This is a genomic window from Acinetobacter sp. CAU_H_60 (assembly GCF_058599385.1).
Genome location: NZ_CM178653.1, coordinates 1 through 57,671 on the forward strand (window position 1 = coordinate 1; position 57,671 = coordinate 57,671).

At 44.1% G+C, this 57,671-nt stretch carries 49 protein-coding genes, 2 tRNA genes, 3 rRNA genes and 1 pseudogene (1 of these 55 running past the window's edge); 25 read left to right on the forward strand and 30 right to left on the reverse strand.

Annotation, left to right across the window (positions count from 1 at the left end; translation table 11 throughout):
* The 5 genes from dnaA (at position 1) to AC4MBN_RS00025 (ending at position 6,809) form a co-directional block, all read left to right on the forward strand.
* A complete protein-coding gene (gene dnaA, locus AC4MBN_RS00005) occupies positions 1 to 1,383 on the forward strand; it encodes a chromosomal replication initiator protein DnaA (RefSeq protein WP_004780349.1) in 1,383 nt (460 codons plus the stop codon).
* A gap of 109 nt (positions 1,384 to 1,492) precedes the next feature.
* Positions 1,493 to 2,641, forward strand: coding sequence for a DNA polymerase III subunit beta (gene dnaN, locus AC4MBN_RS00010; protein ID WP_416657096.1), 1,149 nt, complete (start codon positions 1,493 to 1,495; stop codon positions 2,639 to 2,641).
* 25 nt (positions 2,642 to 2,666) lie between these two features.
* Positions 2,667 to 3,749, forward strand: coding sequence for a DNA replication/repair protein RecF (gene recF / locus AC4MBN_RS00015; protein WP_491880452.1), 1,083 nt, complete (start codon positions 2,667 to 2,669; stop codon positions 3,747 to 3,749).
* A 54-nt stretch (positions 3,750 to 3,803) separates the two neighbouring features.
* Positions 3,804 to 6,269, forward strand: a complete 2,466-nt coding sequence (gyrB, locus tag AC4MBN_RS00020; protein WP_419365830.1) for a DNA topoisomerase (ATP-hydrolyzing) subunit B — start codon at positions 3,804 to 3,806, stop codon at positions 6,267 to 6,269.
* Positions 6,270 to 6,461: 192 nt separating this feature from the next.
* The gene (locus tag AC4MBN_RS00025) at positions 6,462 to 6,809 is read left to right on the forward strand and encodes a hypothetical protein (RefSeq protein ID WP_180014798.1); all 348 of its coding nucleotides are present in this window, start codon (positions 6,462 to 6,464) and stop codon (positions 6,807 to 6,809) included.
* Between the two features lie 695 nt (positions 6,810 to 7,504).
* Here the strand turns inward: AC4MBN_RS00025 and AC4MBN_RS00030 are convergent.
* Positions 7,505 to 8,668 carry a zinc-dependent alcohol dehydrogenase gene (locus AC4MBN_RS00030; RefSeq protein ID WP_159124281.1) on the reverse strand — a complete coding sequence of 388 codons (1,164 nt, stop codon included), beginning with the start codon at positions 8,666 to 8,668 and terminating at the stop codon, positions 7,505 to 7,507.
* Between the two features lie 304 nt (positions 8,669 to 8,972).
* Complete coding sequence (locus tag AC4MBN_RS00035) at positions 8,973 to 10,916, reverse strand: ATP-binding cassette domain-containing protein (RefSeq protein WP_419365827.1); 1,944 nt, start codon at positions 10,914 to 10,916, stop codon at positions 8,973 to 8,975.
* A 211-nt stretch (positions 10,917 to 11,127) separates the two neighbouring features.
* Here AC4MBN_RS00035 and AC4MBN_RS00040 point away from each other — a divergent pair, with 211 nt between their 5' ends.
* From AC4MBN_RS00040 to erpA, 4 genes are all read left to right on the forward strand, one after another.
* The gene (locus AC4MBN_RS00040) at positions 11,128 to 12,132 is read left to right on the forward strand and encodes a putative solute-binding protein (RefSeq protein WP_180004174.1); all 1,005 of its coding nucleotides are present in this window, start codon (positions 11,128 to 11,130) and stop codon (positions 12,130 to 12,132) included.
* Between the two features lie 254 nt (positions 12,133 to 12,386).
* Complete coding sequence (locus AC4MBN_RS00045; protein WP_004780360.1) at positions 12,387 to 13,397, forward strand: putative solute-binding protein; 1,011 nt, start codon at positions 12,387 to 12,389, stop codon at positions 13,395 to 13,397.
* Between the two features lie 194 nt (positions 13,398 to 13,591).
* Positions 13,592 to 14,605 (forward strand): putative solute-binding protein, encoded by a 1,014-nt coding sequence (locus tag AC4MBN_RS00050; protein ID WP_491880974.1) that lies wholly within the window; start codon positions 13,592 to 13,594, stop codon positions 14,603 to 14,605.
* Positions 14,606 to 14,721: 116 nt separating this feature from the next.
* On the forward strand, positions 14,722 to 15,057 hold the full coding sequence (gene erpA, locus AC4MBN_RS00055) for an iron-sulfur cluster insertion protein ErpA (protein ID WP_004780362.1): 336 nt from the start codon (positions 14,722 to 14,724) through the stop codon (positions 15,055 to 15,057).
* A 60-nt stretch (positions 15,058 to 15,117) separates the two neighbouring features.
* Here erpA and AC4MBN_RS00060 read toward each other — a convergent pair whose 3' ends face one another.
* The 6 genes from AC4MBN_RS00060 to AC4MBN_RS00085 form a co-directional block, all read right to left on the reverse strand.
* On the reverse strand, positions 15,118 to 15,495 hold the full coding sequence (locus tag AC4MBN_RS00060) for a hypothetical protein (RefSeq protein WP_162835342.1): 378 nt from the start codon (positions 15,493 to 15,495) through the stop codon (positions 15,118 to 15,120).
* A gap of 111 nt (positions 15,496 to 15,606) precedes the next feature.
* Positions 15,607 to 16,512, reverse strand: a complete 906-nt coding sequence (locus AC4MBN_RS00065) for a matrixin family metalloprotease (protein ID WP_419365825.1) — start codon at positions 16,510 to 16,512, stop codon at positions 15,607 to 15,609.
* 119 nt (positions 16,513 to 16,631) lie between these two features.
* Positions 16,632 to 17,075: a hypothetical protein gene (locus AC4MBN_RS00070; RefSeq protein WP_004780368.1), complete on the reverse strand. Its 444-nt coding sequence runs from the start codon at positions 17,073 to 17,075 to the stop codon at positions 16,632 to 16,634.
* Positions 17,076 to 17,194: 119 nt separating this feature from the next.
* Positions 17,195 to 19,135, reverse strand: a complete 1,941-nt coding sequence (gene dnaK / locus AC4MBN_RS00075) for a molecular chaperone DnaK (protein ID WP_104426786.1) — start codon at positions 19,133 to 19,135, stop codon at positions 17,195 to 17,197.
* Positions 19,136 to 19,253: 118 nt separating this feature from the next.
* Entirely contained in the window at positions 19,254 to 19,802 is a 549-nt protein-coding gene (grpE, locus tag AC4MBN_RS00080; protein WP_419365824.1) for a nucleotide exchange factor GrpE, read from the reverse strand.
* Positions 19,803 to 20,527: 725 nt separating this feature from the next.
* Positions 20,528 to 21,022 (reverse strand): hypothetical protein, encoded by a 495-nt coding sequence (locus AC4MBN_RS00085; RefSeq protein ID WP_180014787.1) that lies wholly within the window; start codon positions 21,020 to 21,022, stop codon positions 20,528 to 20,530.
* Between the two features lie 213 nt (positions 21,023 to 21,235).
* Here AC4MBN_RS00085 and AC4MBN_RS00090 point away from each other — a divergent pair, with 213 nt between their 5' ends.
* Complete coding sequence (locus tag AC4MBN_RS00090) at positions 21,236 to 22,306, forward strand: alpha/beta hydrolase (protein ID WP_491880453.1); 1,071 nt, start codon at positions 21,236 to 21,238, stop codon at positions 22,304 to 22,306.
* A gap of 45 nt (positions 22,307 to 22,351) precedes the next feature.
* Here the strand turns inward: AC4MBN_RS00090 and AC4MBN_RS00095 are convergent, their stop codons facing one another.
* Entirely contained in the window at positions 22,352 to 23,023 is a 672-nt protein-coding gene (locus AC4MBN_RS00095; RefSeq protein WP_419365823.1) for an acetoacetate decarboxylase family protein, read from the reverse strand.
* A 103-nt stretch (positions 23,024 to 23,126) separates the two neighbouring features.
* Here AC4MBN_RS00095 and AC4MBN_RS00100 point away from each other — a divergent pair, with 103 nt between their 5' ends.
* From AC4MBN_RS00100 to AC4MBN_RS00140, 9 genes and pseudogenes are all read left to right on the forward strand, one after another.
* Complete coding sequence (locus tag AC4MBN_RS00100; protein ID WP_302700185.1) at positions 23,127 to 23,699, forward strand: peptidylprolyl isomerase; 573 nt, start codon at positions 23,127 to 23,129, stop codon at positions 23,697 to 23,699.
* 435 nt (positions 23,700 to 24,134) lie between these two features.
* A 16S ribosomal RNA gene (locus AC4MBN_RS00105) occupies positions 24,135 to 25,672 on the forward strand.
* Between the two features lie 61 nt (positions 25,673 to 25,733).
* Positions 25,734 to 25,810, forward strand: a tRNA-Ile gene (locus tag AC4MBN_RS00110).
* Between the two features lie 105 nt (positions 25,811 to 25,915).
* Positions 25,916 to 25,991: transfer RNA gene (locus AC4MBN_RS00115), tRNA-Ala, on the forward strand.
* A gap of 462 nt (positions 25,992 to 26,453) precedes the next feature.
* Positions 26,454 to 29,345: ribosomal RNA gene (locus AC4MBN_RS00120) — 23S ribosomal RNA — on the forward strand.
* Between the two features lie 202 nt (positions 29,346 to 29,547).
* Positions 29,548 to 29,662 (forward strand): 5S ribosomal RNA (gene rrf / locus AC4MBN_RS00125).
* Together the 16S, 23S and 5S rRNA genes with 2 tRNA genes alongside form the textbook arrangement of a ribosomal RNA operon.
* Positions 29,663 to 30,240: 578 nt before the next feature.
* A complete protein-coding gene (locus AC4MBN_RS00130; protein ID WP_491880454.1) occupies positions 30,241 to 31,635 on the forward strand; it encodes a GGDEF domain-containing protein in 1,395 nt (464 codons plus the stop codon).
* 143 nt (positions 31,636 to 31,778) lie between these two features.
* Positions 31,779 to 32,936, forward strand: a complete 1,158-nt coding sequence (locus AC4MBN_RS00135) for a PQQ-dependent sugar dehydrogenase (protein ID WP_491880455.1) — start codon at positions 31,779 to 31,781, stop codon at positions 32,934 to 32,936.
* 351 nt (positions 32,937 to 33,287) lie between these two features.
* Positions 33,288 to 33,683: pseudogene (locus tag AC4MBN_RS00140) on the forward strand (tautomerase family protein).
* A gap of 255 nt (positions 33,684 to 33,938) precedes the next feature.
* Here the strand turns inward: AC4MBN_RS00140 and AC4MBN_RS00145 are convergent.
* The 5 genes from AC4MBN_RS00145 to ribF form a co-directional block, all read right to left on the reverse strand.
* A complete protein-coding gene (locus tag AC4MBN_RS00145; RefSeq protein ID WP_005232867.1) occupies positions 33,939 to 34,481 on the reverse strand; it encodes an NADPH-dependent FMN reductase in 543 nt (180 codons plus the stop codon).
* Between the two features lie 133 nt (positions 34,482 to 34,614).
* Positions 34,615 to 35,097: an FKBP-type peptidyl-prolyl cis-trans isomerase gene (locus tag AC4MBN_RS00150; protein WP_125278879.1), complete on the reverse strand. Its 483-nt coding sequence runs from the start codon at positions 35,095 to 35,097 to the stop codon at positions 34,615 to 34,617.
* Positions 35,090 to 35,629 carry a signal peptidase II gene (lspA, locus tag AC4MBN_RS00155; RefSeq protein WP_004781354.1) on the reverse strand — a complete coding sequence of 180 codons (540 nt, stop codon included), beginning with the start codon at positions 35,627 to 35,629 and terminating at the stop codon, positions 35,090 to 35,092. The genes AC4MBN_RS00150 and lspA overlap by 8 nt, the downstream gene beginning before the upstream one ends.
* On the reverse strand, positions 35,622 to 38,468 hold the full coding sequence (gene ileS, locus AC4MBN_RS00160; protein WP_491876308.1) for an isoleucine--tRNA ligase: 2,847 nt from the start codon (positions 38,466 to 38,468) through the stop codon (positions 35,622 to 35,624). Before ileS ends, lspA begins: the two co-directional genes overlap by 8 nt.
* A gap of 64 nt (positions 38,469 to 38,532) precedes the next feature.
* On the reverse strand, positions 38,533 to 39,534 hold the full coding sequence (gene ribF, locus AC4MBN_RS00165; RefSeq protein ID WP_419365435.1) for a bifunctional riboflavin kinase/FAD synthetase: 1,002 nt from the start codon (positions 39,532 to 39,534) through the stop codon (positions 38,533 to 38,535).
* A 255-nt stretch (positions 39,535 to 39,789) separates the two neighbouring features.
* Between ribF and AC4MBN_RS00170 the strand changes: the two genes are divergently transcribed.
* Positions 39,790 to 40,353 carry a 5'-methylthioadenosine/S-adenosylhomocysteine nucleosidase family protein gene (locus tag AC4MBN_RS00170; protein ID WP_419365436.1) on the forward strand — a complete coding sequence of 188 codons (564 nt, stop codon included), beginning with the start codon at positions 39,790 to 39,792 and terminating at the stop codon, positions 40,351 to 40,353.
* 75 nt (positions 40,354 to 40,428) lie between these two features.
* Here AC4MBN_RS00170 and AC4MBN_RS00175 read toward each other — a convergent pair whose 3' ends face one another.
* The 14 genes from AC4MBN_RS00175 to ubiG all read right to left on the reverse strand — a co-directional run bounded on the left by AC4MBN_RS00175 (position 40,429) and on the right by ubiG (position 52,513).
* Positions 40,429 to 41,052 (reverse strand): TetR/AcrR family transcriptional regulator, encoded by a 624-nt coding sequence (locus AC4MBN_RS00175; RefSeq protein WP_005232857.1) that lies wholly within the window; start codon positions 41,050 to 41,052, stop codon positions 40,429 to 40,431.
* A 349-nt stretch (positions 41,053 to 41,401) separates the two neighbouring features.
* On the reverse strand, positions 41,402 to 42,208 hold the full coding sequence (locus AC4MBN_RS00180) for an ABC transporter ATP-binding protein (protein WP_180011124.1): 807 nt from the start codon (positions 42,206 to 42,208) through the stop codon (positions 41,402 to 41,404).
* Between the two features lie 25 nt (positions 42,209 to 42,233).
* A complete protein-coding gene (gene ssuC, locus AC4MBN_RS00185) occupies positions 42,234 to 43,049 on the reverse strand; it encodes an aliphatic sulfonate ABC transporter permease SsuC (protein WP_419374899.1) in 816 nt (271 codons plus the stop codon).
* Positions 43,049 to 44,224 (reverse strand): FMNH2-dependent alkanesulfonate monooxygenase, encoded by a 1,176-nt coding sequence (gene ssuD, locus AC4MBN_RS00190; RefSeq protein WP_419374898.1) that lies wholly within the window; start codon positions 44,222 to 44,224, stop codon positions 43,049 to 43,051. Before ssuD ends, ssuC begins: the two co-directional genes overlap by 1 nt.
* Before the next feature lie 16 nt (positions 44,225 to 44,240).
* On the reverse strand, positions 44,241 to 45,173 hold the full coding sequence (locus AC4MBN_RS00195) for a sulfonate ABC transporter substrate-binding protein (RefSeq protein ID WP_419374906.1): 933 nt from the start codon (positions 45,171 to 45,173) through the stop codon (positions 44,241 to 44,243).
* A gap of 88 nt (positions 45,174 to 45,261) precedes the next feature.
* Positions 45,262 to 46,221: a sulfonate ABC transporter substrate-binding protein gene (locus AC4MBN_RS00200; protein WP_491880456.1), complete on the reverse strand. Its 960-nt coding sequence runs from the start codon at positions 46,219 to 46,221 to the stop codon at positions 45,262 to 45,264.
* A 335-nt stretch (positions 46,222 to 46,556) separates the two neighbouring features.
* Complete coding sequence (gene argA, locus AC4MBN_RS00205; protein WP_179991887.1) at positions 46,557 to 47,900, reverse strand: amino-acid N-acetyltransferase; 1,344 nt, start codon at positions 47,898 to 47,900, stop codon at positions 46,557 to 46,559.
* Between the two features lie 132 nt (positions 47,901 to 48,032).
* Positions 48,033 to 48,395, reverse strand: coding sequence for an RcnB family protein (locus AC4MBN_RS00210; protein ID WP_166137582.1), 363 nt, complete (start codon positions 48,393 to 48,395; stop codon positions 48,033 to 48,035).
* Positions 48,396 to 48,617: 222 nt separating this feature from the next.
* Complete coding sequence (locus AC4MBN_RS00215) at positions 48,618 to 49,013, reverse strand: RcnB family protein (RefSeq protein WP_491880457.1); 396 nt, start codon at positions 49,011 to 49,013, stop codon at positions 48,618 to 48,620.
* A 306-nt stretch (positions 49,014 to 49,319) separates the two neighbouring features.
* The gene (locus AC4MBN_RS00220; protein ID WP_004781372.1) at positions 49,320 to 49,475 is read right to left on the reverse strand and encodes a hypothetical protein; all 156 of its coding nucleotides are present in this window, start codon (positions 49,473 to 49,475) and stop codon (positions 49,320 to 49,322) included.
* 183 nt (positions 49,476 to 49,658) lie between these two features.
* Positions 49,659 to 50,078, reverse strand: coding sequence for a hypothetical protein (locus tag AC4MBN_RS00225; protein ID WP_419365439.1), 420 nt, complete (start codon positions 50,076 to 50,078; stop codon positions 49,659 to 49,661).
* 224 nt (positions 50,079 to 50,302) lie between these two features.
* Positions 50,303 to 51,049 (reverse strand): YciK family oxidoreductase, encoded by a 747-nt coding sequence (locus AC4MBN_RS00230; RefSeq protein ID WP_004781375.1) that lies wholly within the window; start codon positions 51,047 to 51,049, stop codon positions 50,303 to 50,305.
* Between the two features lie 49 nt (positions 51,050 to 51,098).
* Entirely contained in the window at positions 51,099 to 51,788 is a 690-nt protein-coding gene (locus AC4MBN_RS00235; protein WP_419365440.1) for an HAD family hydrolase, read from the reverse strand.
* Positions 51,785 to 52,513: a bifunctional 2-polyprenyl-6-hydroxyphenol methylase/3-demethylubiquinol 3-O-methyltransferase UbiG gene (gene ubiG / locus AC4MBN_RS00240; RefSeq protein WP_312210328.1), complete on the reverse strand. Its 729-nt coding sequence runs from the start codon at positions 52,511 to 52,513 to the stop codon at positions 51,785 to 51,787. Before ubiG ends, AC4MBN_RS00235 begins: the two co-directional genes overlap by 4 nt.
* A 226-nt stretch (positions 52,514 to 52,739) precedes the next feature.
* Between ubiG and AC4MBN_RS00245 the strand changes: the two genes are divergently transcribed.
* Positions 52,740 to 53,357 (forward strand): thiol:disulfide interchange protein DsbA/DsbL, encoded by a 618-nt coding sequence (locus tag AC4MBN_RS00245; protein ID WP_004781380.1) that lies wholly within the window; start codon positions 52,740 to 52,742, stop codon positions 53,355 to 53,357.
* 99 nt (positions 53,358 to 53,456) lie between these two features.
* Here AC4MBN_RS00245 and AC4MBN_RS00250 read toward each other — a convergent pair whose 3' ends face one another.
* The gene (locus AC4MBN_RS00250) at positions 53,457 to 54,086 is read right to left on the reverse strand and encodes a TetR family transcriptional regulator (RefSeq protein WP_491880458.1); all 630 of its coding nucleotides are present in this window, start codon (positions 54,084 to 54,086) and stop codon (positions 53,457 to 53,459) included.
* Positions 54,087 to 54,280: 194 nt separating this feature from the next.
* Between AC4MBN_RS00250 and rph the strand changes: the two genes are divergently transcribed.
* The 3 genes from rph (at position 54,281) to AC4MBN_RS00265 (ending at position 56,587) form a co-directional block, all read left to right on the forward strand.
* Complete coding sequence (gene rph, locus AC4MBN_RS00255) at positions 54,281 to 54,997, forward strand: ribonuclease PH (protein WP_004781384.1); 717 nt, start codon at positions 54,281 to 54,283, stop codon at positions 54,995 to 54,997.
* A 151-nt stretch (positions 54,998 to 55,148) separates the two neighbouring features.
* Entirely contained in the window at positions 55,149 to 55,271 is a 123-nt protein-coding gene (locus AC4MBN_RS00260; protein WP_005232802.1) for a hypothetical protein, read from the forward strand.
* A 164-nt stretch (positions 55,272 to 55,435) separates the two neighbouring features.
* On the forward strand, positions 55,436 to 56,587 hold the full coding sequence (locus AC4MBN_RS00265; protein WP_058951619.1) for an IS4-like element ISAbe18 family transposase: 1,152 nt from the start codon (positions 55,436 to 55,438) through the stop codon (positions 56,585 to 56,587).
* 51 nt (positions 56,588 to 56,638) lie between these two features.
* Here the strand turns inward: AC4MBN_RS00265 and nadC are convergent, their stop codons facing one another.
* The gene (gene nadC / locus AC4MBN_RS00270; RefSeq protein ID WP_491880459.1) at positions 56,639 to 57,484 is read right to left on the reverse strand and encodes a carboxylating nicotinate-nucleotide diphosphorylase; all 846 of its coding nucleotides are present in this window, start codon (positions 57,482 to 57,484) and stop codon (positions 56,639 to 56,641) included.
* Between the two features lie 181 nt (positions 57,485 to 57,665).
* Between nadC and ampD the strand changes: the two genes are divergently transcribed.
* A protein-coding gene (gene ampD, locus AC4MBN_RS00275; RefSeq protein WP_180025294.1) for a 1,6-anhydro-N-acetylmuramyl-L-alanine amidase AmpD crosses the window boundary here: on the forward strand, positions 57,666 to 57,671 show its start. The gene runs 567 nt beyond the window's last position; 6 of the gene's 573 nt are visible here — the first part of the coding sequence; the start codon lies at positions 57,666 to 57,668; its stop codon lies off the right edge, out of view.

Consider the following 57,671-nt stretch of genomic DNA (forward strand, 5'->3'; position numbering starts at 1 on the left):
ATGCTTTGGACAGACTGCTTAAATCGCTTGCGACAAGAGCTCTCTGGAAATGTCTTTACAATGTGGATTCGCCCATTGGTTGCGGAAGAGCTGGACGATACCCTGCGTCTTTATGCACCTAATCCGTATTGGACGCGCTACATTCAAGAGCATCATCTGGAACTGATTTCGATTTTGGCCGAACAGCTGTCTGAAGGTCGCGTACGTAAAGTTGAAATTCTGGTGGATTCGCGTCCGGGTGCAATTTTATCTGCCAGTGAACAACCAGCGACGACAACAGCGGCTTTGGAATCTGCACCTGTGGTTGCGCCAGCGCCGCGTCCTAAAAAAGAAAAAGAAGATTCAGGCAAAAATAGCCGTAAACGTCAGCTGAACCCTTTATTTACCTTCTCGTTATTTGTTGAAGGCCGTTCTAACCAGATGGCGGCTGAAACCTGCCGTAAGGTGTTAACCCAACTTGGGGCTTCACAGCATAACCCGCTATTTTTATATGGTCCGACTGGTCTAGGTAAAACCCACTTAATGCAGGCCGTCGGGAATGCATTATTACAGGCAAAACCCAATGCCCGCGTGATGTATATGACTGCGGAAAGCTTTGTGCAGGATTTTGTCAGTTCCCTACAACAGGGCAAGGTTGAAGAGTTTAAGAAAAACTGCCGTTCACTGGATCTTTTGCTAGTCGATGATATTCATTTGCTGGCAGGTAAAGAAGCCAGTCTGGTTGAGTTTTTCTATACCTTTAACGCGCTATTGGATGAATCGAAGCAAATTATCCTGACCTCGGATCGTTATCCTAAAGAATTGACCGAACTGGATCCACGTCTGGTTTCACGTTTTTCCTGGGGCCTTTCTGTGGGTGTGGAACCACCGGATATCGAAACCCGAATTGAAATCTTGCTGAAAAAAGCCGAGAACACCGGTGTAGATTTACCACGTAACTGTGCGCTATTTATCGCCCAACAAGTAGTGGCGAACGTACGTGAACTTGAAGGTGCGCTAAACAAAGTGGTAGCGATCTCGCGTTTTAAAGGAACGCCGATTGATCTGGATGTGGTACGTGAGTCTTTGAAAGATGTCCTCGCAATTCGTGCCCGTACCATCAGTACTGAAAATATCCAGCGTGTCGTGAGTGAATATTTCCGCATTCCGCTTAAAGAGTTGGTGGGTCCCAAACGTACCCGTATTTATGCTCGTCCACGTCAGCTCGCAATGGGTCTGGCACGTGAACTGACCGGCGACAGTTTCCCGGAAATTGGTATGGCTTTTGGTGGTCGAGATCACAGTACAGTCATGCATGCCTGCGAAAAAGTACAGAGCCTGCGCGAGGAAGATCCGATCTTCAATGAGGACTATAAAAACCTGCAACGCCTGTTGCAGAGTTGACCTAAAACGCTCAAATTCTGTTCTTGCTATGCGGCCTGTTTTGCCGCATAGTTAACTGCTAAAAATTCAACTTTTATCTTATTAATCTTCAGCTTTAGAGGAATGTACCGTGCGTTTAAAAATCGCGAAAGAAAGCTTACTGAATGTTCTCTCACATGTCGTAGGAGCGGTTGAACGTCGCCATACCTTAAATATTCTTTCAAACCTGAAAATCCAGGTGACTGCTGAAGCTTTGACCGTCACTGGTTCCGACTTGGAAGTAGAACTGGTTGCTAGCACCCAGTTGGCTGAAGGTGCATGTCTGCAAGCCGGTGAAACCACTGTTCCAGCACGTAAGCTGATTGATATCTGTAAATCTCTGCCATCATCAGCCCTGATCGACCTGCAAATTACCGATGACCAGCGTTGTATTCTGAAATCTGGAAATAGTCGTTTTGTGCTCGGTACTTTGCCTGCAGATGACTATCCATTACTGAATACCGAAAATACCCAAGGCACGCAAGTGACTGTGACTCAGCGCGAATTAAAACGTCTGTTTGAAAAAACGGCTTTCGCCATGGCAGTGCAGGACGTACGTTTCTACCTGACTGGTACTTTACTTGAAATTGATGCCAATCAGCTTCGTGCGGTAACGACAGATGGTCACCGTCTGGCACTATGTGAAACAGCAGCACAATCGACAGCAACTCAACCGATTCAGGCGATTGTTCCACGTAAGGCAGTCGCTGAATTGCAACGTTTATTAAGCGTTGAAGATGAGCAGCTTTCTCTGCTGATTGGCCGTGAATTATTGAATGTGACCATTCGTATGGCCAGCCGTGATAAAGAACAGGCCGATATTACGGTTCGTTTCACCACGAAACTGATTGACGGTAAATTCCCGGACTACCGCCGTGTGATTCCACGTGGTGGCGACAAGAATGTGATTATTGCGCATGACGTGTTCAAGCAATCTTTACAACGCGTGGCTATTTTGAGTAATGAAAAACTGCGTGGCGTATTCCTGAACTTTAATGCCGGTTCATTACAACTTCGTGCCAATAACCCAGAACAGGATGAGGCGATTGAGGATCTAGCCATCCAATATGCAGATGCACCACTGGAAATGTCATTCAATGCGCAATACCTGATTGAAGTGCTAGGTGTACTAGATGGTGAAGATGTATCAATGACCATGACTGAAGCGAATCAGTCTGTGCTGGTTCAGGATCCATCTCATACCGATCAGACCTATGTCGTGATGCCAATGCGTGTCTAAGCGACAGCTGAGCTAAGCCAACGCTATGCATATTACGCGTCTTTATATTGAACGTGTACGAAATTTAGAAACGGTTGCACTCAAGGGATTGCAACCGTTTAATGTTTTTTATGGCCAGAATGGTTCAGGCAAGACTTCAGTACTGGAAGCTATTCATTTACTGGCCGCAGGACGTTCCTTTCGTACCCATATCCCGAAAAATTACATTCAGCATGGCGCCTCGGATGCGATTGTGTTCGCCCAATCAGAAACTGAAAAAGTCGGCATGCAAAAAATGGCCAGCGGGGAACAGTTGATCAAGGTGAATGGTGATGCCATTGCGACTCAAGGCCAGCTTGCCAAAATGTTACCCTTACAACTGCTTGATCCACAAAGTACCGATATTATCGATCATGGTGCCAAACCACGTCGTCAGCTATTGGATTGGTTAATGTTCCACGTGGAACCAGAGTTTTATCATGCCTGGCAATATTATTCACGGGCCCTAAAACAGCGGAACAGTCTGCTTAAATCCAAACGTTTTCTAAGTTTGTCTGATCTGGAACCGTGGAACCAGATGCTGAGTGAATATGGTGAGATTTTGCACTCCCAGCGTGTCGGCATCGTGGAACAGTGGAAGCCCTTTTTTGAGGATGATCTCAAGCATCTATTACCGGATCTGGAGATTTCTCTGGAATACAGTCCCGGCTTTCACAGTGAACATGGCCTGCTGAATGACCTAACTAATCATCATGATAAAGATGTAGAACGGCGCTATACCGAATATGGTCCACATCGCGCAGATTTGCGTCTCAAGACCCCTTTGGGTGATGCCGATGTGATCTTATCTCGCGGACAAAAAAAGCTTTTAATGATGGTACTTAAACTGTCGCAAATCGCAATGCTGCATTCTTGTAATAAGGAAACTGTGGTATTATTAGATGATGTGACAGCAGAATTAGATTTAACCGCACAACAACGTTTAATTGAGCGATTGAGCCAGCTTGGTAGTCAAGTTTTTATTACCACCTTAGACCATGAATCAGTACAAAAGCACCTACATGATCTGTCTATCTCATATCAGTTATTCAATGTTGAAAACGGTACAGTTCAAGTTGTTGTGCAATAGTTTTTAAATTTTTACCTATCTTTGGATAAACCTATATTTCACTAGGGAGAAACCATGAGTTCAGAAGATCAAGCTGCTTCTCAAACAGAACAAACCACTGAAAAAGCTTATGATTCCTCTAGCATCAAGGTATTACGTGGTTTAGACGCAGTACGTAAGCGTCCAGGCATGTACATTGGTGATACAGACGATGGTACCGGCTTACACCACATGGTCTTCGAGGTCGTAGATAACTCGATTGATGAAGCGCTGGCAGGTCACTGTGATGAAATTTTAGTGACTATTCATGAAGATGAATCAGTTTCAGTATCGGACAATGGCCGTGGTATTCCGACCGACATTCACCCTGAAGAAGGCGTGTCTGCTGCAGAAGTGATTCTAACCATCCTGCATGCTGGCGGTAAGTTTGATGATAACAGCTATAAGGTTTCTGGCGGTCTGCACGGTGTAGGTGTATCCGTAGTAAATGCGTTGTCAGAAAAACTGGAATTAACCATTCATCGCGCTGGTAAAATCCATGAACAGGAATACCGTCATGGTGATCCACAATTCCCGTTAAAAGTGGTGGGTGAGACCGATAAGACCGGTACTCGCGTGCGTTTCTGGCCAAGTGTTGAAACCTTTAGCCAGACCATTTTTAATGTCGATATTTTGGCACGTCGTTTACGTGAACTGTCCTTCCTGAATGCAGGTGTACGAATCGTATTACGTGATGAACGTATCAATGCCGAATACATTTTTGACTATGAAGGTGGTTTGGCTGAGTTTGTTAAGTACATTAATCAGGGTAAAACCCACCTGAATGACATTTTTCATTTCACCACTCAGGCGGAAAATGGCATTGGTGTGGAAGTTGCACTGCAATGGAATGATTCTTATCAGGAAAATGTACGCTGCTTTACCAATAACATCCCGCAAAAGGATGGCGGTACTCACTTAGCCGGTTTCCGTGCAGCACTGACCCGTGGTTTAAATAACTATATGGACAGTGAAAATATCCTGAAAAAAGAAAAAGTTGTGGTTTCAGGTGATGATGCGCGTGAAGGTTTGACTGCGATTGTGTCAGTAAAAGTGCCTGATCCGAAATTCTCTTCACAAACCAAAGAAAAACTGGTATCGAGTGAAGTGAAATCTGCCGTTGAGCAGGCTATGAACAAGGCATTCTCTGAATATCTGTTAGAGAATCCACAGGCGGCTAAATCAATTGCAGGCAAGATCATTGATGCAGCGCGTGCCCGTGATGCGGCGCGTAAAGCACGCGAAATGACTCGTCGTAAGAGTGCGCTCGATATCGCTGGTCTTCCAGGTAAACTGGCGGATTGCCAAGAGAAAGATCCAGCTTTATCTGAACTGTACCTGGTCGAAGGTGACTCTGCGGGCGGTTCTGCAAAACAGGGCCGTAACCGTAAGATGCAGGCAATTCTGCCGCTAAAAGGTAAGATCCTGAACGTGGAACGTGCCCGTTTTGACCGTATGATTTCTTCTGCAGAAGTGGGTACGCTGATTACGGCACTCGGCTGTGGTATTGGTCGTGAAGAATATAACCCGGACAAGCTTCGTTATCACAAAATCATCATCATGACCGATGCTGACGTGGATGGTTCACACATCCGTACATTGTTGCTGACTTTCTTCTTCCGTCAAATGCCGGAGCTGGTCGAGCGTGGTCATATCTATATCGCGCAGCCACCGTTGTACAAGCTGAAAAAAGGCAAACAGGAACAGTACATCAAGGACAATGATGCACTGGAAACTTACCTGATTTCGAATGCGATTGATGAGCTGGAACTGCATATCAGTGCCGATGCCCCTGCAATTCGTGGTGAAGCTCTGGCCAATGTGATTACCGATTATCAAACTTCACAGAAGAGTCTGGCACGTTTAACTGTACGTTATCCTGCAAGCTTGCTGGATGCCTTGATTTCACTGGAAGCATTCAAGCTAGATCAGCTGGAAGATAAAGCGTATGTGGAAACCTGGGGTGAAGACCTGCGTGCAGCGATTGAAAAAATCCAGCCAAGTTTACGTCCTGAATTGAGCCTGGAACGTTTTGAAAAAGACGTTGATGGTCAGACAGTAGAAAGCTGGTTGCCACGGATTACGATTTATGTGCATAACCTGCCGCATCATTATCTGCTAGATGCTAGTCTGCTCAGCTCAAGTGAATATGCGCGTTTACTGAAAAACTCGAAAAGCTGGTTCACGCTGCTTGAAGAGGGTGCTTATTTACAAAAAGGTGAGCGCAAGATTCAGGTCAGCAGCTTCCATCAGGTTTGGCAGCACATTCTGCAAGACTCTCGCCGCGGCATGATGATCCAGCGTTATAAAGGTCTGGGTGAGATGAACGCGGACCAGCTGTGGGAAACCACGATGGATCCGGAAAACCGTAACATGCTACAAGTGACGGTACAGGATGCGATTGAAGCAGACCGCATGTTCTCTTGTCTGATGGGAGATGATGTGGAACCGCGTCGTGCCTTCATTGAAGAAAATGCCTTGAATGCTGATATTGATACCTGATCCATCGGAATAAATCGAAACGAAAAAGCGCCTTTTAAGGCGCTTTTTTTACGTAAATTTTCTATTAATGCCGGATGAACTGTTTAGAATAATTTTAATCTAAGTAGTTTTTAGACCAATGATCCGCTGATATTAGGTTTCAAAAAAGCCTGGTTCAGTAGAATCTAGTCTTATTTATAAAGAGGTTTATCCATGGATAGCCAGCTTGAAGAAATACGTGAGATCTGGGCCAATGCATTCTACAGTGGTGACTATGATGTGCTACGCCACTATGAACATCAGGACTTTCAGGTGGTTTTTGAACAGGAAGGCCGCGTAGAAGGAAGTTATCTGCGTTATGACCGGATTGCTCATGCGGTACAAAACGGCGTATGGAAACCGCTGAAGCCAGACATAGAATATGAAGAATACGAGTACAATGAAGATCAGACCGAATGCCGGATCTTAATTGGACTGGAACATAATAAACAGCGTCTTCAGGAGGTCTGGAAGCTAGAGGATGAATGGAAAATTCTAGAACTTAGATTTTTGAAATCCTAAACTTTCGATGATTTATCAAGTTAATTCGAAATTTTCTAAAAATATTTGAATAGTGTTGTTTAAATCTTGCTTAAACCCTGATCAATCATGTGGATAACTGAAAAGTTATCCATATTTTTTATGTGAATAAGATAGTATTTATCCACAAGTCATATTGTCTTTCTTATCTCTCATTTTTTAAATTCAAATTTAATTTCTGTATCTTGTGGATAAGTGCTTTTAAATTTAAAATAGGTTTTTGAATTTAAAAGCTTGATTAGAGCCATATCCTCTATGTTCTTTAACAGCAACCAGTCCAGATGAATTTTTATCTGTTTTTAATGAAAAATTATATAAATAACTTAAAAATTAATGCTTTATTTTGATATTGTAGATTTAATTAATAATCAGCGTGGAACATATTTTAATTATAAAAATCTTCATTGTAGCTAAACTACATAATTGGTTTAATAATCAAGTGAACTTTCATTTTTTTATTAATGAATCATAGGGTTATAGATTTTTTAACTTTTACTCCTATAGCTTAATTCTTTTTTAAGTTTGGTCATCACATGACCTAGTGCCAGTTCATCTGATAAACAGGCAATAGATCTGAGCTTTTAGAAACTGAAAATAGAAAAAATACGATTTATAAAATAAGTGTAAAAATAAAAAAAAGCGCCTAACGGCGCTTTCTATTTTTTTAACCATTGTATTTATGGCGTCAGAATAATCTTGCGACAGTCTTCTTCACGTTTATCGAAAATACGGTAGCCTTCTGCAGCTTCTTCCAGTTTCATGCGATGGGTAATAATCACTTCTGGAGACAGCTGGCCATTTTCTACATATTCAAGTAATTGTGGCAGGAATTTATGTACATGCGTTTGACCCATTTTAAAGGTCAGTCCTTTATCAAAGGCATCACCAAACAGGAAGCCGTGAATTGGACCCGCATATACGCCTGGTACACTCACCACACCACCACGGCGTACTGCGGCGATACATTGACGTAGGGCAAAGCCACTCGAACCTTCAATTTTTAGATTGGTCATCACAGTTTCAAGCAAACTGCCTTTGGCCTCGAAACCAATCGCATCAATGACGGCATCAACACCACGATGACCGGCAGTATTCTGAATGATATATTCAGCTGCATCCACTTCATCAAAATTCACCGGAATAGCACCATAAGTTTGATGGGCGAAACGCAGGCGGTAAGGGTGGTGATCGACCATAAAGATTTGCTCTGCGCCCAGCATACGTGCGCAGGCAGCCGACAGTAAACCAACCGGACCAGCCCCATAAATTGCAACACTGGAACCGCGAGTGACCTGGGCATTGGTTACAGCCTGCCATGCAGTAGGCAAGATATCGGTCAGGAACAGGACTTTTTCATCCGGTAATGATCCCGGTACTTTGAACGGTCCTACATTACCCTTAGGTACACGGACATATTCTGCCTGTCCGCCTGGTACACCGCCATATAAATGGCTGTAACCAAACAGAGCCGCACCTGGTGGAATCTGTTTTTTATTGATAATTGCACCACGGCCGGTATTGGTATTTTCACAGGCAGCCATCAGTTCATGTTCACAGAAAAAGCAGTGACCACATGCAATCACGAAAGGAATAATGACCCGGTCGCCTTTTTTGACTTCTGTGACTTCAGGGCCGACTTCTTCTACAATTCCCATAAATTCATGGCCGAAAATATCGCCATCTTCAGTAGCCGGAATTTTACCCCGGTATAGATGCAGATCTGAGCCACAGATGGCAGTCGCTGTCACCCTTAAAATGACGTCATCTGGTTCCTGAATCACTGGATCTGGAACGGATTCAACTCGTACATCCCGAGCACCATGATAGGTAAGAGCACGCATGCGGATTTCCTCTCTCTAGTTCAACATTAAACAGACTCGTATCAAGGCTGCCAAAAATAAAAAACACTTTTATTAGAGCCTTATGCGCCAAGAAATCGTTGTAAATTAATGTATGAAATAAGACATCCGAGTGTTTAAAAAATAAACCTATATAGGATTTGCGTAATTCACTACAAAATATGTCAAAAACGGTTTCGACGAAGAAATGAGGGAAAAGACGGAGAGAGCAATATATAAAAAGTATAAAAAAAGAGATTAGCTCCAGTTGCAGCTAATCTCTAAGATTTGAATCAAGGTTTAAAACTTAACCTTCCTGAAAAGATTGCTCCAAACTTTCCAGCTCCATCATCAGTTCTAACATTTGCTCTTCGGCAGTTTCCAGTTTCTGTTTCAGTTCAGTTTGCTCGTTCATGAGTTTCAGCAAGCCATCTTTACGTGCAGCTTCATATAAAGCGCTATCTGCCAGCAATTCTTCAATTTCTGCCAGACGCGGTTGTAACTTGTCGATTTGCGCTTCACATTTTTCAATATTCTTGCGAATTGGACGAGTCTGCTCACGACGCTGAGCAGCCAGTTTACGCTGTGCTTCCTTATCTACTTTGGCGACAACCACAGGTTTAGCTTCTGTTTCTACTACCTGTGCTTTGGCCAAGGCATTCTGCGCATTGATCTGCTGTTGACGCGCTTCACGTAACCATTTGGCATAGTCCTGCAGATCGCCCTCAAATTCAGTACAATGTCCGGCATGTACTAACAACAATTCATCACATACTGTCGCAATCAATTGACGTTCATGCGAGACCAGTACCACCGCACCTTCAAAATCCTGCAAAGCCATAGTCAGGGCATGGCGCATATCCAGATCCAGATGGTTCGTCGGTTCATCGAGAATCAGTACATTTGGACGCTGCCAAACAATTAAAGCCAAAGCCAAACGGGCACGTTCACCCCCAGAGAAACTCTCACATGGGGTATCCATGCGCTCACCGCTAAAACCGAAACTGCCGAGAAAAGAACGTAAAGAAGCTTCACTGATTTTTGGATCGGCGATGCGTGCCAGTTGCAGCATTGGGCTAGCATTAGCATCCAAAGCATCCATCTGGTGCTGAGCAAAATAACCGATATTGAGTAATTCTGAGGCCTTACGTTGACCATTTAATAAGGGCAGATCTCCGACTAAGGTTTTGATCAGGGTTGATTTACCTGCACCATTCATTCCCAGTAAACCGATACGTGAATTTGGAGTAATTTGCAGGTTAATTTTGCTGGCAATCGATTTATCGCCATAACCAATTTCCGCCTGTTCCAAGGCCAGAAGTGGTGAACTCATTTTGGTCGGTTCACGGAAACTGAAGGTAAAAGGTGTATCGACATGAGCAGGGGCGAGATCCTGCATGCGCTCCAGCATTTTAATCCGACTTTGGGCCTGACGTGCTTTGGTCGCTTTGGCTTTAAAACGGTCAATAAATTTTTGTAGATGTGCCCGGGCTTCCTGCTGTTTCTCAAAGGCCTGTTGTTGTTGCGCCAGACGTTCACTACGAGTTACTTCAAAAGTTGAATAATTACCGGTATAGAGGGTGAGTTCCTGATTCTCAATATGCAGAATATGATCCGTCACGGCATCCAGAAAATCACGGTCATGCGAGATCAGCACCAAAGTGCCTTCATACGCCTTTAACCAGTCTTCGAGCCACAAAATTGCATCCAGATCCAAGTGGTTGGTTGGTTCATCCAGTAATAACAGATCTGAACGGCTCATCAGGGTACGGGCCAGATTCAGACGCATCCGCCAACCGCCTGAAAAGCTGGAAACATCCAGACGGATCTGATGATCCATAAAGCCTAAACCAGCCATCAACTGTGCTGCTTTAGATGGAGCAGAATAGCCATGAATCTCGTCAAAACGGCCATGTAGCTGTGCCAATTCTGCATCGGACAGCTGTTCCGGATGCGCTAATTTAGCCTGTATATCCCAATACTCTTCATCGCCTGACAGAACAAAATCAATGGCTGGCATATCCAAGGCTTTAATTTCCTGAGCCATATGCGCTACGGTCCAAACGGATGGACGGGTTAGCGAACCCTCATCTGCACTGAGCTCACCTAAAAGAGCCGCAAACAGGGTAGATTTTCCTGCGCCATTCACGCCGGTTAAACCAATTTTCCAGCCGGGATGAAGCTGCATGGAGGCTTTTTGAAATAACACTCGCCCACCACGGCGTAACGAAACTTGGTCTAACTGAATCATTGAACTTACTAACAAGGGCAAAAGAGAATGCTGCTATTCTAATGGAAAGCCGGAAGAAAACAAAAAATCTTCGTTGCAGTTTATCCTGTTCAGGCTTTAAAAATTTATAGATTCATATATGATGAACTATGTTTTGAGTAAATACTCTATTTTGTTTAAAAACCGAAAGATAGAGCCATCAAGGTTCATAATAATATTGAGTAGAATAAAAATGAAAAAAGGATTTTTAATTTTATCTGCACTGGGCCTATGGGCTTCGAGTGCACATGCTGCCCCAGTCAATGTCTGTGTATTTGATTTACTGGGGAAATCGGGTGAATCCTTCAAACTGCTGGAAGAATGGGCATTAGCCAGCAAGCAGTGGGGGGCTACGGTTCAATTGATTGCTTATCAGGACGAAGCCAAAGTCGATCAGGATGCCAAAGCCGGAAAATGCGATGGCTTCTATATGACATCCATGCGCGCGCGAGCTTATAACAAATTTGCCGGTTCGATTGATGCGATTGGCGGCGTTCCTAATAATGATATTGCCATGAAAGCGGTGAGTTATGTGCTGGATAAACGTAATACCAAACGGATGACCACCCAGATCGGCAAGGAAAAATTTGAAGTAGCCGGTATTGGCCAGATTGGTCCTGCTTATATCTTTGTCCGTGATCGTAATATGAATAAGTTGGAACATATTAAAGGCAAGAAGTTTGCGGTTCTACATTATGACTATGCCCAAACGATTATGGTGAACCGGGTAGAAGCCGTACCGGTGAATTCGGAAATTTCTAATTTCATCCGTAAATTTAATCAGGGTGAAGTGGATATTGTGGCAGCACCCGCTTATGCCTTTAAACCTCTTGAAGTGACCAAAGGACTGGGGCAGAAAGGAGCCATGATTAACTTTCCGGTGGTCAATGTCACAGCAGATCTGATTATTCGACCGGATAAATTTCCGGAACAGTTTGCAGCCAATTCCCGACAATGGTTTGTTAAGCAGTTACCCCGTAGCTTCGCGATGGTGAAACGTATGGAAGCAGAAATCCCGCGTAAATATATTCTGAACCTGAGCCGTGAGGAACAGGTCAGTTATCAAAAAATTCTGCGTGAAGGACGCATGGATTTAACCAAACAGGGCATCTATGACGCTGGCATGATGACAGTATTAAAACGGGCACGTTGTACTGTAGAAAGAACTAATTTCGAATGCTCAATCAGTGGTGAATAATTTTAAAATCATGTATATCTTTGTAACTACAGCGAATGAAATGTAATTCAAAGTAGCCAAGTTAAAACATTAAGATACTGATATATTTATAAAAAAATTAGATAAAGGAAATTGGATAAAGCTCATTTATCTTTATAGGCCAAAAAATGACTTTTATCTGGAGTAAATGCTCTATTTTTTTGAAATAAATTTGCTTAATATTTGACGCGTGTACGGACACTCAGCTAACAACAAGGTTTCAAAGGATAACTAAAATGAAAAAAACACTCTTATCATTGGCTGCATTTTCTGCATTTGGTTTTGCAGGTGTGGCACATGCAGAAAAGGTCGATATCTGTGTGTTTGACCTACTTGGTAAATCTGGCGAGTCTTTCCAGATGGCTCAGGAATGGGCACTGGCAGCAAAAGGCTGGGGCGCAGATATTAATCTGATCGCCCGTCAGGATGAGGCCGTCGCTGACAATGACTTTAAGGCTGGCAAATGTGATGGTGTATTCATGACCGCCATGCGTGCCCGTCAATACAACAAGTTTGCCGGTTCAATCGATGCCTTAGGTGGTGCTCCAAGTAATGCCATTGCACAGCGTGCGATTAGCTTCGCTTTGGATAAGCGTAATGCCGCTAAAATGGTTACGACCATGGGCGGTAAAAAATATGAGGTGGCTGGGATTGCGCCATTAGGTTCAGCTTTTATCTTTGTACGTGACAAAAACATTAACTCCATTGAAAAAGCGGCAGGCAAGAAGTTTGCTGTTCTTGGCTATGATGATGCGCAAAAAATCATGGTTCAACGTGTAGGTGCTCAGGCTGTAGTGTCTGATGTATCCAACTTCGTGGCCAAGTTTAATAATGGTCAGGTCGATATGGTGGGCGCACCGGCGTATGCGTATAAGCCACTCGAAATCTATAAAGGTTTGGGCAATAGCGGTGCCATGTTTAACTTCCCGGTACTGCATGTCACTTCTGACTTTGTGATTCGTCCGGAAAAATTCCCGGCTGGTTTTGGTCAGAAGTCTCGTGACTGGTTCATTAAAAATCTGCCTAAGAGCATGGCGATGATCAATCGTCTGGAAGCCGGTATTCCAGCGAAATATAAGCTGAATCTGAGCGCGGAAGACAAAACCAAGTACCAGAAGCTATTACGTGAAGGGCGTATGGATATGACCAAGCGTGGAATCTATGATGCCAGCATGATGTCAGTACTGAAACGTGCGCGTTGCTCTGTCGATAAAGCCAACTTTGAATGTTCACTTTCTGGCGAATAATTTGATTTTTAAGGAAAAAAGCTTAGATTTATCTAAGCTTTTTTTATATTAAACAAAGTCAGATCTGCCATTGCAGATCACGGCAAAGCAGTTAAGCTGATTAAAAATAATGCTTTCATGTTTAGTATAAAAAACAATAACATGTAGCACTTAAAGCAGATAACAAAAACAAGGCAATCAAGGAAAGCAAAATGATGCAGAGAGGATGGAAAGCCCTGGCTGTAGGTGCAGCACTCGTGGCAGTTTCAGGTCTGGCTCAGGCAAAACAGGTGGTATGTGTATTCGATCTGGTCGGCAAAAATGGCGACGTCTATGCCGTAATGAAAGACTATCAGCTGGCCGCAAAAAATTGGGGCGCTGATATCGAGCTCAGGGTAAATACCAATGAAGCCGTCGTCGCAGAAGATTTTAAAGCCGGTAAATGTGACGGGATCAGTGTCACTGGTATGCGCGGCCGTCAGTTCAATCGTTTTACCGGTTCGCTCGATGCGATTGGTGCAATTCCAGATCTGAACCTGGCAGTTAAAGTGATGCAAGGCCTCGCGAGTCCGACTTTTGCCAAGCTCATGGTTCAAGGCAAGTATGAAGTCGCAGGGGTGATTCCGGTAGGTGATGCCTTCCTGATGGTCAATGACCGGAGTATTAATACTGTGGCGAAAGCAGCAGGTAAAAAAATTGCTGTACTCGACTATGACGAAGCACAAAAAATCATGGTTCAGCAGGTGGGTGCACAGGCAGTCAGCGCCGATGTGACCAACTTTGGCTCTAAATTTAACAATGGCCAGGTCGACATTATTGGCGCGCCGGCTGCCGTATTTAAACCGCTAGAGCTGCATAAAGGTTTGGGTAGCAAGGGTGCTATTGTGAATTATCCGGTATTGCAGGTCACCGGTAATATTATTATTCGTCCAGATAAATTCCCGGTAGGATATGGACAAAAATCACGTGAATGGGTGAAGAGCCAGTTACCACGTGCTTTTGGAATTTTAGGTAAAATGAAGGCAGATATTCCATCTAAATACTGGATGGATATTCCTGAAGCAGATAAACCAGGTTATCAAAAGCTGATGCGTGATTCGCGGATTGATCTGACCAAACGGGGTATTTATGACAAACGCATGATGAAGTTACTCTGGCAATTCCGCTGCAAGCAGAATCCGAAAAACTTCGAATGTGCATTACAGGATGAGAACTATAAACAATCCTGATAAAATTACTCTGATTTGACTTTTAATCTGTACAGACTGACCATATATTGAGTGTGTTATACTTGAAATATGGTCTTTTCTTTTTAAAGACATTCCATTCAACAGAGGAATCCGCCATGAATGCTCAAGCGCTTGTGCTCACCGACAATGCCGCAAATAAAGTACGCCAGTTGCGTGACAGTGAAGGTAACCAAGACTTAATGCTCCGTGTGTATGTCACCGGTGGCGGCTGTTCAGGTTTCTCTTATGGCTTTAACTTTGCGGAAAGCCAAAATGAAGATGATGCAGAATTCGTCAATGGCGATGTCAAAATGCTGGTCGATTCTCTGAGCTATCAATATCTGGTTGGTTCAGTGGTTGACTATGTTGAAGGCCTAGAAGGTTCACGTTTTGTGGTACAAAACCCAAATGCTACCACTACTTGCGGTTGTGGATCTTCATTCTCGATCTAATACATATCAAGTTGAATAAAAAAGTCCTCGTATGAGGACTTTTTTATATCTGAAGAAAGCTTAGCTTTCCAGTTTGACCGCTTCAAGCAAGTCAAAAATCACTGTAGTGACATCCTGACTCAGTTCACGGTTATTAAATATCTCGTAGGCTGTAATGGTAATGTCCGTATCGCTCGGCAACAGACGCTGTTCTTCCTCAATCAAGTCATTGATCGGCAATAAGGTCTGTTTCACTTGCAGATGCAAAATATCCTTAAATTCAAGATTTTCATCATCCAGCTCGATCAGCTGTTCATTGAAATAAGGCAGCAAAATTGAATGAAGATAAGGTTGAATATCCTCGATATCAAAGATCTCGATATCACGGGTTTCATCAATCGTACTAATGTGGTCATTTACTTCAATTAAAATATGGTAGTAACTCACATGAATCTCCAAGAAAGTTGGCCTAAGACGTCCTACTGTTCTTCACAATAACATGAAATGAAACCGGGTTGTATTTTTACTAGCCTAAACACATAAATAATATAGGGAATTAAAACCTGAATTTTATCGAGTATACAACAAGGTCTTGTCTGCCGGACGCAGTTTGAAATCTTGCAGATTCTGTTCACCCAATACCGGATACATCAAGGCTTCCGGATCATTATGATGATAGAGGCCCAAGGCATGGCCCAGCTCATGTGCCAAAGTTAAAAGTAAATCATCTTTGGCATCAAACTGGTAAATCTGGATCTTATCTCCCATAAAAATACCCTTATGAAACTGGCGTGGGGGAAAGCGCTGCTGGGCCTGCTGGATATTTCGCTGATGGCTTTGCACACTGTTTTGATGAACAGAAACCTGCTGGTTAAACGAGGATAGCTGTTCTTGAAGATAAGCATATTCGCGCTTAAAACTTTCCAGTTTAGGCTTGAGCATTTCCATCTCATACTGAAGCTGTTCACGCTCGGCAGATGAGCTGGCCTGTTGACGGCGTTGCAATAAGGTTTGAAATTCAAACTCAAGCTGACTTTTTTGCTGGATCAGTCGTTGCTGCTGATCTTCCAGATTTTTCTGTGAAACTTGCAGATTGCTGACTTCACGCTGATATCTGGCTTCATCGGCAAGTAACTTTTTTTCGACCTTTTTAAAGGCTTCATAGTCCTGTTGGCGTTGATCATAAATCAGTTGAATGGCCAGCTGAGCATTCTCATCATAGACCATCAGATCATCGCGATTGGTTCCTTCATGCCAGATCTGAATCGCTTCCTGACTTAATTGAATGACCTCATCACGGGTCAAGCCAAAACCGGGATCGACTTGGTCAATCCGGAAACGTAAGCGGGTATCAAAAGGATGGGTCAAACGGTCAGCCAGGGAATTAAATTTTAATTGTGGATGGGTCTTAGTTTGTAGATGCAAAAACAGTGACACAATGAAAACGACAATCCCCAGAAAGCTTAAAAGACGCATAGTATTTTTTTAAATATTGTTTGGCTCAATGTAGCTAAAAAAACAGCAAAATCCTAGCGTCAGAGCGATAAAGAGTGGCAATAAAAACCGTGCTTATGCACGGTTCTGCTCAGGCCAGATTATGATTTTTTGCCTTTCCATTGCTCAACCTGTCTTGGCATATTGGAATGATAGATAAAGCCAAGGCCTATACCATTCAATAAGAAGATCATAAATTCAATTAAATATTTCAGGTTATAGGAATGTCTGGTTTGGTGATTAAAGGCATACAGTGTGATTTCAGATTTAAAGATCTGGAAAATAATATAGCTCAGCAATCCAATACCTAGAATGATAAAACCTTTTCCGGAAGGATAGCGCTGAGGTACAGCCAGAATCAGCAACACAATGATAGCAATCAGAAAGCCTAAGGAAAAAGAAGCTTCAATTCCGAAGGTTTGCAGGTAATTAAAAGGCGCGAGTACCACATTCGGCGGTAAGATCAGAAGCAGATTGCCCATCGGGTAGAGCAGCATGATCGCAAGCCCGGAAGCCAGAAGAAAAAGCTTAATAAAATTCTGCATACGTTTTTATTTTTAAGTTATTTATTTCATTATAGTTTAATTAAAAAAGATTCTATTGCCTATGCATTGAGCAAAAAAAAAGACCGCATAAAATGCGGCCTTTTTCTCAAAATGACAAATTATTTTTTGTCATCTTTTACTTCAGTGAATTCAGCATCAACTACGCCGTCATCTGCTTTTTGAGCTTGGCCTTCACCGCCTTGGAATGCATTAGGATCGAAACCTTGTGCACCGCCTTGGCCTTGAGCTGCTTCATAAGCACGTTGAGTGATCGGCATAATAATATTTTGCAATGCTTCAGTTTTCGCTTTGATTGCTTCAACATCATTTTCTTTCGTAGACGCTTCTAACTCAGAAACCGCAGTTTCGATTGCAGTTTTTTCGTCAGCAGTCACTTGTTCGCCAAGATCTTTTACTGCTTTTTGAGCAGAAGAAACTAACGCATCCGCTTCGTTACGTGCTTTAGCCAGTTCTTCGAACTTGCGGTCTTCTTCAGCATTCGCTTCAGCATCTTTGATCATTGCTTCGATTTCAGCATCAGACAAACCTGAGTTTGCTTTGATCTGAATCGATTGCTCTTTACCAGTGCTCTTATCTTTCGCAGATACTTTCAAGATACCATCCGCGTTGATGTCGAACGATACTTCAATTTGTGGCACACCACGTGGAGCAGGTGGGATGTCGCCTAACTGGAAGTTACCCAACAATTTGTTTTGTTGAGCCATTTTACGTTCACCTTGGTAAACTGAAATGTCTACAGCAGGCTGGTTGTCCGCAGCAGTTGAGAACACCTGAGATTTCTTCGCAGGAATCGTCGTGTTTTTCTCAATGATTGGAGTCAACACGCCACCCATGGTTTCAATACCAAGAGTTAGTGGAGTTACGTCAAGAAGAAGTACGTCAGTTTTGTCACCAGACAATACCGCACCTTGGATCGCAGCACCCATTGCGACTGCTTCGTCCGGGTTCACGTCTTTACGTGGTTCACGACCGAAGAATTCTTGTACTTTTTGTTGTACAAGTGGCATACGAGACTGACCACCTACCAGGATTACGTCAGAGATGTCAGAAGTTGAAAGACCAGCATCTTTCAGCGCAATCTTACAAGGCTCGATGGTACGAGCTACAAGATCAGCAACTAAACCTTCAAGTTTTGCACGAGTTACGTTGATCACTAAGTGTTTAGGACCAGTCGCATCTGCAGTGATGTATGGAAGGTTGATTTCAGTTGCGTTAGAAGAAGAAAGCTCGATTTTTGCTTTTTCAGCTGCTTCTTTCAGACGTTGTAACGCAAGTGGATCGTTCTTCAAGTTCACGTTTTGTTCTTTCTTGAACTCTTCAACCAGGTAGTCGATCAATGCATTATCGAAGTCTTCACCACCCAGGAAGGTATCACCGTTAGTTGATAACACTTCGATTTGCTGGTCGCCATCAAGATCCGCAATCTCAATGATTGAAACGTCGAAAGTACCACCACCCAAGTCGTATACCGCAACTTTACGGTCGCCTTCTTTCTTGTCCATACCGAACGCAAGTGCCGCAGCAGTTGGTTCGTTGATGATACGTTTAACTTCTAGGCCTGCAATTTTACCTGCATCCTTAGTTGCTTGACGTTGTGCATCGTTGAAGTAAGCAGGAACAGTAATCACCGCTTCAGTGACTGTTTCACCTAGGTAGTCTTCTGCAGTTTTCTTCATTTTTTTCAGAACTTCTGCAGAGATCTGTTGTGGAGCAAGTTTCTTGTCGTTTACTTCAACCCAAGCATCACCATTGTCAGCTTTCAGGATTTTGTAAGGAACCAGACCGATATCTTTTTGTACCGCTTGGTCTTCATAACGACGACCGATCAGACGTTTGATCGCGAATAATGTGTTTTTAGGGTTGGTTACCGCTTGGCGTTTAGCTGATTGACCAACAAGGATCTCGCCATCTTTGTACGCAATAATAGATGGAGTTGTACGTGCGCCTTCAGCGTTTTCGATAACTTTAACTTTATCGCCTTCAAGTACTGCAACACATGAGTTTGTAGTACCTAAGTCAATACCAATGATTTTAGCCATTTGGATGTTTCCTCAAAAATTTTTTTGTGATTTACACTTGTTATCCGATATGAGAGCCGTTCAATTTTTTTCAAGTAAATTTTTAGAAAAAATTTCACAAACTCCCGATTTATTTCGCTTAAGCGCCAACCATGACCATTGCAGGACGTAATAAACGACCATTGAGGGCATAGCCTTTTTGCAAGACTGTACCGATTTCATTAGATTTAGCATTTGGATCAATACCGACTGCCTGATGCAGGTCTGCATTAAAACCATTTGCGGTATCAACTGCGACTACACCAAATTTCTCTAGTGTATTGAGCAACGCTTTCAGCGTCAGTTCTACGCCTTCACGTAACGGGCCCTGTTCTTCGCCTGCAGCAACAATCGCGCGCTCCAGGTTATCTACTGTATCTAGCAGCTCTTTAGAGAACTTTTCCAGAACAGTGTCTTTATGTTTTTCTGATTCACGCTGAATACGTTCTACACTTTTTTGTGCTTCGTAAACTGCATTGGCAGTGCGTGCTTTTTCTAACTTTAAGTCACCTTCAAGTTGTGCAATCTGCTCTTGTAAAGATTCAACGGTAACTTCTACTTGTTCAGGTTCAGCTTGAGTTTGCTCTACCTCTTGTGTCACTTGCTCTTGCTCAAGATCTTGAACTTGTTCGTTCTGCTCAGTTGCCATTGATTTACTCCGTTTAAATGGGTTTTTAAACATGTACAGTCCTTGGGCGTCAGAGTTAACTGCGTTAATACTGAACTGCCATGATTGAAATTTTTAATTATTTAAAGAAATCGGGGCAGGGGTAAAAAATTCAAGCACAAGTACAGATTAATTTTAGGATTTATTTAGATTTAATGACTTTCATAAAAGCAGCATCGTATTTTTAGATAGAAATAATAATTTTTATCTGTTTTAAATATTTTTAGAACAGGTGCATCATAGCATCATTAACAGCGGCCTTGTTCTGAGGAGAGAGCTGGACCAGGTTGCTGTTGCCTTATTTTTTAAGCTGTTTTTTCCAGTCGGATACCTCACACATGGTCCGGCTTTTTTTTGTCCAGATTATTTTTTAGACATAAAAGCGATTAATAACTAAGCAATAAAGTATTACACAAAAAATGAGCAACGCTATATTATTCATTTCAGATTCTATCGCTGTAGTTTCTTCTCTTTTTTAGAAATGTGTTTTCGTGGCTTATCTTTTCTCTAGATAAGCCTTTTTTTTTGCCTGAAATTTGTTACGGTTTTTCGACTTATAAGATGGGATCATCTTAATCAAGACTATGCTGAGTGAAAACATTTCTTCTATTAAAAGAAAATAACTGGAATGAGATCAAAACCATAAAACTCAGTCCATAAAAAAGCCCTGATTTAAATCAGAGCCTCTCTTTTTATTTATATTCTGCCTAATCGCGGCGATTACGTGGTCGCTGCTGTTCCTGCTTACGTCGCTGATCATTCCAGCGTGGATTATTGGAGCGGTTTTGCTGAACCCGTTTACGCTGCTGTTCTGCCACTTTTTTACGTTGTTCCAGTTGCTGGCGACGTTTACGTTCGGCCTGCGCCTGTTTCTGACGCTGATTACTCAGATTTTTGCGTTGCTGTTCCAGACGTTGTCGTTCCAGTTGAGTTTTACGACGGTCCAGTTCTATTTGTCGACGACGTTCCTGTTCCCAGTTACGCTGCTGAATATTTTTGCGACGTTCCAGTTCCAGTCTCTTACGCTGCTGTTCGTATTCCCAGCGCTGCCGGTCATAGCGGCGGTCTTGATCATAACGATAGTCATAACCTCGATCGCGACGGTCATAACGTCCGTCATAATAACCATCATCAGGAAAAGCCACACAGCCTACGGCTAAAAATGCAGTGGCTAAGGATACCGTTATTATTTTTATCGCCATAAGCTATCTCCTTTTATACAGACTTCTACATCAAAGTCGCAAAAGTGCTGTAAAAATCTCACTTAAACTGTCAATGACATCTGATTAAATTCAGGTTAGCGTATTTGGCAGATGATCTATGTACATTGATATTAAGACTTATATAAGAATATGGTCACTAAAACCCTAATCATGTAGAAAAAATGAAGAATTATGGGAAAAGGATGAAAACTCATGGGTGCGAATAATCCGGTCACAAAATTTGTAATGGATAAGGGGCAGGGCACTGCAGCACGCTTGCTGGATTGCCTGCCGAGCTTTGCACAAGAACGTCTGATAAAAGCATTGGATTATCCTTATGACTATCCTGATTTGGATCCTTATATAAAATGCTTGATGGCGATTCAGATCAAACAGGGACAGCACAGTTTTATTAGTGAAGATGCGGTGCAGTCACGTCAACTGTTTGATGAACGCATGAAAGCTATTCAGGCGAAACCGACGCCGGTCAAGGCAGTCGAGGATCTGCGTCTGCCATTGCAAAATGGCACTATCTTTGCCCGACATTATCATCCGGCACCACAGAAAAAATTGCCGATGGTCATTTTCTATCATGGTGGTGCATTTATAGTGGGTGGTCTGGATACGCATGATGAATTTTGCCGTTTATTGGCGGTGCATGCCAAGGTGCAGGTACTCAGCGTGGCTTATCCGCTAACGCCGGAATACAGTCCTTTGCAGATGGTACAGGTCTGTGAAGATGCTCTGGCTTGGGTGCATCAAAACATCAAGCAGCTGAAAATCTATAAAAACCAGATTGTAGTGGCAGGGGATAGTGCAGGTGGAAATCTGGCGGCAGTGGTTGCGCAGCGGAGTGCCGATAAAATCTATGCACCTCGCGCACAGTTATTGCTTTATCCGGCAGTCGATTTTAAAAGCCGCCATCCTTCTTTTTATGCCTATAACCAGGGCTTGGTACTTTCAGCTCAGGATATTGATCTGGTGACCAAGCTATATGCTGAAACACATCAGGTCGAACTGGACGATCCGCTGATTTCACCGACCTATGGTGAACTGAAGAATCTGCCACCTGCCTATGTGATTACCGCCCGTCATGATGTGCTGCATGATGAGGGTTCAATCTATGCATTGAAGTTACGTGAGAATGGGGTGCGAGTGTATTATCAAGAATATACGGATCAGGCACATGGTTTTATCAATCTGACCCCAATTCATAAACGTTCAAAAAAGCAGGTCATTGAACTCAGCAAGAATTTCCGTAAATTCCTGGATAAGAAGATCTGATTCAAAAATAGATGTAAAAAAGGTGTTTCACGTGAAACACCTTTTTTATTTTTTATGGATCTTGGCTTCTGGAAAGACCAGATTAAATTTAGGCACATAAAAGCTTTGTAAATATTTAGCTTTAGAAAAATCTGGGAATATATCTTGAGTATCTTGCCACTCTGCCTGAGTAAGCTTGGATAAATAACCCCGAAATTGGGGGCTAAACTGATAATGTTGGGATTTCCAGGTTTGCCTGATTTTTAGCATGGAGCTTGGAAGGTGATGACTATTTAAATAGAAAGAACGAGGAGATTTAGGTTTTTTAAGACGAAGCGTCATGCTTTGCCCACGATGAGTAATGCGACAAATCGTTTCCTGTCCCTGTTCTTGCCAGTCAAACTCTGCATATTCTTTAGGAATACCCCACAAGTGCTGACCATGCACAATAGATTCATGAGTAGAGACATAAATTTTCGGAATAGTCGAAAGACGTCGTCTGCTAATTAAAGGATGATCCATAATCAGTAATTCATCATAAGGACCCACAGGAGAATGATGATAGCGCACTAATAGAATCTGAACGACACGGCCGAGTGGAGATGGCGCAATCCGAAAACTCTGAAATTCACGAATAAAATGAGGGGTAATCCAGTAATTCAGAATAAAACCCTCCCCTTGCAAATGCCAGGGTGGAAATTGATGGACGCTTTTCTCCTGTAGTAATGCATGGCTCATTATTATTCTCTTGTCTTTAGTCGGCAGGTCACTGCATTATTAGTCATGAAAGATTAATATGTTGTGAATCTCAACCTTTCTTTATCAGTAGATGAGTTAAAAAATGTTAAAAAAATCATTATCTGCTATCGCGTTGATCGCATTTAGCTTGCCAAGTTTTGCTGCCAATACCCTGATTGAGATGAAAACCTCATCCGGTAATATCGAAATTGAACTCTTTAATGACAAAGCACCGATTACGGTGAAAAACTTTGAAGAATATGTCAAAAGCAACTTCTATACAGGAACCATCTTCCATCGGGTCATTCCAGGCTTCATGATTCAAGGGGGAGGCTTTGATCTCAACATGCAGGAAAAAGCCAATAATAAAGCTTCAATCAAGAATGAATCAGATAATGGTTTGCAAAACAAACGTGGCACTTTGGCCATGGCACGTACCAATGATCCTAATTCGGCGAAAGCGCAATTCTTTATTAACCTGGTAGATAACAGTTTTCTGGACCGTTCACCAAGAAATGCTGGATATGCGGTATTTGGGCGGGTTACTAAAGGTATGGAGGTAGTCGATAAGATCGCTCAAGTACCTACTCAGAACTATGGCATGCATCAGGACGTTCCGAAAACAGCCGTAAAAATCAACAGTGTGACCATTAAAACACCAAGCGTGAAAAAGTAAGTGAAAAATAAAACATAAATGTTTTGTTTGTATTTTCTTTGGAATATTATGAACTTATGTAACAATTGGTAGAAAAATGAACCAATTTGGTGCATAAAAATGAAACAGTCATGATTGGTGTGCGTTAAAAGCACTTGCTTGTGTAGGAAATTGCCCTATAATGAGCTCATACCGACGAGATAGACGGAAACGAACGAAACGCGAAGCGTTGAGTTGTTAAGTTTATCGAAGTCCAGCTTCTGGCATTGACGAGATGTTAGAAAGATCATTAAGAGATTATGAAGAACAACTTGTGTGGATTTTTACTGGTTGATTGATCGAAATTATTTTCATTGATTGAATGGTAGAAATTACTCGAAGTTTATTTGAGAAATATTTGTCAGAAAATTGATGAGCCAAGTTTAAGAGTTTTACTTATAAAACTCGAAATGATTTTAACTGAAGAGTTTGATCATGGCTCAGATTGAACGCTGGCGGCAGGCTTAACACATGCAAGTCGAGCGGGGATAGGGTGCTTGCACCTGATTCCTAGCGGCGGACGGGTGAGTAATGCTTAGGAATCTGCCTATTAGTGGGGGACAACGTTCCGAAAGGGACGCTAATACCGCATACGTCCTACGGGAGAAAGCAGGGGATCTTCGGACCTTGCGCTAATAGATGAGCCTAAGTCGGATTAGCTAGTTGGTGGGGTAAAGGCCTACCAAGGCGACGATCTGTAGCGGGTCTGAGAGGATGATCCGCCACACTGGGACTGAGACACGGCCCAGACTCCTACGGGAGGCAGCAGTGGGGAATATTGGACAATGGGGGCAACCCTGATCCAGCCATGCCGCGTGTGTGAAGAAGGCCTTTTGGTTGTAAAGCACTTTAAGCGAGGAGGAGGCTTACCTGGTTAATACCTGGGATAAGTGGACGTTACTCGCAGAATAAGCACCGGCTAACTCTGTGCCAGCAGCCGCGGTAATACAGAGGGTGCAAGCGTTAATCGGATTTACTGGGCGTAAAGCGCGCGTAGGTGGCTAATTAAGTCAAATGTGAAATCCCCGAGCTTAACTTGGGAATTGCATTCGATACTGGTTAGCTAGAGTATGGGAGAGGATGGTAGAATTCCAGGTGTAGCGGTGAAATGCGTAGAGATCTGGAGGAATACCGATGGCGAAGGCAGCCATCTGGCCTAATACTGACACTGAGGTGCGAAAGCATGGGGAGCAAACAGGATTAGATACCCTGGTAGTCCATGCCGTAAACGATGTCTACTAGCCGTTGGGGCCCTTGAGGCTTTAGTGGCGCAGCTAACGCGATAAGTAGACCGCCTGGGGAGTACGGTCGCAAGACTAAAACTCAAATGAATTGACGGGGGCCCGCACAAGCGGTGGAGCATGTGGTTTAATTCGATGCAACGCGAAGAACCTTACCTGGCCTTGACATACAGAGAACTTTCCAGAGATGGATTGGTGCCTTCGGGAACTCTGATACAGGTGCTGCATGGCTGTCGTCAGCTCGTGTCGTGAGATGTTGGGTTAAGTCCCGCAACGAGCGCAACCCTTTTCCTTATTTGCCAGCACTTCGGGTGGGAACTTTAAGGATACTGCCAGTGACAAACTGGAGGAAGGCGGGGACGACGTCAAGTCATCATGGCCCTTACGGCCAGGGCTACACACGTGCTACAATGGTCGGTACAAAGGGTTGCTACTGCGCGAGCAGATGCTAATCTCAAAAAGCCGATCGTAGTCCGGATCGCAGTCTGCAACTCGACTGCGTGAAGTCGGAATCGCTAGTAATCGCGGATCAGAATGCCGCGGTGAATACGTTCCCGGGCCTTGTACACACCGCCCGTCACACCATGGGAGTTTGTTGCACCAGAAGTAGGTAGTCTAACCTTAGGGAGGACGCTTACCACGGTGTGGCCGATGACTGGGGTGAAGTCGTAACAAGGTAGCCGTAGGGGAACCTGCGGCTGGATCACCTCCTTAACGAAAGATTGACGATTGGTAAGAATCCACAACAAGTTGTTCTTCATGACGATGTATCTGAGGGTCTGTAGCTCAGTTGGTTAGAGCACACGCTTGATAAGCGTGGGGTCACAAGTTCAAGTCTTGTCAGACCCACCACTACTTGAGTGAGGGTCAGCAAAACATGTTTTGCCCGAACGCAAGGCTAACGAACGAAAGTGAGTGCGCAGGCAGTAATACGATACATTGACTTATTGATAAGCTGGGGACTTAGCTTAGTTGGTAGAGCGCCTGCTTTGCACGCAGGAGGTCAGGAGTTCGACTCTCCTAGTCTCCACCAGAATACTTTTTAAAGCACTGCTTTTAAAAAGTATGCAAGACAAGATCACGAAGTGATCGCGTAGTTGTCTTGGAGGTTAAGCCTTAGTCAAACGGTTTGATAGCTTATAGAGCTTAGTAAGAAAGCGGCGTATAATGCGCGGCATTGTTATTAACCTCTGTGATTTATCACAGTAATGCAGTCCGACGAGGATGCATTAAATCATTAACAGAATATATTTGAGTTGAAATAATTTGTTCATACTCATGAAAGAGCGGAAACAAGAGATCGCAAGATTGATTGTTGAAGTGATTGAATGAGAACTAGCGAAATTAACTGAATCAAGCGTTTTGGTATATGAATCTAATTGAAGCTGTACGGTAGTTAAATCTACGAGATGCCAACTGTATGAGAGTGATGAGTAATCATCACAATCTGTTGCTCATCCTACTTGTAGGGATGAACGACTGTTTGGGGTTGTATAGTCAAGTAATTAAGTGCATGTGGTGGATGCCTTGGCAGTCAGAGGCGAAGAAAGACGTGATAGCCTGCGAAAAGCTCCGGGGAGGCGGCAAATATCCTGTGATCCGGAGATGTCTGAATGGGGAAACCCACCGGCTATAAGGTCGGTATCATAAACTGAATACATAGGTTTATGAGGCGAACGCGGAGAAGTGAAACATCTCAGTATCCGTAGGAAAAGAAATCAATTGAGATTCCCTCAGTAGCGGCGAGCGAAAGGGGAACAGCCCATTAAGTCATATCAGTTTTAGTGGAATGCTCTGGGAAGTGCAACCATAGTGGGTGATAGTCCTGTACACGAAAGGGCTGATATGATGATGTCGAGTAGGGCGAGGCACGTGAAACCTTGTCTGAATATAGGGGGACCATCCTCTAAGGCTAAATACTCCTGACTGACCGATAGTGAACCAGTACCGTGAGGGAAAGGCGAAAAGAACCCCTGTGAGGGGAGTGAAATAGATCCTGAAACCGCATGCATACAAGCAGTGGGAGCCACTTTGTGTGGTGACTGCGTACCTTTTGTATAATGGGTCAGCGACTTATATTCAGTAGCGAGGTTAACCGAATAGGGGAGCCGTAGAGAAATCGAGTCTTAATAGGGCGTTTAGTTGCTGGGTATAGACCCGAAACCGGGTGATCTATCCATGAGCAGGTTGAAGGTTGGGTAACACTAACTGGAGGACCGAACCCACTGTCGTTGAAAAGCCAGGGGATGACTTGTGGATAGGGGTGAAAGGCTAATCAAACTCGGTGATAGCTGGTTCTCCCCGAAAGCTATTTAGGTAGCGCCTCGGACGAATACCATTGGGGGTAGAGCACTGTTTCGGCTAGGGGGTCATCCCGACTTACCAAACCGATGCAAACTCCGAATACCAATGAGTACTATCCGGGAGACAGACTGCGGGTGCTAACGTCCGTAGTCAAGAGGAAAACAATCCAGACCGCCAGCTAAGGTCCCTAAATCATAGTTAAGTGGGAAACGATGTGGGAAGGCATAGACAGCTAGGAGGTTGGCTTAGAAGCAGCCACCCTTTAAAGAAAGCGTAATAGCTCACTAGTCGAGTCGGCCTGCGCGGAAGATGTAACGGGGCTAAAACTATGTACCGAAGCTGCGGATTTGCAATTTATTGCAAGTGGTAGGGGAGCGTTCTGTAAGCCGATGAAGGTGTGTTGAGAAGCATGCTGGAGGTATCAGAAGTGCGAATGCTGACGTGAGTAACGACAAAACGGGTGAAAAACCCGTTCGCTGAAAGACCAAGGGTTCCAGTCCAACGTTAATCGGGGCTGGGTGAGTCGACCCCTAAGGCGAGGCCGAGAGGCGTAGTCGATGGGAAATTGGTTAATATTCCAATACTTCAGTGTAATGCGATGAGAGGACGGAGAAGGTTAAGTCAGCCTGGCGTTGGTTGTCCAGGTGGAAGACAGTAGGCATGCATCTTAGGCAAATCCGGGGTGCTCTATGCTGAGAGTTGATAGCAAGCCAGTTTACTGGTGAAGTGGCTGATACCATACTTCCAGGAAAAGTCTCTAAGCTTCAGTTACACTGGAATCGTACCCGAAACCGACACAGGTGGTCAGGTCGAGTAGACCAAAGCGCTTGAGAGAACTCTGCTGAAGGAACTAGGCAAAATGGTACCGTAACTTCGGGAGAAGGTACGCTGTTGATGGTGATGGGACTTGCTCCTTGAGCTGTTGACAGCCTCAGAAACCAGGCCGCTGCAACTGTTTATTAAAAACATAGCACTCTGCAAACACGAAAGTGGACGTATAGGGTGTGATGCCTGCCCGGTGCTGGAAGGTTAATTGATGGGGTTAGCGTAAGCGAAGCTCTTGATCGAAGCCCCAGTAAACGGCGGCCGTAACTATAACGGTCCTAAGGTAGCGAAATTCCTTGTCGGGTAAGTTCCGACCTGCACGAATGGCATAATGATGGCGGCGCTGTCTCCAGCAGAGGCTCAGTGAAATCGAATTCGCCGTGAAGATGCGGTGTACCCGCGGCTAGACGGAAAGACCCCGTGAACCTTTACTGCAGCTTGACATTGAACTTTGATCTTACTTGTGTAGGATAGGTGGGAGGCTTTGAAGTGGTGACGCTAGTTGCCATGGAGCCGTCCTTGAAATACCACCCTGGTAATATTGAGGTTCTAACTCTGCTCCCTGATCGGGAGCGAGGACCATGTCTGGTGGGTAGTTTGACTGGGGCGGTCTCCTCCTAAAGAGTAACGGAGGAGTACGAAGGTGCGCTCAGCGTGGTCGGAAATCACGCGTAGAGTATAAAGGCAAAAGCGCGCTTAACTGCGAGACCCACAAGTCGAGCAGGTACGAAAGTAGGTCTTAGTGATCCGGTGGTTCTGTATGGAAGGGCCATCGCTCAACGGATAAAAGGTACTCTGGGGATAACAGGCTGATACCGCCCAAGAGTTCATATCGACGGCGGTGTTTGGCACCTCGATGTCGGCTCATCTCATCCTGGGGCTGAAGCAGGTCCCAAGGGTATGGCTGTTCGCCATTTAAAGAGGTACGCGAGCTGGGTTTAGAACGTCGTGAGACAGTTCGGTCCCTATCTACCGTGGGCGCTGGAAATTTGAGAGGATCTGCTCCTAGTACGAGAGGACCAGAGTGGACGAACCTCTGGTGTACCGGTTGTGACGCCAGTCGCATCGCCGGGTAGCTATGTTCGGAAGGGATAACCGCTGAAAGCATCTAAGCGGGAAGCCTACCTCAAGATAAGATTTCCCTAGGACTTTATGTCCTCTAAAGAGCCGTTGAAGACTACGACGTTGATAGGTTGGATGTGGAAGTGCAGTGATGCATGAAGCTGACCAATACTAATTGCTCGTGAGGCTTGACTATACAACACCCAAGCAGTTGTATATAAAGCATCAATTGATTTCATATTGATCTAACGATCAGACGAAGCCTTGATTTAGTTAAGCTAATCGAACAAACTACTGCGACTCAGATACATCTGTTAATGCATTCTATTTGAAGAAAGCTAGGCAAACGAAGCGCAAGCAACGTAAATAAGACCATAGCGAGTAAGCATACCAGTTGTGCTGGCGACCATAGCAAGAGTGAACCACCTGATCCCTTCCCGAACTCAGAAGTGAAACCTCTTAGCGCTGATGGTAGTGTGGGGTTTCCCATGTGAGAGTAAGTCATCGCCAGCTCATTATTCCAAAAGCCCTCTGCTCATGCAGGGGGCTTTTTTTATATTTATATAATCACTTTTCTCTCTTTAACGACTAATTTTTTACAGCTGTATAATCTCTGATCAGCTGTAAAATGTTATACTACTCGTGTAAATATTTTTTATTCTCTGAGTCATATGCAGCAGATTCTCATAAACACATTTGTGTTGATATGGCTCAGTTTGATTTCTCCACAGCTATACGCTGTAACAGAATTAAATTTTGATCATCATCAGTATGTCAAACTCGATGGAGAATGGGATTTCTACCCCAATCAGCTGATTGATCCCACTTCTGGGCAGTGACCATCTCAGTTAACTTCCTCTAATCAGACTCTTGCTGCTGAAAAAGTTCATTTACCTAATTCTTTCCTGACCTTAACAGGTCATAAAGACCATATTGGAACTTTTCAAAAAGCCTTCAGGCTACCTGAATCAGCCATTAATCATGCGGTTTATGTTTATGTACCATACCAGTATGAGGCTTATAGCATGTATGTCGATGATTATCTCCTGATAGAAGTAGGGTAGGTAGGCATACATGGTCAGCATCAGACCATGATGGCGCCAAAGCTGGCTTCTTTCTTTCCCTCACAGCGAGAAGTGACGATTACCATTCAGGCTTCAAGTTATCACCATATCCGTGGCGGGCTGGAAAACAGCATGTTTATTGGCTTTAACCAGCCTATTCTGGATAAGTTTTATGATCAGGTGATTCCTTTAAGTGTGATCAGTGGCGTTCTGCTGATGATTGGCTGCTTTATGGTGTTCTTTGCAGTATTTCGCAGCCTTAAAACGCAAGCAGGTAATTTGCTGCTGTTTCTAGGGTTATTTATTCTGTGCTTGAGCCTGCGTAGCTTCTTTGCAGTTCCATTTATTTATACTTTATTCACGAATATTTCCTGGGTATGGGGCACACGATTTGAGTATTTACTGACTGAATTGGCGACTCTATTTTTCCTGATTTATATCTATTTATTGCCTTATCGACTGTTAAATCCTTATTTATTAAAAATCACAGCTTTGTTAATTAGTATCAATGTGGCTGTGACCCTGTTTACGCTGCCTTATATATTCCAGAGCTTCTTTTTCCAGAGCTTTAGTATTGCAGTACTGGTCTTTATTAATCTGCTTTATGGCGCTTACTGCATGCATAAATCGCATGTGCGTTATTCCAAGATCAATTCTATTGTGGTGGTGCTGGTCTGCCTGACCTTCCTGCATGACTATTTACTTGCTTTAAAGGTGATAGATTCAGTTGAAATTGCATTTTATACATCTTGTGCCTATTTCATTTTAATTACCTTTCAGCTCAGCCGTGATTATGCGGTGCAAAGTATTAATACCGAGTTGTTAAACAAGCAGCTTTTGCGCCTGAATAAAGAACTTGATCAGAAGGTTCGGGACCGTACGCGTGATATCACCTTGCTCAATGAGAAACTCGCGCAGCAGGTGAGGCTGGATTCGCTGACAGGTGCCTATAATCGCTTTGCCTTAAATGAAGAGCTTCAGCAGCAATATGAATATACAATCGCAAATCAGACTTCGCTGGCTGTTTATATGATCAATGTAGATTATTTTAAAAACTATAATGACTATTATGGCCATCTCAAAGGTGACTATATTTTAAAAACACTGGTTCAAACTATTCAGCAAATATTGCCTGAAAATGGCTTTCTGGCACGTTATGGTGGTGAGGAATTTGCCGTTTTACTGGCAGATATTTCTTGGCAGGAAGCCAAAGATTTTGCCGAGCAACTTTGTGAGGCTATTCGTCAGCTCAATTTGGAACATGCCAATCGTGGGGATGACAAGACCTGGATTAGTATCAGTGTTGGGGCAGCGGTTATGGATGCTGAACATATCTATAGAAATGTTGACCGTTTACTGAAAACAGCTGATCAACAGCTGTATCAGGCAAAAATTCTTCGTGATTCAGCCTGTATTAAATAATAAAAAATCCAATCAATACATCAGCTCTCTTTATCTGATCAAGTTATATCCGCTTACGATTCCTTTACTTTTTTATTATTTTAGCCGCTGTCTGGAATGCTAAATTGGTATTTATCTGAATGAAATTAGCATGAAGAATAACAATGAAACAGACTCAACTAGCAGCAATTTTATTATTAGGCTTAGGTTCCTATAGCCTGACTGCCTGTGCCCAAGACAAGACTTCAGCACCGCCCGCTGGACAATCCGCTGCCAAAACCACACAGCAAGCCTATAAAGTCGAAGAATTTGCGCAGTTGAATGAGCCATGGGCACTGACTGAGCTGCCGGATCAGCGCTTACTGATTACTGAAAGATCTGGAAAGTTAAAAATATTTAATCCAGCCAATCGCAGCACTCAAACTGTTCAGGGTATCCCTCAAGTGGCCTATGGCGGACAAGGTGGCTTAGGCGATATTGCACTCCATCCTGACTTTGCCAAGAATCAGTGGGTGTATCTCAGTTATGCCGAACAGGGGCAGGGTGGCTATGGTGCAGTCGTGGTTCATGGCAAACTAGATCTCACCAAGAGCACCCCTCAACTCACTCAGATCAAAAAAATCTGGACTCAGGTACCGAAATTTTCTTCAGGACAGGGTCATTATGGGCACCGGATTATCTTTGGCTCAGACAATAAGCTCTGGATCAGTTCGGGTGAACGTCAGCAATTTAATCCAGCCCAGGACATGAACTCCAATGCCGGCAAGATTATTCGTCTGAATGACGATGGTTCAATTCCTTCCGATAATCCATTTATGAATCAGGGCGAAATTGCCAAGCAGGTCTGGAGTCTGGGACACCGTAATCCTCTCGGTTTGGCATTTGATCCACAAGGGCAGCTTTGGGTGATTGAAATGGGTCCTAAAGGCGGTGATGAGCTGAATAAAGTGATAAAAGGCAAAAATTATGGCTATCCGATCGTCTCCAATGGGGATCATTATGATGGCAAGCCGATTCCAGATCACAGCACCCGACCAGAGTTTGAAGCACCAGCACTAGATTGGACTCCAGTAATTTCTCCTTCAGACTTGTTGTTCTATACTGGCAATAGCTTTCCTCAATGGAAAAATAAAGCCATTGCTACAGGTCTGTCTTCTCAGGCAATGATTGTAATTGATACCACTCAAAATCCTGCGAAAGAAATACAGCGACTGGATATGAAAGAGCGGATTCGTGGTGCGATTCAGGCCAAAGATGGCTCACTCTGGGTGATTGAAGATAGTCCAAAAGCCAAGTTGCTTAAGATGACCACCCCTCAGTAAAAAGCTAAATAGTTAATATCAGAATGAAAGAAAAAGGCCCCAACTCCTGTGAGGGCCTTTTCAAATTTAGCTCAGATACCTTTCCTCCGGTATCGATCAGCATCCTGCCGATGTTTTATTCTTGTTTTTGCAAGACTTCCTGTCTTGGTATGTACTCAATATAGCCTGAGTCAGAAAGACCGAGTAGAGGCATTGACCGCATCTGCTGTAGGCCAGAGGCGACAAGCTCACTTGAAAATATTTATCCGATTAATTCCAGAGTTCTCAGGATAATTTTACGATATGGTAGAGATAGGAGGCCTTATTGAAGCTCATCTCTCTATTCAATAAAATAATAAAAAGGAGAAGCACATGCCTACCGTTCAAATTGAAGTCCAGCAGCAATATTCCCATGCTGATGAAGAGCAGTTACTCAATTGCGTATTTCAATGTGTGAAAAATGCCTTTCAACTGCCTGACTATGACCGTAATATCCGGCTGGTGGTACATGAAGCGCATCGTTTTCAGTATATGACTCATCTGGCTCAGCCTTAATACTTTACCTTGATCAGTATTGACTGCTTCGCTGGCCGAAGTCTGGAGACCAAGCGCAAACTGTATCAGCAGATTGTAGAAAGCTTGGGAAAATTGGGCATTCCGCCTGATCATATTCTGATTCATCTGCGAGAAAGTCCATTGGAAAACTGGGGAATCCGCGGTGGGCAAACGGCCTGTGATGTCAATTTAGGCTTTAATGTAGAGATGTGATTTTTTTAAGAAAAATAAAAGATTTTAAATACAAAAAAGCCCCAACATCCTGTTGAGGCTTTTCTGGATTTGCTTCTCAGATCTGACTCCTGTCTGACCTGTCAACGTCCTGTTACTCTGCGCTTTTTATTGTTGTTGTATCGCTTTGCAGACTTCCTGTCTGTCTATGAATCAAACTATAGCCTTGAACTGAAAGTGGGAATAGCCGACAAATTCTGCGCTGCCTGTAGGCTAAAGCGCACATCGCTGTCGTCCTCAGGCACTGACATATTGGATCAGCTTATCCACGACATCTCTAAGTGTTTTATTGTCGAATTCATTCCCTTCAAAGCTGTAGTCTTTATTGCGACTAAAAATGTCCCGCAGCTCTACAATCGCATTGGTATCCACCATGCCAAGCTGAGTGCCGACCTGACGGATCTGATCAATGGAACGTGAGCCGTTGGTGACGCCATAACCGATATAAGCTGCCGGTTTGCCTTGCCATTCCTTGGCTAGATAATCCAGCGCATTCTTTAATGCCGGGCTATAGCCATGGTTATATTCAGGGCTGATAAAAATAAATGCATCCGCAAGGGCAATAAAGTCGGCCCATTCCTGCTGTTTCGGCTGATCATAAATACCGGTCAATGGGGGATGAGAACCAGCAAAAAGCGGAAGATCCCATTCTTTTAAGTCGACAAGTTCGGTTTCAAGCGTGCTAAAACCATATTTTTTAATTTCCTGTAGTACCCAATGTGCGACCTTAATTGCTGTACGTCCTTCACGCACACTGCCAACCACAATATAAATTTTCATATCTTTCCCTTTCTTATCGCATGCTCATCAAATTAAATTAATCAGATTTCTGAACAGAGACTAGAGAGGATTTGTATCCAGAAACTAAAAAAGCTCCCGAAGGAGCTCTTTTAAATCATGTGATTAGCCGATATTACATCAGCTTCACGCCTTGCTGGCCAGCTGGAGTAACTTTGAAGATTTCGACTTCAAAGGTGATATTTTTACCTGCAAGCGGATGATTAAAGTCCACTTCGGTAATATCATCATTTACGGATCTTACTACGCCATACAAAGTCGATTTGGCCTTGTCTTCAAACTCGATCATGTGACCTTCAATCGGACGTTCGCCAAATTTCACCGTATCAAATTTTTGGACATTTTCAGGATTCCACGGACCAAAAGCTTCTTCGGGCGGAAGGCTGACGGTACGACGGTCACCAGCACGCAAGCCCATCAAGGCTTTTTCAAAACCTGGTAATAGGTTGCCATCACCAATGGTCAGGCTTACCGGTTCTTCACGGCTACGGGTATTGTCAATTTCTACGCCACTTTCGATCGCGACAGAAAAATGAAGCTCGACTTTAGAGCCGTCTTCAACACGAGTTTCCTCGTTAGGATTAATAAAATCAGTCATGTTGCGCCTGTGCACGTTGAATTCGGTGTTTTTCCAGGAAAAACGTATCAATCAGCAGCAGAATCGTACCTAAAGTAATGGCACTATCCGCAATATTAAAAGCAGGGAAGTGGCTGTTCTGATAATAGACATGAATAAAGTCGACAACATAACCTAAAGAAATGCGGTCAATCAGGTTACCAATAGCACCACCCAGAATCAGGGCAACTGCTAGTGGCAAGACTTTCATGCTCTTTGGCATACGCATCAGCCAGAACACGAAAACCACAGACACTAAACCTGCAAGAGAGGTAAAGAAATAGCGTTGCCAGCCACCAGCATCGGACAAGAAACTAAAGGCAGCGCCATAGTTATGTAATAGTGTCCAATTTAAAAAGGGCAGGACGGGCACCGGATCTGCATATTCCAGATGTGTTACCGCAATCCATTTGGTCCATTGATCTAGAATGATCGCCAGAATAGCCAGTCCGATCCACCACAAATTGTGAGGATAGAACTGGAACAGACCCTTTTTCTGCTGTGGGTTAGGCATATTTTCTCTCTTCACCTTGGCCGCTCGGGAGGTTAATGATACAACGACCGCATAGTCCTGGATGTGAGGCATGTGTATTCACATCAGGAAGCACATGCCAGCAGCGTACACATTTCTCGCCATCTGCCGCAGATACTTTTACGCGTAGGCCTTCAAGTTCAGCGTCATTGCCTTGAGCAGCATCAAACGGATTCACGATTACCTGAGAAGTGATCAGAACGAAACGCAGCTCATCACCCAGACGGTCTAGAACAGCTTTCAGTTCATCATTGGCCCACAGCTCAACTTTGGCAGACAGGTTTGAACCTACCAGTTTCTCGTTACGCGCATTTTCAATGTGTTTGTTCACCGCGGATTTCACGGCAATCAGGGTTTGCCAGTCTGCTTCAGATAACAGGTTAGCTTGTGCAGAAACTGGAATATCGTACCATTCAGCAGTGAAGACATATTTCTCACTTTGACCTGGAATTAGTGGCCATGCTTCTTGAGCAGTGAAGCTCAGGATTGGCGCCATCCAGCGAACAAAGGCTTGTACCAGATGATACAGTGCAGTTTGCGCAGAATGACGTGCCTGCGAGTCTGCTTTAGTAGTGTACTGACGGTCTTTGATGATGTCTAAGTAGAAACCACCGAGGTCGTTAATACAGAAGTTGGTCAAGGCATTGGTCACGATATGGAAGTTCATATCTTCATATGCTTTCTTGATGGTTTCCTGTACATCATTCGCGCGTTGCAGGATGTATTGATCCAGTGCAATCAGTTGATCTACGGGTAGGGCATCAGTTGCCGGGTTGAAGCCATTCAGGTTTGCCAGTAAGAAACGCAGGGTATTACGGATACGACGGTAACCATCTGATGCACGGTTAAAGATCTCTTTACCTGCGGTCATTTCATAACGGTAATCTGCTGAAGCGATCCAGAAACGCAGGCCGTCTGCACCCATGTTCTTGATAATGTCTTGCGGAGTAATGATATTACCCAGCGATTTCGACATTTTGCGGCCTTTCTCATCGACTACGAAACCGTGAGTCAGCAGACCTTTATATGGCGCACGTTGATTGATTGCCATAGAGGTCAATAATGAAGACTGGAACCAGCCACGGTGTTGGTCAGAACCTTCAAGATATAAATCAGCTGGATCAGTTAACTCTTCACGGTCACGCAGCACTGCATAATGGGTTGTACCAGAGTCAAACCATACGTCTAAGGTATCGCGAACCGCGTTGTACTGCTCAGCATCATCACCAATAAAGTCTTTGGCTTCACGGTTATACCAGGCATCAATACCTTCCTGTTCGATCAGTTTCGCGACTTCTTCGATCAGTTCAGGTGTACGCGGGTGCAGTTCATTGGTGTCTTTATGCACGAAGAATGGGATTGGTACGCCCCAAGTACGTTGACGTGAGATACACCAGTCCGGGCGGCCTTCGATCATCGCCTGAATACGGTTTTTACCCCAATCCGGTACAAAGCTGATGTCATTTTCAATGGCATTCAACGCGCCCTGACGCAGACCTTTTTCATCCATGCTGATGAACCATTGTGGGGTCGCACGGAAGATAATCGGAGTTTTATGACGCCAGCAGTGCGGGTAGCTATGCTTAATAGGCTTATGTGCCCATAGCTTGTTAGCTTCGCCAAGCGCCGCAATAATTTGTGGATTGGCCTTGTAGATATGTTCGCCTGCAAATAGGGGTGAAGTCGGTAAATACACACCATTACCACCTACAGGATTATCCACTTTCAGGTTATACAGCAGACCAACTTTATAATCGTCCACACCATGACCAGGCGCAGTATGTACAGCACCGGTACCGCTGGTCGCGATGACGTGTTCACCCAGAATTACTGGCACCTGACGCTCAGCGATTAAAGGATGCTGAAGCACCAGATTTTCAAGTTTTGCACCGGCAAAATCGGCAATCACTTCAACCGCGTTAAAGCCATAACGCTCAGTTGCAGACTCAACCAGATCTTTGGCCAGGATAAAGTTTTGTGCAGCTTTATCTTCACCACGTGCAACGACCAGCTGGTATTCAATTTCAGCATGTAAGGCAACTGCCTGGTTCGCAGGCAGGGTCCAAGGCGTAGTCGTCCAGATCACGATATCGGTTGAGTCTTTAACTTCAACACCTAAACGTGCAGACAGATCCGCCAGATCCACCACGGTGAAACCCACGTCAATCGCGTCTGACTTTTTATCTTCATATTCAACTTCAGCTTCAGCCAGTGCTGAACCACAGTCCAGACACCAGTTCACCGGTTTAAGGCCTGGCTGGATATGGCCATTTTTCGCGATTTCACCGAGTGAACGCACGATGTTGGCTTCCTGCTTGAAGTTCATGGTGAGATAAGGATTGCTCCAGTCACCAAATACACCCATACGGATGAAGTCTTTTTTCTGTAGCTCCACCTGGCTCAATGCATATTCGCGGCAAGCTTTACGGAAAGTAGGCGCATCTACTTTAACGCCGACCTTACCGACTTTTTCTTCAACTTTCAGTTCAATTGGAAGACCATGACAATCCCAGCCTGGTACATAAGGTGCATCAAAACCATCCATGATGCGGCTTTTAATGATGATGTCTTTAAGTACCTTGTTGACTGCATGACCTAAGTGAATCTGGCCATTGGCATATGGAGGGCCATCATGAAGCACGTATTTTTTCTTGCCAATTCGCGATGCACGAATCTGCTGATAAATGTCATCGGCATACCACTCTTCTAACCATTTCGCTTCACGTACTGCCAGATTTGCTTTCATTGCAAAGTCAGTACCTGGGAGGTTCAGCGTGGCTTTATAATCCACTGCATTTTCAGGAGTTTGCTTATCGCTCATGCAAGTTGTCTTCCAATTTAATCAGTCATTAGACTGACACGTTTTACAATAAAAATACGGGACATTAAAAGGGAAATGTGGGGTGTTTTCGACGAAACTCAAGCAGTTTCTCAACATCATCATCAATTCCGGCCTTTAACGCTTCAAGCGAAGGATAATCTTTTTCGCCATGCAGATAATTCAAGAAGGTTACCCGCATTAACAGGCCATACAGATTAGCAGAAACATCAGGAAAATGTACTTCTAATCGCCATTCCGGATGAGTCTGTTTGATCGCAGGGCGGGTACCCACATGACCGGCACCAAACAGGCTGCCCTGATCATAGCCGGCAATACCCGGCTGTTCAGGATTTTTCTGCTGAACCTTGGCGCTGAGTGATCCGGTTTCACAGACGACTTCAACCCCATAAATGCCCTGCAGGCAGGGTTTATGCCGGTTCAACCGGACATTAATGGTCGGGAAATCAATGGTACGGCCAATCTGGTCGCCGTATTGCACCCGGCCGGTAATACTATAAGGACGTCCCAGCAATTTGGCTGCCAGAGCCAGGTCACCCGCTTGCAGGGTCTGACGGATGCGGGTAGAACTGACCCGTTCACCATCCAAGGCAATGGTATGCAGGTTGGTGACCTTAAATCCATAATCTCGCAGGAATTCACTATTGCCTTGACGGTTTTTACCAAAGTGAAAATCATCCCCCAAGACCAGATGTGCCGCATTCAGTTTATCTTTCAGAATGTCGGCAAAGGCTTCGGCACTCAGGCTTCGAAAATGATGATCAAACTTGGCGACCGCAATATAGTCCACACCCAGTTCGCTTAAATATTCCACCTTTTCACGCAAAGAAGAAATACGCGGCGGTGCTTCATAACCTTTAAAAAATTCAAGCGGTTGTGGCTCGAAGATCATCACAACAGTTTTTAGTTGCTCAGCTTCTGCAACAGCTTTTAACTGTTTGATCATGGCCTGATGACCCAGATGCACGCCGTCAAAATTACCAATTGTAACGGCGGTTTTTGGCAATTCAGAATGTGACGCTAAAGCATTGAGACGGAGCAGCTGCATAGGCGAAATCAGGGAATTGAAAAATAGGAAAGGCTATATATTGCCATAATCTCAACGATTCGTCTTGCTGTTGTGTTTTTATGCAAAAAAATTATTGAAAAATCACGAAACACATCAAGAAGAAAGTGTGCCATCCAAGAATCTTCTGTGGTTATTTAAGTGAAAGATCTGCAAAACAGAAATCTAAAAACCCGCTTTTCATTGCCTGGATTTTGCTTTCTAATGTCACGGTTTTCTTAGTCTCGGGTAGTATACATGTCAGATTCGGCACTCATTATGGCATTGGCCAGTGAATCCAAAGGTTTGTTCGAAGCAGAAGGTGTAGAAGTCCACTATAGTGGCATCGGCAAGGTGAATGCTGCTTTTAAGGCTTTTGAAGTGATTCAGAAAACCCGCTGTAAAACCCTGATTAATCTCGGCACAGCAGGCAGTTCCCATTTCAAGGCGCATGAACTGGTCGAAGTTAAGCGTTTTGTACAACGTGATATGGATGTTTCACCCCTAGGATTTGAAGTTGGTATTACCCCGATGGATGATCATTTGCCAGGCGCAATTGATCTGGAACCATTTTTTGTCCATTTACCGAAAGGGGTTTGTGGAACAGGGGATAGCTTTGAAACAGGCTTGCCGAAAGTGGCTTGTCAGCTGGTCGATATGGAAGGCTATGCGCTGGCCAAGGTATGCAGAAAATTGGATGTGCGCCTGATTTCAGTCAAATATATTACTGACGGTGCAGATGATAGTGCTCATTTGGACTGGGAAGAGAATCTGCTGCTGGGTGCGCAGAAATTATTGAATTTATATCAAACGTTAAAATAATAATAATAAAGGGTGAGAGAAGGGGTCGGCGACCATAAAATTTATGGTCGTATGCCAAATAATTTTTGCGTTGACCTATTTTTCTTGTGTACGCGGAAGTACGCCGTACAGCATCATATGTACAGTATGCTGGATAATCCGTTGTTGCATGCTGCGGTTACGCAAGGTCTTGCCTGTTACCATTTCCATCTGGGTCGCGAAATCTGCATAGTTCTGGGTTACCGCCCAGATATTCAGAATCAGCAGTTCAGGATCGATATCTTTAGAAATCTTGCCTTGTTCCTGCCAGTTTGAAATCACTTTGGCTTTACGCTTGACCAGTTTTTTCAATGGACCTTTTAAGATTTCTAAAATGTGCGGCGCACCCTGAATCACTTCCAGAGCGAATAGGCGTGAAGCTTTAGGCTGGGTACGCGATACTTCAATTTTTTGCATCAAATAATTGGTAATCGCTTCTTCAGGTTCAAGATCAGCTTCTAGCATTTGTAAAGGTGCCAGCCATTTTTGTAGAACAGTCGTTAAAACCTCTACATAGAGCGCCTCTTTATTTTCGTAATAATAGAAAATATTCGACTTATGCATTTCTGCGATTTGTGCGATCTCATCTAAACTCGCCCCATTAAAACCGTATAGGGAAAAAACATCGAGTGCGGCATTCAGCAGCTGGTTGCGTTTTTGAGTACTCTTTTTTTGTTCCATCAGCAAATATTAAAAACAATTAAAAAAGGGAATTTTTAATTGTACGTCAAATCATCAGATTTGTGCATCAAGTCAGGTGGTAATTTTATGAATAATGATGATTTATTCTTTAGATTAAAGATACAATTAGTATCGGTTTAAGGCGCAGGAATTAAAAACCAAGCTTTTGAAAAGGTTGATAATTTTTTAAGGGGTAATTATTACCTTGAAGCATCATAAAGTTAAAATAAAATTAATGAATTAAGTTGAAATTTTGCCAATTGCTGAATAAACAATCAGTAAGACAGATATTCTCTTGATTCGAAATAAGGAATCCAGAATAACCAGCTATTCCAGATTCCCACGCATTTCAGGTTGCAAGAACGGCATTCAGAACCTGTTGTTCAAGTTCGGCGAATTTCACATTCTTTTGGCGTGGACGCGGAAGATCAACTTTAAACTCTTTGGCAATATGGCCTTTGTCCAGCAGGATAATCCGGTCTGCCAGTTGTACGGCTTCACTGACGTCGTGGGTGACCAGAATCGCGGTAAAGCCCTGTTCAGTCCATAATTTTTCAATCAGGTTCTGCATATCCAGACGGGTCAGGGCATCCAACGCACCAAGTGGTTCATCTAGCAATAAAATACGTGGCTTATGTGACAAGGCACGTGCCAGAGCAGTACGCTGGCGCTGACCACCAGACAGTTGTGAAGGCCAAAGCCCAGCTTTTTCTTTTAAGCCGACTTTCTCCAGCATTTGTGAAGCATTACCATGCTGGTCTTTGGGTAGGCCGAGTTGCACGTTCTGTTCGATGCTGCGCCATGGCAATAAACGCGGATCCTGGAACATCACGCGGATATCATCAGCGGTAATGCCTTCACGGATATGACGTGCAGACTTGAATTTAATTTCGCCATAGCTCTGTTTTTCTAAATCTGCAATCAGACGAAGCAGGGTACTTTTACCACAGCCACTACGTCCAACAATCGCCAGAAATTCACCCGGCTGAATATGCAGGTCCAGATCTTCCAGTACCTTCACCGAACCATAGAACTTGTGCAGCTGTTCAATAATGATTTCGGCACCGGCAACTGCATTGGGATTGATATCGGTTGCAGCAGGCTCCTGCACTGCAGTCGGATCATTGGCAAGACGCCCTAAGCTGAGATCAGTCATCACATGCTCCTCAATATTTTTTCAATTATTTTTGATAGCCAGCATGCCAGCGCAGCAGGAATCGTTCTAAGGCCACGGCCAGGACATCTGCCAGTTTACCGAGCAGGGCATACAGTAAAATACCCACCAGGACGACATCGGTTTGCAGGAATTCACGCGCGTTCATGGTCATATAACCGATACCGGACTGGGCAGAAATCGTTTCCGCCACAATCAGTAGTACCCAGACCAGACCGAGTGAAAAACGCAGACCGACCAGAATTGAAGGCATTGCCCCTGGCAGGATGATTTCTTTATAAAGCTGCCAGCGGGTCAGGCCATAGCTTTTACCCATTTCAATCAGCTGGGGATCGACTGAACGAATGCCATGATAGGTATTGATATAGATCGGGAAGAACACACCAATCGCGACCAGGAACAGCTTGGCTGATTCATCAATTCCGAACCAGAGAATGACCAGTGGAATTAAGGCCAAAGCCGGAATGTTACGGATCATTTGTAAGGTGGTATCCAGCAGGGTAGAGGCCATTTTGGATGAACCATTCAGTAGACCCAAAATTAGCCCTAGACCACCGCCTACTAATAAACCACTTAAGGCACGACCAGCACTGACTTTGACATGTGTCCACAACTCACCGCTGAGCAGCAAATTCCAGAATGCGATGACTACGGCACTTGGTGCAGGCAAAATACGGCTTTCCAGCAAACCGGTACTCGACGCGATTTGCCAGAGTAGAATTAATCCGACAGGAACTAACCAGGGCAGCAAACGCTGCCCAAGCTGTGTTCCACGTGAAACCTTCTTTTCTGCGAGGGTTTCAACTGAAACGATTTTCGACATTAAGCTGGCTCCTGAACACTCTCAGCCTTCTTGTTCTCATCTGGAGTGTAATTATTTGCCACAATCTCACCGAATGGACCAGTCAGGTTTGGCTGAGCCAGTTTTTGTTGAGTTTCAAGCGGAAGTAATGGGAATACTAGTTCCGCAAAACGGATCGATTCTTCCAGATGTGGATAGCCTGAGAAAATGAAGGTATCGATACCTAGATCAGCATATTCCTGAATACGTGCTGCGACAGTTTCTGGATCGCCGACCAATGCTGTACCTGCACCGCCACGTACCAGACCTACACCTGCCCACAGGTTTGGAGACACTTCGAGTTTGCTACGGTCGCCATTGTGCAGCTCAGCCATACGACGTTGGCCGACAGAGTCCATTTGCTTGAATTTCGCTTGTGCAGCAGCAATGGTGGCATCATCCACATACTGGATGAGCTCGTCTGCTGCTCTCCATGCTTCTTCATTGGTTTCACGCACGATCACATGTAGACGGATACCGTAGCTCAGCTTGCGACCTTTCGCTTCGGCTTTGGCACGGACATTGTCAATTTTTTCTTTGACTGCCGCAGGTGGCTCACCCCAAGTCAGATAAGTGTCAACCTGATCAGTGGCCAGTTCAACGGCTGCATCTGAAGAACCACCGAACCAGAGTGGTGGATATGGTTTTTGAATCGGTGAATAAAGCAGTTTGGCATCGTCCACACTTAAGCGTTCGCCATGGAACGTAAAGCTTTCGCCGGTATGTGAACGGGTCAGGATTTCACGCCAGATGGTGGTGTATTCAGCCGCAGTCTTGTAGCGTGTTGCATGATCTTCATAAACGCCGTCACCTTTTAATTCTTGCTCATCACCACCCGTCACCAGGTTCAGCAATATACGGCCACCAGACAGACGGTCAAAGGTTGCAGCCATACGCGCAGTCAGGGCAGGCGTAGTAACACCTGGACGCAGCGCGACGAGGAATTTCAATTTTTTAGTGGCATCAATCAGGCTGGCTGCAGTTAACCACGGATCTTCACATGAACGGCCAGTCGGGATTAATACACCTTCATAGCCAAGATTATCGACCGCAACCGCAATCTGCTTCATGTAGGCATGATCGACCTGGCGTGCACCTTTGCTGGTACCTAAGTAGCGGCTGTCGCCATGTGTCGGGATAAACCAGAAAATTTTCATGTCTTTGATCCTTAGATTATTTGCCTGCCCAAACGGCTTGCTGAATATTGATAGATTTCGGAATGATCTTGAGTTCGCTGAAATGGTTTGCGAGTTCCTGCTGATCGGCAATCACTTTCTTGGTGAGCGGTGCAGCACCAGACGGATTCGGACGACGCTGGATAAAGGTCTGGCTGACAATCGGTTTTAGACCGGTACTTTGTGCAAAGATGCTTGCAGTTTCAGCCTTATGGCTTTGTACCCATTTATCTGCAACATTGACCTGCTTGATAATGCCTTTTAAAGCTTGCGGATGATTTTTGATTAAATTTTCTGAAGCGAGGTAAAAGGTGTAATTTGGACTTAAGCCCTTACCTGAAGATAAAACTCTGGCTTTATCTTCTACTTGAGCCGCAGCATAGTACGGATCCCAAATCGCCCAGGCATCAATCGCACCTTTCTGGAAAGCTGCACGCGCATCAGCAGGGCTTAACCAGACCGGCTGAATATCAGTCCATTGCAGACCCGCTTTGCGTACTGCCTGTACCAGTAAATAATGTGAGCTTGAACCGCGGTGCACGCCAACACGTTTACCTTTGAGCTGGCTCAGCTTGGTAATTTTGGAATTGTGCTGGACCAGAATGGCAGAAGATAAAGGTTTTGCAGTTTCATAAGCAAAATAGTGCAATGGCTTATTGCCTGCCTGAGCGTAGACAGGAGGTGTATCTCCAGTTGCACCTACATCAATAGAACCTACCGCCAGTGCTTCTAAAATTTGTGGTCCGCCTGGGAATTCATTCCAGCTGATTTTTGCATTTGGAAATTCCTTTTCCAACAGCTTTTGCTGCTGGGCAATCACCAGGTTCACAGAGGCTTTTTGATAACCCACACGCAGCTGTTTAACTGAAGGATCTGCTGCCCAAGCAGCACTTGAACCCAACATCGAGCAAGCAACTAATGCAGCGTTCATCCCATGACTGGAGGTCTTGAACCATGTGATTGCTTTTTTGTGTAGCTGATGTTGAGTCATGATTAAATCCCCTAAATTGTTCTTTGGTTTACTTCGCGATAATTGCAGATTGAATATTCAGTTTTGCTGGAATCAGTTGCTGGCCATAGAAGGCATCAGCCACCTGTTGTTGTTTTTGTGCCACTTCGGGAGTGAGTGGTTTTACCCCAAAGCCCATGCGTGAAATAGACGTTTTTAATACATCAAAGGCCAGGCCTGTCGGTTTTTCCAGAAGTTTGGCTGCTTCATCCTGATGAGCAGAAACCCACTCAGTGGTCAGGTTGAGTTCATTCACGACAGCTTCAATAATCTGTGGGTTGGCTTCAGCAAACTTGCGATCTGCCAGATAGAACTGATGATTACTGACGATGTTCTCACCCGTGGCGATGACACGGGCACCAATCTGATGTTCTGCTGCAGCGAAGAACGGATCCCAGATCACCCAGGCATCGACAGCACCGCGTTCGAAAGCGGCACGGGCATCAGAAGGTGGCAGGTAAACCACTTCGATATCGCTGAGTTTTAGATTATTGGCTTCAAGGACTTTGAGTAGTAAGTAATGAACATTTGAGCCTTTATTTAAGGCAACACGTTTGCCTTTCAGATCCTGTACGGATTGAATCTTCGAGTCTTTTTGTACGATTAGCGCTTCAGCTTTCGGTGCTTCAGGCTGGTTGGCCACATAGCCCAGATTTGAATTCGCTGCTTGAGCAAAAATCGGTGGCGCTTCACCGGCTTCACCAAAAGATACGCTGCCGACATTCAAGCCTTCAAGCAACTGAGGACCAGCCGGGAATTCAACCCATTTCACATTCACGCCTTGTTCTTTTAATGACGTTTCTAAGGTGCCACGTTCTTTTAAGATCGGCAGTACACCATATTTCTGGAAACCAATATTCAGGGTCACGGCTTCTTGTTTTTTGCCACAGCCAGAAAGCATCATCACGCCAGCCACCGCAGCACTAAGGACCGCAGTTTTTGTGAAGAGTTGAATGTGTGATTGGCGCATGAATCAGAACTCCTGAAAATTTAGAAATGTGAAATGAAGAACTTAGGCATACGCTAAAGCTTTTTACTTTTCTAAAAAAATAACTATTCAGGAATTTCTAATGAAGAAAAAAGATAAATAAAAAAGTGCAAAACTTATGCAGGAAACTGATTTACACATTAATTTAGGAAAAAAGAATTATTTATATAAGATAATGAAATATAAAATTATTTATTCTAAATAAAGTGGCCAGATATGCTTATTAAAAAATCAGCAATAGTATTTTTATACTGAATGCAGGTTTTATGAATATCGTTATCTAAAATAAAGATATGAGAGCGCATAAAAAAGTCACTTTAAAGTGACTTTTTACAGACAATTGAATTGCGCTGATAATTATAAAAAGCCTGTCGGGCATCGGGTAGATCATCCACTGATGCCGGTTCAAAGCCCTGTTCCAGAAACCAGTGTGCAGTACGGGTCGTTAAAATAAACAGTTGCTGAATACCCAGACTTTTGGCCTTATCTTCCAGATAATGCAGGATCTGGCTGCCGCGATTGGATTGACGGTAACTTGGATCTACTGCAACGCAGGCGATTTCTGCAGAACGCAGTTCATTGCCCGTAGTCGGAATCGGATACAGGGCTGCACAGGCCAGAATCATGCCATCACGCTCAATTACAGCGAACTGGTCAATTTCATTTTCCAGACGTTCCCGCGAACGGTAAACCAGAATACCTTCTTCTTCCAAGGGGCGAAGCAAGCGGATCAGGCCACCGACATCCTGAATATCGGCCATACGCACTTCTTCATAATGCGCATCCGTGATCATGGTGCCGGAGCCATCCCGGGTGAACAGTTCTTCCAGCAAGGCGCCGTCATAGGTATACGAAATCAGATGAACACGATTGACGCCATTTCGGGAAGCTTCCTGAGCGGCCTTGAGCTGGAGCCGAATTTCAATATCCTGTTCATCAGAAAGAATATAGTCATCCAATTGCTGTGGGGTTACCTCCCGTTTTAACTGACCCTTACTGTCGAGCAGACCATGCTGTCGACCCAAGATAATCAGTTTATCGGCTTTAAGGCGAGTCGCAGTTTTGGTGGCGACTTCCTCAGCTAGAAGGTTAAAAACTTCACCTGTCGTTGAATAGCCGGTCGGACCGAGAATCACAATATTATGATTGTCCAGATGACGTTGAATCGCATCGGTATCAATCGCCCGAACTTCACCAGTTAACTGAAAATCAACCCCGTCACGGATGCCATAAGGTTTGGCTGTCACAAAATTTCCAGAAACGGCATCAATGCGCGCACCATACATGGGTGAGTTGGCCAGCCCCATCGACAGTAATGCCTCAATCTGTAAACGGATCGATCCTACTGCATTCAGTACACAGCTTAAGGATTCACGTGTCGTCACCCGACGCTGTTGGTGGAAGGGGGTCTCGAAGCCACTCGCAGCCAGATTCTGGTTAATCTGCGGACGCGCGCCATGCACCAGAATCAGGCGGATTCCTAAAGAATTGAGCAGGGCAATATCATGAATGATGTGCTGAAAGTTGTCATGCAATACCGCTTCACCATCAAACATGATCACAAAAGTTTTATTGCGATGAGCATTGATATAAGGTGCAGAATGGCGAAACCAGTGCACATATTGCAAGGTGTTGCTCGGTGAGGTTTCTGCTGCAGTCATAGCTGTGCCCATTTCAACATTTAAAGATCTAGCTTTGATTCTAATGAAAAAATACTGAAGTGGAAGTACAGATATAAAAAAACACCTGAAGCGAGCTGCAGGTGTCTGCTAGAAGGGCAGAAAAGAGAATGATTAGTTGATGATTCGAACAATCTTGTCGTTACGATCGTTGACTAGCACATAGTCACCATTGATTTTGTACCATTGCTGGTTTTTACCTGCTTTCGGCAGACGGCGTGCTTCATAGCCACTGACTTCAAAGCGACGGTTGTCATACTGGTTTGGCAGTTTTTGACCTACGCGCCAGTCACGGCTTGGGTTAACCCCACGGTTGTTATAACGACGGTCATCCCATTTTTTCGCATCTTTATGATCCCAGTGCGGTGCTGGTTTATGCGGTGCATAACGTGGATCATGATGCTGCGGTGCGGCCATTGCAGAAGTAGCAACCAGCGCACTAAGAGATAAGGCAATTGTAGTTAAAACTTTTTTCATGGCTCTCACCTAAAAATCTGTACATGTTTTCGATGAGATTAAATTAGCGAATAAGTGGATAGAAAGCGTGAGGCCAGTTTAGTGGAATTGTTAAATTCATGAAGGAATTTAGGAGATTAGCCACGATTAAAAGGAAAGCTCTAAAATAAGAAAAAGCCTAAAAAGGCTCATCCTAAAAATCAAAAAGCCCAAACAAGGATGGGCTTTGTATCAGGTTCTGAATCAGTCTCCGATGATCCGGACAATACTGTTATTTTCAGAGTTCACCAGAATGTAGTCATTGTTGACTTTGTACCATTGCTGCTTACGGTCTGGTTTAGGCAGTTTATGATCCTTATATTCGACCTTGTAGCCATTACTGCGATAATGCTGCGGCATGACATAGCCAGGCTGCCAGCGTAACTGCTGCAGACGCTTAACACCACGTTCTTCACGCATACGGCGTTTATCATACTGGTCTTGGTGATCGTCATGGAACTCACGCGATTTCTTGGCCTGATGATGACCCGGACCCCGTTCCATACGCTGTTCATCATTGAAATGAGGGGCAGCGTTTGCAACATTTGCTAGCATGAATGCACTGCAGGACATCGCCAATGTTACCAGAACCTTTTTCATGTTGAACCCTCATTCAATTGTTCATTTTCTACAGTAACTAATGTACGGAAAAATTGCAGAGAAACTGTGAAGAACTGGCTGAAGTTTTATATCAATTACAGAGAAATTATGATTATGCCATGATTTTACATAAGCTTAGGATGCACTTCAGTCAGTTGACCAGTTATGCCCAGCCCCATTGGCATTTCAGCAAAACCGGGATCAAGATGCAAGCGCAATGTCCTGAATTGTATATCAAAACCGTCTCAAATTAGTGGAAAAATATTCTTTTTAAGCACCAGATCTTGATTCGGGCATGGCAATTTTTCAGTTCCACTGTTCCGTTAAACCCTGTAAGGACTGAATGGCTTCAGCCACAGACTCTGCCTCGACTGCATCTTCTAAAGCCAAAATCAGGGCAGTTGATAACTGCAAGTTTTCAATACGACGAATAGTTTCAGTTTTACGTTTTTGGTCTGCCATTTAATTTTCCTTCGCTTTGATTTAACTTGAAAAGCATTATAAAAATTTTATATAAATTTGGAAAACCGAATAATTTTATATTATTGATTCGTTAAAACGATTTATGTCTGTTTTTTAAAGAATTTAAGGATAAAAAAAGAGCATCATCCGTAAATGTGCTCTTTCGGGATCTAATGAACGATCTTAATAGGCATAGTTCAGATCAGTATAGTCACTTAGGGATTTCTGTACATGTGCCTGAATAAAAGTACGCACATCTTCTGCTGTCATTGCTTTGCCCTGATTGCTGATCACATGTTCAATTTCAGGCTGACCTTCGATCTTGATACGATAGACAAAGTGTTTCGCTACCTGATAACGATCGTCCAGCTTTTCGATACCCGTCACATAATGATAGGAATGTTCAAAATTCAGATCGGTATGGGAAAAGACAAACTGGTCAAACAGTTTCAGTTTTTGACCATTTTCGAGTGCCTGAATGTCATCGACAATGCTGGCATCAAACTTCATGCCGTATTTTTCAGAGATCGGCTGCTGATCGACCAGCAGAGAGATCATGCCATCTTCCAAAGTCGTCACGGTGATGTTGTTTAAGTCAGTCATGTTGCACTCAAATAAAAATCTGTTGGCGCTAGTATAGGGGAATTTGCAGCGAACTGAATAAAGACAGTATTGTAGAAATAAGAAAGGTCTGGCTGATTCAGTCTGAAATCTGGATGAATTGGGCAGGAGAATAAGCAGCTTTCAAATGGGCCTTATCTTTATAGAATTTAAAAAACAAAAAAGCCAATGCGGACATTGGCTTTTAAATAAGTATCAATTAGAGCTTAGTCCTGCGCATCAATACTTTGACCGTTCATATGCAAGCTATCTTCACCCATCAGGTACAGATAGGCTGGCATGATGGAATCCGGTGTCGGTAAGGTTTTCGGATCTTCATTCGGATAAGCCTTGGCACGCATTGCCGTACGTGTAGCGCCTGGATTGATACAGTTAAAACGGATATTCGAATTGACCCGTTCTTTGGCAAATAACTGGCTCACTGCTTCAATGGCAATTTTTGAAACTGAATAAGCGCCCCAGCATTCCCGGGCTTCACGACCTACGCCGGAACTGGCAAAGACCACAGAAGCATGTTTGGATTTTTCCAGCAGGGGTAACAGGGCTTGGGTAATCACAAAAGGCGCACGAAGGTTAACCGCCATGACATCATCCCAGACATTAACCGGATAATCTGCCAGTGGCACTCGCTCGCCTAAAATACCGGCATTATGCAAAATCCCGTCCAGACGGCCAAACTGACGATCGAGCGTGTCGAGCAATAATTCATAATCACGTTCAGAGGCGCTAGATAACTGTAATGGGAGAATGGCAGGTTGCGGCGCACCTAAGCTTTCAATCTCGTCATAAATGACTTCAAGCTTGTTTAAGGTACGCCCGTGCAGAACTACAGTTGCCCCATGCAGGGCATAGCTGATTGCTGCTGCACGACCAATGCCATCGCCCGCACCCGTGATCAGGATGATACGATCTTTTAACAGATCGGGGCGAGGTTGATATTCTGAATACTTCATTATCTACCTCCTCATTATTATTGTTAAGTGTCTTCAGTAGTTTCAGGAATCAAGACAGGACACTTGGCTCGCTCAAGACCAGTTTTTGAATGTGCTGGTGTAACTCGTTCACTGTATTCACTATATAGTCGGCTTGCCAGGCTGTTAAGTCATCTTTGTATTGCAGTGGTAAATAACCGTATGCTGCCAGTATGGTATACATCTTGGCATTGCGGCCTGCATCGATATCCCGTGGATGGTCACCGACATAGATACAGTCCTCTGCAGCCAGCTGTAGCTGCTCGGCAGCCAGATACATCGGCTCCGGATCTGGCTTGGTTCGGGTCACATCTTCCGGACAGACCAGTACGGCACAGCGTTCGGTCAGGTTTAAAGCTTTGAGTAAAGCTTCGCTCAACCAGCGCGGTTTATTGGTCACAATTCCCCAAGGGATATCATTTTCCTCTAATTCTTCAAGTAGAGGATACATTCCGCTGAACAGGTCTGTATCTACTGCAATATCTGCACCATACATATCCAGAAAACGCTGGCGATGCTCCAAGAAAACCGGGTCTTCCAGTTGCAATTCCGGATAGACCAATTTGACCATAGCGCGGGCACCTTCTGAAACCTGGGTACGGATCAGATCGGCTTCCACCACGTCACGGCCAGCTTCACGGCACATATGCTGGATAATCCGGATAAAGTCAGCCGCGGTATCAATTAAAGTACCATCCAGGTCGAATAGAACAGCCTTCATTGGGCGGCCTCTTGCGCGCTTTCTTTAACGGTATACACCATATAGTTTACATCGACATTCGGTGCCAGCCAGTAACGCTTGGTCAGCGGGTTATAATGCAGGCCAGTCATATCTTTCAGTTTTAAACCGGCATTACGGATGTCGTGCGCCAACTCAGAAGGCTTGATGAATTTGCTGTAATCATGTGTACCTTTGGCTAGCATGCGCAGGATATATTCTGCGCCAATGATCGCAAACAGATAAGATTTTGGATTACGGTTAATGGTCGAGAAGAAGACATGGCCACCTGGTTTGGCCAGTTTGTAACAGGCCTGAATAATAGAGGCTGGATCAGGTACATGTTCCAGCATTTCCATACAGGTAACCACATCGTATTGGCCGGCCTGTTCTTCTGCGAGTTGCTCTACTGGAATCTGACGGTATTCAATATTGCTGACACCTTCCTGCTCGGCATGGATGCGGGCCACATTCAGTGGCGCTTCGCCCATATCAATGCCCAGCACTTGAGCGCCACGGCGTGCCATGCTTTCTGACAGGATGCCCCCGCCACAGCCTACATCCAGCACTTTTTTGCCGCTCAAGCCACCGGCATGTTCATCAATCCAGTTGAGACGCAGTGGATTGATCATATGCAATGGGCGGAACTCGGAATGCTGATCCCACCATATAGCTGCAAATGCTTCAAACTTGGCAATTTCTTGTGGATCAACATTCAATTGCGACATCGGTGTCACCTCAATCAGTCGTGATTATTTAAAATTTAAGTTCGCCCAGAGGCGGTATAAACAGATTTAACTTCTTGTAAATCAGTACACTTGTTTAGTGTAGCGATTCTGGAAAAAAAAGCGATAAAAGCTGTAAAAAAGTTCACAGAATAAAAACGAAACCGGCATAATTACTTTATAGTGAAGCCATAAATTAGACATAATGATTTAGAGGACGATAATCCCAATGAAAAAATTTATTTTAGGCACTGTAGCCGCATCTGTTTTGGCATTTTCTGGCAGTGCAATGGCCGCCAACTTTGTAGCAGGTCAAGACTATCAAGTCCTGGCGAATCCAGTAAAAGTTGAAAAGCCGGGGAAAATTGAAGTCCGTGAATTCTTCTGGTATGGCTGTGGTCACTGCTATTCTCTTGAACCACACATGCAAAGCTGGTTAAAAAAATTACCTAAAGATGTACGTTTCGTGCGTACCCCAGCCGCGATGAATCCACTATGGGAACAGGCAGCTCGTGCGTATTATGTGTCTGAAGCTCTAGGTGTTCGTCAAAAAGCGCATTTGCAGCTATTTCATGATATCCATGCGAAGAAACAGCCAATTCTGGAGCAGGCTCAATTGGCCAAGTTCTATACCCGTTATGGTATTTCTGAAGCGAAATTTAATACCACTTATAAATCATTCCCGATTTCTTCAAAAATCGCACAGGCCAAAAATCTGGCTGCGACTTATCAGTTAAGCGGCGTACCAGCGGTAACCGTAAATGGTAAGTATGTAGTTCAGGGCGATGATGCCAAAGTGGTTCAAGTAGTGAATTATCTGGTTGAAAAAGAGCGTAAAGCTAAATAACACCAGATCTGCATGAATCTAAAAACCCGCAGCTATATGCGGGTTTTTTTATGTCAGGATAAAATTGAATTGTGAAATAGATTTCACTCAGATGAGACCTCAGGTTTGAGATAAAATTCCACGAAATAACAGTTCTAACTGCTTTAGGCTTTGCGCTTTGAAGTCATTTATCCGAGTTTGTCGCAGTTCGGGATCAGGCTGTGCCTGAAGCTGAATCCAGCCCATAGCCCAGTTTAATGCGAGAGGAACCAGGACCTGTGCCAGTGTGGTTAATTCGGCTGGAGAAGAAGATTGCTGGGCGGCTGGAATCTGTTCCAGGGTATGCCGAAAGTCTTGGGTCAGATAATGAATTTCCCGCTCAATCCCTTGTCTGAGAATGATAGAACCGCCCCAACGTTCGGCACTCACAAATGTCCAGGCTTCGGGATGTGCATCAACTGCCTGAAAAAACAGTTCGATCTTGGCTGAAAGCTCATCCAGAGAAAAATCTGCAGGTCCTAACTGATTCAGCACACCTTTGAGATGAATTGAAACCTGATCCAGAAGTTCTAGTCCCAACTGATCCATATTCTGAAAGTGTCGATAAAATGCGGCAGGCACCAGTCCGACTTCATGAGTGATTTCGCGCAGGCTGATGCTGCTAAAGGCATGGCCACGGCTGCTCAATGCCAAGGTAGCATCGAGGAGGGCCTGACGGCTTTGTTGCTTGCGTTCTTCACGTAAAGACATAGGGATTTTCCTTCGGCAGATCTGCAGTTTAGCAAAAAACACCTGTCTATCGCAGTAGCCCCAATGGACTGAAAAATCTATACAAGCAAGGCGTGTCCAGTGATTTTGTAAATGATCTGTCCTCTGTTCCAATCTTGGCGGAGGCTTCTGTTATACTGAGCCGCAATTATTTTTAGTCAACAGCAGGACCTATTATGCGTATCGACCAACGAGCATTAGATCAATTACGTGAAGTGAAAATTACCCGTAACTATACACGTTATGCGGAAGGTTCCGTATTGGTTGAATTTGGTCATACCAAAGTGCTGTGTACTGCCAGTGTGGACAGCTCTGTACCACGTTTCCTAAAAGGTCAGGGCCAAGGCTGGGTAACAGCAGAATACGGCATGCTGCCACGTTCAACACATACCCGTAGTGATCGTGAAGCTGCTCGCGGCAAACAAAGTGGCCGTACTCAGGAAATCCAGCGTCTGATCGGTCGTAGCCTACGTTCAATGGTCGACCTGAAAAAACTCGGTGAAAATACCATTACCATTGACTGTGACGTGATCCAGGCAGATGGTGGTACCCGTACTGCATCAATTACGGGTGCTGCAGTAGCATTGATTGATGCCATGAATGTATTGCTTGAGAAAAAGAAAATCAAACAGGATCCACTTAAAGGTTTGGTAGCAGCCATTTCTGTAGGTATTTTTAAAGATGAAGTACTGCTGGATCTTTGCTATGAAGAAGATTCAAACTGTCAGACTGACTTAAATGTCGTGATGACCCAAGCAGGTGAATTTATTGAAATCCAAGGTACTGCTGAAGATAAGCCATTTACCCGTGAGCAGTGCAATGACATGCTGGCCATGGCTGAAAAAGGGATTCAGGAACTGATCAAGAAACAGCAAGAAGCTTTAGGCTGGTAAGCCTTTCAAGCTGTAAAAAAACGCATCTTCGGATGCGTTTTTTATTATAGCTACACATTGCCTGACAAAAAAATGAACAGGATCTGTCTACTGTGTAACCCCTGTTTTAAGCGATGATCTTTCAACCAAATCTCATTCAGAGGGTTATAACATGAAAATATGGTTGATGGCATTTTCAGTATTTGCTGTACTGGGTTTAACTGCCTGTGATTCGAATTCTCGTGATGAAAACCGCGATGGTGCAAATATGGAACGAGGAAGTGATACCAATTAACAGAGTAGAGGCCATTCAACCTCTATGATTTATATCCTTGAGAATAAAAAAAAGGGTGCTATGGCACCACTGCTGTCCCATAGTTTGCTTTAAATAAAAAAACCTGAGTCCTAACAGTTAAAATATGAGTGCAAACAAACACTTTAACGACCAGGATTCAGGTTTTGTCACATCAGAATACCGTATTTCATGAGCTAATTAAACCTGTTGTGCGACAGGATTTTGAACAACTTGCTAAAGTACACCATGTTGGACAGAAATTTAGAGCAGCTTCCCGGTGGGATCAGTTTATTGCCATATTGATGTCTCAATTCTCTTGTAGGCAAAGTCTGAGAGATATTCAATCCAATTTGGAGTGCCAACAGGAAAAGCTAAGTCATCTCGGAGCAAAGTCTATTCCCCGAAGCACGCTGGCACGAATCAATGAGCAGCAGCCTGCTGCCTTGTATCAACAGCTATTTTACAAGTTGCTTAAATACTATGAACACTCAAAAGTCGCTCATAAATTTCGCTTTAAGAATCCCTTGTATTCCTTGGATGCCAGTCATATTGACCTGTCGCTTTCCTTATGTGAATGGGCCAAAGTTCACGACTCAAAAGCCAGCATGAAACTCAGTATAGGATTGAATCACAGCAATGATATTCCTGAGTTTGTTGCAGTTGAAAATGGCAAAGAAAATGACATGGTACAAGGCCGCAAATTCCAGTTTCCTGCTGGCAGCATTGTAGTTTTTGATAAAGGCTATGTCGATTACCAATGGTATGCAAATCTGACTGCTCAAAACATTGGATTTGTCACACGTTTTAGGCCTAAATCTGTGTATCAGGTGATCCAGCAACATCCAGTGCTTGAATCCAAAGGTATTCTAAAAGATGAAACCATTCAGCTGAATAGCGCACATGCCCTAAAAAGAAAAGCCCCAGTGTTAAGAAGAATTGAATATAGAGATCAGCAAAGTGGCAAGCACTTTAGCTTTCTCAGCAATAACTTTCATTTAGCCGCCTCCACCATTGCGGCGATTTATAAAGATCGTTGGAAAGTTGAGCTGTTCTTTAAGGCGATTAAGCAGAATCTCAAATTAAAAGCGTTTCTAGGCCGCAGCAGGAACGCAATTCAGACACAAATCTGGATTGCGATGATCGCCTATTTATTGGTGAGTTTCGCTCAACATTTAGGAAAAACAGGTTGGACAGTTCAACGTTTACTCAGAATAATTCAAGTGAATTTGTTTGAAAGAAGAACTTTAAAAGCTTTATTTTCACCCGATAAAATACCCATAAAACAAGAGGAAGCTCATTTGAGCTTCCTCTTGTGAAAAATTGTGGGACAGCAATGGCTATGGCACCCTTTTTTATTTGATAAAACTTTAACCATTAAAACGCATTGATAGGTCAATGGCTTTGACATCTTTGGTTAGTACACCCATCGAAATATAGTCTACGCCTGTACTCGCCACTTCACGTAAGTTATCAATGGTGATATTGCCTGAAGCTTCCAGTTTACAGCGACCAGCCACATGTTTAACGGCATCAATCATTTGCTGCTGACTGAAATTATCCAGCATCACGATATCAGCTTCGGCTTCTAGGGCCTGATTTAGTTCATCCCAGGTTTCAACTTCTACTTCCACCGGTTTACCCGGTGCAATCTGGTGTGCCTTGGCAATCGCCTGGCGAATGCCGCCAGCTGCCATAATATGATTTTCCTTAATCAAGAAAGCATCGAATAGGCCCAGACGATGATTCTGACCGCCACCAATAGCGACTGCATATTTTTGAGCAATACGTAAGCCTGGCAGCGTCTTACGGGTATCTAAGAGCTTGGTATTCAAACCGTCCAGCTCTTTGACATAGGTTGCTGTTTTGGTCGCAACTGCAGACAGCGTCTGTACAAAGTTCAGGGCAGGGCGTTCTACAGTTAGCAGGCTACGTGCAGAACCGGCCAGTTTTATAAAAGCTTCATTAGCAGCGACATGATCGCCGTCATTTTTTAGCCAGATCACTTCTACACTCGGATCATAGGCTTGAATCAGGGCATTGACCCAAGGCTGACCAGCAAGAACCATTGCTTCACGGCTAATAATCGTGGCAGTCGCCTGTTCATCTTCAGGAGTCAGCAGGGCAGTAATGTCACCATCGCCAATATCTTCGGAGAGTGCCTGTTGAATATTGATCTGAATCGACTGTTCTAGCAAAGCCTGAGATATGCTCATGAGTATTTCCGTATCTTTTTTAGCCGTGAAAAATTGTGCGTTATCTTAACACCGTTACATTAAAATGAGCGATTTTTCATACAGCCTGCCGGGATGAATTGAGATTTGCCTATGAAAGTTTTAGCATTAAGCCGGCTGCAATCCTGATATTGCAGATTTTATTTTTGTACAGGACAGTTTTATGCAA

Coding starts and splice junctions, on each gene's coding strand:
- dnaA (WP_004780349.1), top strand. CDS start 1: ATGCTTTGGACAGACTGCTTAAATCGCTTGCGACAAGAGCTCTCTGGA.
- recF (WP_491880452.1), top strand. CDS start 2,667: ATGCATATTACGCGTCTTTATATTGAACGTGTACGAAATTTAGAAACG.
- gyrB (WP_419365830.1), top strand. CDS start 3,804: ATGAGTTCAGAAGATCAAGCTGCTTCTCAAACAGAACAAACCACTGAA.
- AC4MBN_RS00025 (WP_180014798.1), top strand. CDS start 6,462: ATGGATAGCCAGCTTGAAGAAATACGTGAGATCTGGGCCAATGCATTC.
- AC4MBN_RS00030 (WP_159124281.1), bottom strand. CDS start 8,668: ATGCGTGCTCTTACCTATCATGGTGCTCGGGATGTACGAGTTGAATCC.
- AC4MBN_RS00035 (WP_419365827.1), bottom strand. CDS start 10,916: ATGATTCAGTTAGACCAAGTTTCGTTACGCCGTGGTGGGCGAGTGTTA.
- AC4MBN_RS00040 (WP_180004174.1), top strand. CDS start 11,128: ATGAAAAAAGGATTTTTAATTTTATCTGCACTGGGCCTATGGGCTTCG.
- AC4MBN_RS00045 (WP_004780360.1), top strand. CDS start 12,387: ATGAAAAAAACACTCTTATCATTGGCTGCATTTTCTGCATTTGGTTTT.
- AC4MBN_RS00050 (WP_491880974.1), top strand. CDS start 13,592: ATGCAGAGAGGATGGAAAGCCCTGGCTGTAGGTGCAGCACTCGTGGCA.
- erpA (WP_004780362.1), top strand. CDS start 14,722: ATGAATGCTCAAGCGCTTGTGCTCACCGACAATGCCGCAAATAAAGTA.
- AC4MBN_RS00065 (WP_419365825.1), bottom strand. CDS start 16,512: ATGCGTCTTTTAAGCTTTCTGGGGATTGTCGTTTTCATTGTGTCACTG.
- AC4MBN_RS00070 (WP_004780368.1), bottom strand. CDS start 17,075: ATGCAGAATTTTATTAAGCTTTTTCTTCTGGCTTCCGGGCTTGCGATC.
- dnaK (WP_104426786.1), bottom strand. CDS start 19,135: ATGGCTAAAATCATTGGTATTGACTTAGGTACTACAAACTCATGTGTT.
- grpE (WP_419365824.1), bottom strand. CDS start 19,802: ATGGCAACTGAGCAGAACGAACAAGTTCAAGATCTTGAGCAAGAGCAA.
- AC4MBN_RS00085 (WP_180014787.1), bottom strand. CDS start 21,022: ATGGCGATAAAAATAATAACGGTATCCTTAGCCACTGCATTTTTAGCC.
- AC4MBN_RS00090 (WP_491880453.1), top strand. CDS start 21,236: ATGGGTGCGAATAATCCGGTCACAAAATTTGTAATGGATAAGGGGCAG.
- AC4MBN_RS00095 (WP_419365823.1), bottom strand. CDS start 23,023: ATGAGCCATGCATTACTACAGGAGAAAAGCGTCCATCAATTTCCACCC.
- AC4MBN_RS00100 (WP_302700185.1), top strand. CDS start 23,127: ATGTTAAAAAAATCATTATCTGCTATCGCGTTGATCGCATTTAGCTTG.
- AC4MBN_RS00130 (WP_491880454.1), top strand. CDS start 30,241: ATGATGGCGCCAAAGCTGGCTTCTTTCTTTCCCTCACAGCGAGAAGTG.
- AC4MBN_RS00135 (WP_491880455.1), top strand. CDS start 31,779: ATGAAACAGACTCAACTAGCAGCAATTTTATTATTAGGCTTAGGTTCC.
- AC4MBN_RS00145 (WP_005232867.1), bottom strand. CDS start 34,481: ATGAAAATTTATATTGTGGTTGGCAGTGTGCGTGAAGGACGTACAGCA.
- AC4MBN_RS00150 (WP_125278879.1), bottom strand. CDS start 35,097: ATGACTGATTTTATTAATCCTAACGAGGAAACTCGTGTTGAAGACGGC.
- lspA (WP_004781354.1), bottom strand. CDS start 35,629: ATGCCTAACCCACAGCAGAAAAAGGGTCTGTTCCAGTTCTATCCTCAC.
- ileS (WP_491876308.1), bottom strand. CDS start 38,468: ATGAGCGATAAGCAAACTCCTGAAAATGCAGTGGATTATAAAGCCACG.
- ribF (WP_419365435.1), bottom strand. CDS start 39,534: ATGCAGCTGCTCCGTCTCAATGCTTTAGCGTCACATTCTGAATTGCCA.
- AC4MBN_RS00170 (WP_419365436.1), top strand. CDS start 39,790: ATGTCAGATTCGGCACTCATTATGGCATTGGCCAGTGAATCCAAAGGT.
- AC4MBN_RS00175 (WP_005232857.1), bottom strand. CDS start 41,052: ATGGAACAAAAAAAGAGTACTCAAAAACGCAACCAGCTGCTGAATGCC.
- AC4MBN_RS00180 (WP_180011124.1), bottom strand. CDS start 42,208: ATGACTGATCTCAGCTTAGGGCGTCTTGCCAATGATCCGACTGCAGTG.
- ssuC (WP_419374899.1), bottom strand. CDS start 43,049: ATGTCGAAAATCGTTTCAGTTGAAACCCTCGCAGAAAAGAAGGTTTCA.
- ssuD (WP_419374898.1), bottom strand. CDS start 44,224: ATGAAAATTTTCTGGTTTATCCCGACACATGGCGACAGCCGCTACTTA.
- AC4MBN_RS00195 (WP_419374906.1), bottom strand. CDS start 45,173: ATGAACGCTGCATTAGTTGCTTGCTCGATGTTGGGTTCAAGTGCTGCT.
- AC4MBN_RS00200 (WP_491880456.1), bottom strand. CDS start 46,221: ATGCGCCAATCACACATTCAACTCTTCACAAAAACTGCGGTCCTTAGT.
- argA (WP_179991887.1), bottom strand. CDS start 47,900: ATGACTGCAGCAGAAACCTCACCGAGCAACACCTTGCAATATGTGCAC.
- AC4MBN_RS00210 (WP_166137582.1), bottom strand. CDS start 48,395: ATGAAAAAAGTTTTAACTACAATTGCCTTATCTCTTAGTGCGCTGGTT.
- AC4MBN_RS00215 (WP_491880457.1), bottom strand. CDS start 49,013: ATGAAAAAGGTTCTGGTAACATTGGCGATGTCCTGCAGTGCATTCATG.
- AC4MBN_RS00220 (WP_004781372.1), bottom strand. CDS start 49,475: ATGGCAGACCAAAAACGTAAAACTGAAACTATTCGTCGTATTGAAAAC.
- AC4MBN_RS00225 (WP_419365439.1), bottom strand. CDS start 50,078: ATGACTGACTTAAACAACATCACCGTGACGACTTTGGAAGATGGCATG.
- AC4MBN_RS00230 (WP_004781375.1), bottom strand. CDS start 51,049: ATGAAGTATTCAGAATATCAACCTCGCCCCGATCTGTTAAAAGATCGT.
- AC4MBN_RS00235 (WP_419365440.1), bottom strand. CDS start 51,788: ATGAAGGCTGTTCTATTCGACCTGGATGGTACTTTAATTGATACCGCG.
- ubiG (WP_312210328.1), bottom strand. CDS start 52,513: ATGTCGCAATTGAATGTTGATCCACAAGAAATTGCCAAGTTTGAAGCA.
- AC4MBN_RS00245 (WP_004781380.1), top strand. CDS start 52,740: ATGAAAAAATTTATTTTAGGCACTGTAGCCGCATCTGTTTTGGCATTT.
- AC4MBN_RS00250 (WP_491880458.1), bottom strand. CDS start 54,086: ATGTCTTTACGTGAAGAACGCAAGCAACAAAGCCGTCAGGCCCTCCTC.
- rph (WP_004781384.1), top strand. CDS start 54,281: ATGCGTATCGACCAACGAGCATTAGATCAATTACGTGAAGTGAAAATT.
- AC4MBN_RS00260 (WP_005232802.1), top strand. CDS start 55,149: ATGAAAATATGGTTGATGGCATTTTCAGTATTTGCTGTACTGGGTTTA.
- nadC (WP_491880459.1), bottom strand. CDS start 57,484: ATGAGCATATCTCAGGCTTTGCTAGAACAGTCGATTCAGATCAATATT.